Below are 45,028 nucleotides of genomic sequence, written 5' to 3' on the forward strand. Positions count from 1 at the left end.
GCGATGACAACCGAGACGAGAGGACCCGAGCCCGTGGTCGCCGACTACTACACCGCCTCCGCCGAGTTCTACGAGATGGTCGCGTCCCGCCATGTAGCCACCAGCGCAGGGCCGTTGACCACGGCCCTGTCCGGGGTGGACATCGGGCACGGACCCGTGGTGGAGATCGGCGCGGGGACCGGTCGTATCACCGCCGTGATCGCCGAAGCCCTGCCGGGAGCCTCCCTGATCGCGGTGGAACCCTCCACGCCCATGCGCGCGATGCTCACCAGCCGGGTCTTCGGCGACCCCGGCCTGCGCAGCAGGGTCACCATCCTCGCCGAGCCCGCCCAGCGCGTTGAACTCCCGGCCCGCGTCAGCGCTGTCGTGATCTTCGGCGTAGTGGGGCACCTCTCCAAGGAGGAACGGGTTGGCCTGTGGCGCATGTTGAGCGAGCGCCTTCCCCCGGGCGGCCCCATCGTCGTGGAGCTGATGGGGGCGGGCAGCACCCGGCCTATTCCCCCTTTCCGGATGCTGCGCGAGACGATCGGGGAACAGACCTATGAGTGGTGGACGGAGGCCGAGCCCGTCGCGGGCAACCTCATGCGGTGGTGCACCTCATGGAAGGTGTTCCGCGACGGGCGTCTCGTTCGCGATACCACCGACACGTACTCCTGGGAAAACCTCACGCTGGAAGCGCTGGCCGAGGAAGCAGGTCTGAGCAGCCGCATGATCAGTGCCGGCGGAGTGCCCGGCTCTCCGGAGATCGGCATCCTCCACCGATGAGGAAGCCGGGGTGCCATGGTTAGTCGAGGGTCCCTGTCACCAGCAGCATGGGGTGTAGCAGGTGGTACCCGGGCTCGTTGAGCGCGTAGCCGTCGCTGCCCGGGGTCATCAGTGTGACGGCCCGCGCCAACTCCTCCTCGCTCATCCCGGCTTCCCGACCCTGCTCGCGCGCGGCGTCAAGAAGTTCGGGCCAGACCACCCGCTCCAGGTAGGGACGCGCCGTCGGGTCGTCCTCCAGAGGGAAGACGGCCCGGGGCATCAGCCGCACCCGGGGGCCGCGCAGCCCCGCCGCCAGCACCCAGTGCACCAACCGCTCGTTGTGCGTTGGGCCGTCCCCGGGAATACCCCAGTTCATCTGTGAGGCGACACGCAACTTCTGCTGCACCCGGGAATGACCGGGCAGGAACGTGGCCTGGTAATAACCGCTGCTGAAAAGCGCCAGGACTCCCCCCGGGTTGAGCGCCCCGACCAGGGCGGCCACCGCGGCTTCGGGATCGGGGAAGTTACCGGGCCAGATCACGTCACTCGCCCAGATCGCGTCGAACCCCGCCCCCGACCGTGCCGCCTCCGCCAGCACATCCAGCAGATCCGCCTGCCTGGTCTCGACCCGATCGGCGACACCTTCCCTCTCGGCATAGGCGGCGGCCAGTTCGAGCGCGTCGGCGTTCTGGTCCACGCCGAGAACACGCGCGTCCGGGTCCGCCGCATGCGCCAGGGCGACAAGCCCGCCCCCCGCGCCCGTGCCCGCATCGAGCAATCGCCGTCGGCCACCAAGGTCAAGGGTGCGCATCGCCTCGCCGATGGTCGGGGCGACGAAGGCGCGGTTGGTCAACAGATATGTCGTGACGGTGTCCGTCGTCATTTCTCTCATGGTGGATCAGCCCCTTGCTGCATAGGTGAAGCCATACAGGTGATCGTCTACAGTCGGTGGACCCAGCGTCGGCCTTATCCGCGCCTGCCCCCTCCCCCGGCAACCGACGTGGCTCGGGAAGGGGCGAGGCGGCTGCATCCGGCGTCGGGCGCGGCGACGCATGACCGTGGTGACGGTCCGTGCCGCGCAACCGAGCGTGCTCCGGGAGGGAGGGCTGGCAATGACCGCGCCCCGGGATGGCCAGGCCACTGCCGGGGGGCGCTGGCCGCCTCCGGATGTTGCGCACCCCGGACCGTGGTCCCAGGACAGCACGCCGTTCCCGCCCGGCGCACCCAACTGAGCACACGTAATGGTAACCATTTTCAACTCACGGGCAAGTGGGGCTGTACACCACACACGTCACGCCGAAGCCTTCCGAACGCGCCGCCCGCTCTTCTCTACCGACAACTACTCCCCCGGAGTGGGCGAGGTGAGCCGCCACCCGGCCGAGCGGGTGCGCTCCTCCCAGAACGCCCGGTATCGGCCACCGTGTTGGAGGAGTCGTTCGTGGTTCCCCTCCTCTACTGTTCGGCCGCCGTCCAGCACCACGATCTGGTCGGCCGAGCGCACTGTAGGGAGCCGGTGCGCGACCACGATAAGGGTGCGGTTCGCGCGCAATGAGGTGAGCGCGGCGACCACGGCAGCGTCGTTGGCGGCGTCCAGCGCCGCCGTCGCCTCGTCGAGCAGCACGATCGGCGCGTCCTTCAGCAGCGCGCGGGCGATCGAGATCCGCTGACGTTCTCCGCCGGAGAGAGCCGCGCCGCCCTCGCCGACTCGAGTCCGCCAGCCATCGGGGAGCCGGTCCACCACTTCTGTGACGCGAGCGAACTCGGCCGCCGTCCGCAGCTCCTCGTCACTCGCCTCGGGCCGGCTCATCCGGATGTTCTCCTCGATGGTCCCGTCGAAGAGGTAGACATCCTGGAAGACCAGCGAGATGTGGCGCATCAACTCCTCGGTGCCCAGCTCCCGTACGTCCCTGCCCCCGATCGAGACCGTGCCCTCGTCCACGTCCCAGAACCGGGCGATCAGCCGCAGCACCGTGGTCTTGCCGGACCCCGAGGGCCCCACCAGCGCCGTCATCGTGCCCGGCCGCGCCACGAGACTCACGTCCCGCAGGACCGGCTCGCCGCCGTATCCGAAGGTGACACCACGCAGTTCGACGGAAGGCTCGGCGGGCCCCTCCCCGGCGGGAGTGACCTGTGGGACAGGCAACTCAGCCGTGGCCAGGATCTCCTGGTACCGCGCCATGGCGTTGCCGGCCATACGGAGGGCGGCCCCGTTCTCCACAGCCGTCATCAAGGGCTCGACCAGCCGGACACCGAGCACCATCAGTGCCACCAGCTCGGCAGTTCCCAGCTCACCGCCCAGGGCGAGCCTGGCACCCGCCGCGAGCAGAGCGACCAGCAGCAGTTGGATCACAAGGTTGGTGGACAGCAACGCGGGCGCGGCGATCACGGTGGTGGAACGCTGCGCCGCGCTCTGCTCGGCGAGGGCATCCTCCAGCAGCCGGTGCCCCGAAGCAGTCCGGCCAGTGGCACGGAGTGTGGCCTGGGCCTGGGCAAACTCCACCACCCGGCCGGCCGCCGCGGTGGTGGCTGTCTTCTGCACGCGGTCCAGCCGAGCCACCAGCCGACCGGCCCAACGGCCCACTACGGCCACCAGGGGAAGTCCGACCAGGGCCACCAAGGCGAGTCGCCATTCGAAGAGGAACATCGCCACGACCAGGGTCAGGGGCGTGACCACCGAGGCCACCACTGGACGCAGCAGGTGCGCGGGTACGCCCATCATGTCGACGATGCCCCGGCTGGAGAGCTGGCTCAGCTCGCCGACCCGGCGCGGGTCGGAGAACCAGCCCAGTGGGAGCGCGGCGACCTTGTCGCCAAGCCGGCGGAAGAGCTGCCTGGCCACGCCGATGGCGGCGTGATAGGCGGCCAGTTGGGCGCGGTAGCGCACTACGGAGTAGCAGGCGAAGAGCACGGCAACGGCAATGATCCAGGGCCAGGCATCCGGTGGCCGGTCGGAGAGAACACGCTCCAGCGCTGGGACCATGCAGGCGTAACCGATTCCGGCCAGCACCGACTCGATCACCAGGCTGATCAGGTTTTTGCGAATGGGTCGGGCTCCGGGCCGGTCCCCGAGGCTCAGCAGTGTTCGGATCACGATGTCCGCCCTTCGGCGAGCGCCTCCTGGGCGCCCCACAGCTCCGCGTAGAGACCCCCTCGGGCCAGCAGCGACTGGTGGTCACCGCGCTCCACGATCCGTCCTTCGTTCACCACACAGATCTGGTCGACTTCGGTCACCGTGCGCAACCGGTGGGCGATGACCAGCAGGGTGCGGCCGGCCGCCAGTCGGGAGAGCGCGTTCTGGATGGCCGTCTCGGAGTCGGGGTCGGCGTAGGCGGTGGCCTCGTCCAGCACGACCACGGGGGTGTCGGCGAGCAGGGCCCGAGCAATGGCGACGCGTTGGGCCTCACCTCCCGAGAGGTTGGCGTCCTCGCCGTGGACGCTGTCATAGCCTCGCGGCAGCGTCATGATGCGCTCGTGGATGTTGGCGGCGCGGGCCGCCGCGGTCACCTCCTCGTCGCCGGCGTCCGGGCGGGCCATGCGGATGTTCTCCCGGACCGAGTCCCGCACCAGCCGGATGTCCTGGAGCACCATCCCCACCTGCTGGTACAGAGTGTGGTGCGTCATCTCCCGCAGATCAGCACCGCCGATGGTGACGTGCCCTTCCGTGGGGTCCCAGAAGCGCGCCAGCAGCGCGGCCAGCGTGCTCTTCCCGGCCCCCGAGGGCCCGACCAGCGCGGTGACCGTGCCCGGCCGCAGGTCCAGGTCCACTCCACGGATCACCTCCGCGCCATCGGAGTAACCGAACCGCACACCGGCGAAGCGCACCCGGGAATCAACGGGGATGGCGGGCGCGTCCGGGGCCGGCGGGAGTGTCCCGGTGCCGAGCAGTCGCTGGAGGTTGCCGGCGGCGTGCCGGGCGGTGGCGAGATGGTGATAGGCATAGTTCAACTCCAGGAAGGGACCGGCCACGGCCACCCCCACCACCAGGAACGGCAGGACATCCGCCGGCTCGGCCCAGCCGGCCTGGACGAACACGGCGCCCGAGACCAACGCGGCCAGCAGGGTGGTGAACGGCGCCAGCGCCAGCTCGGCCACGGTGGAGCCCCGCAGCATGCCCCGGACCCAGTCCCAAAAGCCGGCCACGAACGACTCAGCCGCAGCCACAAACCGGGTATGAGCGCGCCCGGCCTGCCCGAACGCTTTGACCACGGCGATACCATCCACGAACTCGACAGCCGCCGCACTCACATCGGCGATCGAACGCTGATAGCGCTCCATCTGCTCCCCCTGGCCACGCATCATGACCGAGTACTGCACGACCCCCACCAAAACAGGAAACAAAGTCAACAACGCCAACCGCCAGTCGGATGCGAGGAGGTAGACCAGCGCGGCGGATGGCGCCACGATCGCGGTGGTGAGGTCGAGGTAGGCGTGGCCCACCAGATGGTGGAGGTCGGCGACATCGTCGGTCATCACCTTCTTGACCCGCCCCGAGGACCGGTCGGTGAACCAGCCCAGGGGCACATGGCCCAGCCGCCGAGCCGCGCGTCGCCTGACATCGAACTGGAAGGCGACATCTGCGAGGTGGGTGATGGTGAGCGCGGCACCACTGGTGAGGAGGCGCAGCAGAAGCGCCCCAGCGGCGACAGCGACGACCGTCCAGACCTGCTCCTCGCGGACCGGATCGCGCAGCAGCTCGCGTGCCAGCTCCACAAGCGCGATCAGCGGCACCACTTTGGCGAGGGCACCGATCGCCTCCAGCAGGCAGGCGAGCATGAGGCGGGAGCGCACGGGCGCCAACAGGTCGCCGAGCGCGGCTTTCCCCTGAGGAACGGCGTCGGGGTTCTCCTGGTGGCCCGCCGTGTCGGGGGGTGACATACGACCTCCTGGGAAGGCGGGCCAGTGGCGGTCCCGCCGCTGATCGGTGGGTGGGAGGGTCAGACGTTCTCGGTCTCGGACGTGCCAAGCCGAGGCACGAGGCACACCGCGAGCAGTGCCGCGGCCAGGGCGCACGCCCCGATGACGAGGAAGGCCCTCGCATAGCCCTCGGCCAGAGCGGCCGTGGGGTCGGCGGTGGACGCGTTGCCGGTGACCGTCACGGCGAGGGTGGAGAGCGCCGCGAGGCCGATGCTGCCGCCGCACTGCCTGCTGGCATTCAACAAGCCGCTGACCAGGCCGGCTTCGCCCTTGGTAACCCCGGAGGTACCCATGGCCGTGTTGGCCATCACGCTCAGTCCGATACCGACACTGGCCACCAGCGACGGACCGAGGAAGCCGCTCAGAAAGGTCGACTCCGGGCTCAGACTCCCGAACCACATCAACCCGACGCCGCCCATGGCCAGGCCGCCGCCGATCAGCAGCCGCCCATCGACGCGTCCCACGAACCGCGAGGCCGCGAAGCTGCCAAGAACGGCGCCGCCGCAGAAGGGCAGGAACGCCACGCCCGCTGCGAGGGGGCCATAGTCCAGCACATGCTGGAGGAAGAGTGAGGCGAAGTAGAAGCCCGCCACGGTGGCCGCCCCGACCAGCAGCGACAGAACGTTGGCCAACCAGACGGTACGGGGCGCGAGCACACTCAGCCGGACCAGGGGGGCAGCCGAGCGGCGCTCCCAGACCACGAAGACCGCTGCCAGAGTGACCGCGCCACTCAATGTGCCGAGGGTGCGCGGGGAGCCCCACGGATGCTTCTCGGTTTCCAGCAGGCCGAAGACGAGTACGGTCATGGCCGCCGTGCCCAGCAACGCGCCACCGAGGTCGAGCCGCCGGGAGCTGCCGCCCCCGGCGAGCACGGAGGCCAGAGCCAGCGGCACCGCGAGAGCCACCAGCGGGACATTGACGAACATCACCCAACGCCAGTTGAGCAGGTCCGTCAGCACCCCGCCGAGCAGCACCCCGACAGCGCCGCCGGATATGGCGACCATGGACCAACTCCCCAGCGCCCGGCGTCGCGGGGCGCCCTCCGCGAAGGTGACCATGATGAGGGTGAGGCTGATGGGTGCCAGCACCGCCGCCGCGAGCCCCTGCCCGGCCCGAGCGGCGACCAGCTGTCCCGGCGACTGGGCGAAGCCGCCCATCAGGGAGGCCACTCCGAAGAGGAGGAGCCCGGCGATTACGGCACGCCGATGCCCGAAGAGGTCGGCGACGCGGCCTCCGAGAAGCAGCAGGCCGCCGAAGACCAGGGTGTAGGCGTTCACCACCCAGGAGAGATCGCCGGGTGCGAAGCCCAGATCCCGGCCGATCTCGGGCAGGGCCACGTTGACCACGCTGATGTCCAGTACCACCACCAGCTGGCACAGGCAGACCGTGGCCAGTACCCAACCCGACCGCGCCGCCGACCGCTCGCGTTCCGTGCTGGAACCCGCCCCCATCTCCGTCATGTCATCCCTCCCCCGATGCGTACAGTGTTCGCGTAAGGTATGCCTAACTTCCACAACATGGCAAGCCGTGCCGGCTTCTGGGCGCATGAAACGATGCGATTCATGACACAGCAGCGACGCCCCCACCGGGCCCGACCACGGCATCCGGCGCCGTCGAGTTGAGTACGGCCGCGACCCCGCTCCGTCGGCATATCGACGCACACGAGGACCTGCTGGTGGCGATCCTCGAACTGGTGGCGAAAGGATTGCCGACCCGGCACGCGGCTCCTCGCCCGCGTCACGGACGCCGACGACCACGCGGTAGCCGCCGCTGAGGGCCGCACATCCTCACCAGGGGCGAGATCCCCGCCCACACCCCCTTCCCCCTCGCCAACGCGTGCGTCGAGGGCTTCCTGGGGACCGGCTCCCCTCCCAACGCGACCGCCTGACCGCGAAGATCGTTCCTGCCCAGTTCCCGGCACTGGCCCGCTGCCGCGCCGAAGCCGCAGACCCCGCCCCGTCACAGCACACTCTGCGCGCCGTCCTTGCCACGCTCCTTCCGGCAGAGGCTCGCCCCTGAGCCGGCCCTAGGAGGTCCGGCGGCCGAGAAGATGGACATCCGAGTCCCCAAGCGTCCGGGAGCTCAGTGCGCAAGCCGCCCACTCCGCGCGCAACTCCTCGTCGGTGACCACCCACCAGTCGTAATCCACGTCCACGCGGGCAACGACACGGCCCTGGTGAAGCGTTTCGTAGGCCATGTGCCAGACCACGCTCTGGTCACCGGCAGGCTCAGCCTCGGACCACCCGCGATAGTCGTACGCCCCCACTCGCACGACCGGGCTGGCGACGCGTGGGACCGCCGCAGGAACCGTCGGCGGTGGGTTGTTGACCACCACTATTCCGCCCGGGTCCAGGCGTGCGGCGATCCTCGCCCACAAAGAGCGTCGCTCGTCGGGCGTCAAATGTCCGATCATATTCACCGCGAGGACGGCGCGCACTCGCTCGGGGAACGGGAACTCCATCGCCCCCTCAGCCACCACGGTTGTGCGGGCGGCGAGCGGCGGATCATCCATCAGCCGCGCCAGCAGGGCCGTGCGCATGGCCGCCGACGGTTCGACGGCGAGAAGCCGGGCTTCGGGCAGCGCGGCCGCAGCGATCCGTGTCCCCCGCCCCGCACCCGCGCCGAGGTCGATCACGGGACCGCTGAGAGCCGACAGCCGCCTGAGTTCGGCAGCGAGCGAATGCCCGACCTGTTGCCAGAAACCAGCGATCAGCGGGTCGATGAACGGCGCGGACTTGGCGTACGAATCGGTCACAGCGCTTCCTAGAGGTCGATACTTCTCTGTTGACGTGGCGGAGTGAGAAGGAGTCCTTCAGCGCTGCCTCGCGACCCCCGACTGGAGGTCTGGTCGGGCACCACCACGGGGGGAGCCGTGAGACAGGAGAGAACGCGAACCCGGCCCCTCTTGCCCAATGCCGGCGTCGCATACGGACTCGGCCGCGGCAACCGACTCCCCCGGCGCGGATTCCACCCTGTTTGGGACTGTCCGGCAGGGGCCGCATACTCCGGTGTGCTGGACGACATGCTCGGGAAACGCGAATTCCGAGTCCGCGCCGACGCGCCGCACCCAGCCCTCCAGCGCGGCCGGGTCCAGGGCCCTACTGGTGCCGCAGAAACGGCACATAAGGCAGTGCTGGTGTCCGCCGGGGGCCGCGTCCGATAGTGGCGTGTACCGCTCGCGTCGAGGACAACATCCACTCGGCCACGGATCTCCATGTCATGGAGGGTCCGGTAAACGGCAGTATGGCCGACCCGCACTCCCCGAACCCGACGTCCGGCCGTTCGCGCACCGAGCGTGACGTGCGACTGCCGCTCACTCCGCCGGCGTCCCATGGCGGATCACCCCGCACGATCTGGCTACCAATCGACCCGTCCGACCGTAGACGAAAATGATTCTCATGTCTATCTAGCCGGAGCGGCGCCACATATACAGCCAGCCACGCAGGGCACTCACCCCTGCAGACCGCACCCCGGAAGGAGCGGAGGACGCACCCGGACCGGCCAACCCGTCGCCGCCCGACGTCCGACATCCACCCCGCCTACGCCCCCGTAGTCTTCCGCGACAAGGCTGCGGGCTTCGCGTTCCTCACCCGCTCCACACTGGTCTCCCGCACGGACACGCTCAGCCAGCCACCCCTTCTGCACCGGCCAGCTGCGCATCGTGGACTCCGCCGGCCGGGTCGAACGCTTCCGCCGCCGCTACGAACAGCGCGGGGCACGGTGACGCTCCCCATCGTGAACGTCGCCGGGCTGCACGCCGACGCCCTGCTGCGCACGGTGCCCCGCAGCGTCGCACTCCACCACGACCTCACCACCGCGCAGGAAGGCGCGGTTCGTCGCCTCCTGCGGGAGCAAAGCGGAACCGCGGGCACCGGGCAGGCCCCCTCGTCAACGACTGTGCCTGCTGTGCGCTCCGCGAGGAACTCCTGCCCGAGCTGGAACGGCTCGCCGAAAGGGGAGAGTTGTGCGCCCTGGCCGTCGTGGAACTGTGGGACTCCGTCGAACCACAGTCCATCGCCCAGCTCATCGGCGTCGTCATCGCTATTGACCCGGCTCTGGCCCTTCCCTACCTGTCGAACGGCGACGACCTCGCCAAGTTCGGCCGGGCCGCCGCGAGAACCGACAACCGCACCGTCGGCGACACCTTCGCCCGCCAACTGGAGTACCCACCGCACTAGCCAGGAGCTGTTCGGGCTTGTGATCATGTGGCCGAGGTGAGGAGCTTTAGCCACATGATCGATCCGCGGAGGCGGGGTCCGGCCTCGTAGCTTTCGGGTGTCCTGTCGTAGCGGGTGGCGGGGCCGCGCCAGGCCTTGATCTTCTGGAAGAAGCATTCCACGGTGTTGTGCTGTTTGTAACGCTCGGGGTCGTAGGCGACCGGCCGTCCTCCGGCCGAGCCCTTGTTCTTCCGGTTGGCCTGCTGGTCGGTCTTCTCCGATATATCTGCATTGATATGGAGCGTCTGCCGCCAGGCCCACCCCCCGGCCGACTGCGCCGCCAGCGGTTGGACCGACCGCGTCCCCCGGCTGCTCCTGCACCAATACTCTCGAGGAGCTCACGTGGTGAGGTGGGGGAACGCCCGACGAGTCGAGGTGAGGACCGTTCGATAGGTCGGGCCGGAGACAGCCATGGCGGTGACCAGCGTCTCGACGGCCGCCCGCAGGGCGTCCTCGCCGCGTGCCTGGCGTAACGCGGGGAGTGCGGCCTGCTGCTGGACGATGTCAGGTGAGTGTCCGTTCCATGCCGGGACCGAGGTGTGGCGTATCCGGGCGTCGTCGAGTATCCGCTCCCAGATCAGGTGCCTGTGGGGGAACGGCGGGGGGAACTCGTCTCCTCGGTCCAGCGCGGCGAGCGCGGGCGCGATCCAGTCGACCTCCGCCAGGCCCGCGGCCGTGAACGCCAGTCGGGCCGCCCATCGGGCGATCGCCTGCTGTGTCGCGGCGTCCGCCGCGGCCACCGCTTCGGCGAACTGCCGGTCCGCGCGTACCAGATCCACCGCGGCGCCCTCCATCCGCGCCAGCGGTTCGCCGGGGCGACCGCCGCCGCGCCACAGCAGATTGCTGCGCTCCGATCGCTTCCGCTCCACCTCCCATGCCTGGGCCTCGGAAAGTGGGCGGGTCGCGGGCCGCGGCAGTGGGCGCTGCTCGCCGGCCCACCGGTGGCTCCAGGTGGCCACGTCACTGGTCTGTCTCAGTACCGCGTCGGGAGCCGCCGGCGCCGGCCACCACTGCATCAACCAGCGCTCGATCAGCGGCTCTTCGGGCGACCGCTGGTCTGCGGCGTTCCCCGCGTCCATGCCCGTGACGCAGTGCCGTACCCGGTAGGGCACCGCGCCGAGGGCCAGCGGCCACGCCTCCTCACCGTCCCCGGCCAGCAGCACGGTGTCGTCGGACCGCGGCTCGAAGGAGACCTCGGCCACCTCCTCCCAGCCTGCACCGGGCGCCGCCGGCGCCGCCTCGTGCCGCTCCATCCGCAGACCGACCCCGCCGAACCTGAGCCCGGTACGCACGTAGAGGAAGCCGGGGAACGCGGCACCGCACAGACCGGAGCACTGCCCCACGAACGCGTCCGACAGGTCGACCACATCCCCGGAAGCTTGCTCCGGACGGCTGTCCAGGAAGAAATGGCCGTGGTCCGCCCGTACCTCACCATCGAAGATCACACGCATTGTCCACACCATGAGTCTCGACAACTGGCTGGCGCCATTCTGGTGGGGCACACCGACAGTCGCCTTCGGCGCCGCCCACGCCGGTGGTGGAGTGGCTCCCGAGCCGTCCCGTGGGCGGTTGCGACGCGACACGGGCGCGAGCGCGGACGACGGGCCGGGGGTCAGCCGCCGGATCGGGCGTCGCAGGTGTCATACGCCATGGAGGCCCGGGGTCGTACCCCCCACCGGCCAGGGTGCAGGGTGCGTTGCGCAGGTCAACGCGTCGAGCACTCGACGCCTCACCGCCAACCGCGCACGAGGTCGTCAGCAAAGGCCACCAGGCGCGGCTCCAGAACTCGAACTTCCGGAGCCGCCGCTGAGACGAACTCGATCGGGCGCAGCGCGGACCCGCGGGCAGCAGACAACGCCGCCGACTGAAACTCCGCCTCAGTCGTGAGTTCCGGTTCCGCCATTGTCGACCTGTCCGAGTTCGACTCCGAGCAGACGCCGCAGGTCTGCGGTGACCACGCGATAAGAGCGCCCCAGCCTCAGGGCCCGGCGGGGTACTCCCCGCGGCGTGCGAGGTCATATCCGGTGCTGCGGGTCAGCGCGAGCGCACGGTTCACGGTCTTCAGGTCGATGGCGGGCGGGAGAGCGCGCAACTCCTCCTCGGACATCGGCGCCCGCTCGCGGGCGGAACTCCTAGCCATGGCGCGCAAATCCTCTCTCCAGTCCAGCAGGGCCGGCATATGTAGCATGCGAACGGGGGCTCCGCCCCGGCGACTGCCCGGAGCGGGCCCGGTGCTTCTCACACGTCTCTCACGGACTCACGAGAACGCCCATGGCCCAGCCGGGCAAAAGACCGGACAGCACGGGCCCTGACCTGCGACACCGGACGCACCGCACACGCCCCTCCCTCGTCCGACCGCTGTGGCTCATGTCGGAACCACAAGGCGCAGCGGAACATGCCGATCGGTCGGCAGATCCATGGAAAATCGGGGATTCACTTCCACCAATCGCCCACCGTATGCATGGCTTTGAGGAAAGAGCGGGGCACAGCTGCGCTTTCCGGAAGGGACGGGGCTGCCGCAGTCGACAGCAACGCGAGGTCCCGGACGACAAGCGGCCGGGGTATGCGTGACAGTGTGCGTATGGCGCGGTCCACGAAGGACACGTCAACGGTGCCAGAGGCGATCCCCTCTCGCAGGGCTGGCAGGTGCTCTCGCAGCAAACCCTGCCGTCCCTCCGGCAGACGGATCCTGGTAATCGCGTCCAACGTCCTTGCCACCGCTTCCGGGCTATCAGCGGCACTGCGCACGACAGGAAACAGGGCCGCCGCGCGACGCTTGTCCTGCGTGATTGTCTCTGCTGTATCCAGGGCGGATTTAAGGAGTACGCCGCGCCGCAGGGCCTCGGTATGACGGGCGAGTGCGCACAGCAAGAGGATCCGCTTCTCGGGATCGTCGACCGCCGCGATTAGGGAACCGAGCTGCGACATCCGGGGAGGGGGGAGGGGTGGCAGGTCCTTCCGGAGCAGATCGAGCAGCCCGTCCGTCGCGTGGCCCGTTGCGGGATCCGCTCGCGCTGTTCGCAGCACCTCCTCCCACAACCGGTCCGGGCTGAAGTGTGGTGCGGCTGCGGTGATCAGGGCCCCGAGGGCGGTGAGGCGGTGCCGGGCGGATTTGATTTCCACAACGACCTGCTCGGCATCTCCGAGGAACTCCGGGGGAAGGTCCCCGATGAGGGGCGGCAGTTCCTCCGGCTCCAGCGCTTTCCGCTGGAGTAGGAATTGCACAATTCGGCTCCGGTCCCGGGTCGGCAGTCGGTGCAGGGCTTTGCGCCGCTCGGACTGACTTCGATGTGCGAGCGCCACCGCCGCCGCATGGAGCAGCCGGTCGCGGTCTTGGTCGTTTACTAGTCGTGCCAAGTCGATGACGGGGCCGGGCCCCACGCCTGGACCACCCGCGAGGGCAGTATCTGTCAACGGCTTCAGGAAGGACGCGAAACGCTGGGCGTCGATATGCCGACGCACGGTTTCAGCGGCGGCCACACAGGAGGGGAAGGGTAACTCCTGTACTCGACGCAGTACGTCTTCGACCTCGTCGGCGCCGACCAGGGGCATCACCGCCTGGAGTCTGGACGGGGTGGGATTGCGGCCAAGGGCGTCGTTCAGCAGTAAGGACCGCGTTTTCGGAGCCAAGATGGGGAAGACCCTGGTCACTTCGTCGGCAAGCAGGTGCCGGAATCGTCCCGGGTCGGAGTCGGGTTGGTTCTCGGACGCCCGCATCCAATCGACGGCGTCTGCGACGTATTGGGCAGGGAGCCGCGATACCAGGCGAACCAACAGCCACGGGCGAAGCCATGGTTGGGTCTGTTCTGCGGTTACCCACAGCAGTCTGACGAGATCCTCAGTCAGCCGGTGCGGGAATGCGTCGAACAGGGCCTCAACAGAGGGAATCGAGAATGGGCTCATCAACCAGCCGTGGTGCGGCGAATTCGCCATGGAGATTCTACGGAGCAGCGGGATGGCGCACTCACGGATCAGCTGCTCCTTGTCCATGGCTGTTGACAGCATGCCGGGTGCGGCGCCGATTCCGCCGAGGATCGCCAGCTGCTCCTCGGGGTCGATGGGCCCGAGCGTCCTGCGCTGTTCGTCCTCGACGTGCTGTCTCAACTCGGGCGGGAGCGGGAGCTGCGCCAATCGTTGCAGGTCTGTGGCACGGCGCATGGGCTGTGGCTCGTTGACGATCTCAGTCAGCGCATAGCGTCCGAGCAGGGCACAGTACTGCTGTGACGCCCGCTGAACGCAGGTCGTGAACGCTTGCCGCCGGGCGCCTTCATCGGCGAACTGCGACATCCGCGCGGTCGCGGCTTCGACCGTTCCGTCCGCGAGGGGCACGCCGCTGCGGCGGAGAAAGGACAGCACTTCCATGTCGCCGAGTCGGCCCGGGCGGAACACGAGATCGCCCTCAAGGTCGGCGAGGACGGGTTCGGAGGCGTCCACCATCGCGTCACTCAGCGCACTGGCCCTGGGACGGACATCGTCGATCACTTGGGCGCATTCCAGAGCCTCGCTGAGCAACACATTTAGTGCTTCGCCACAGTGGCAAGCAGCCAGAGCGGTGAGTACAGCGGCCCGGCCAGGGGGGGTGAGACGACGCGCGTGCCGCAGGAGGCGCTGAACGGAGTGCGAGGACTCTTCGCAACCGTCGGCGATGAGCATGTGGGCGCGGAAGAGCAATGCCGCGATCCGGTCGTCATCTTCCGCCTCTCCCAGGGTGCTGTGCAAGACCGCCCGGACCTTTTCTGGAAGAGCAACCGCGAGTTCCTCCGAGTCCATTGGTGGCATGGCCATCAGATCGCGGTACACGGCGCTCGGTAGATCCGCGCGGGACTTCTCCACCCATGGCCGGGCCTCGGCCAAGAGGCTGTACCGGACTTGCGGAGTGACGAGAGCCAACTCCATTAGCAGCGGCCCGCGTTCCTCCGGAGGCGCGAACTCCGCAAGCGCGAACCGCGCCCGCACCGCATGGCTGACGCTCGCGATATCACCCTGCCGAGCACGAGCTTCCGCGACTGCTGCATGAGCGTCCGCATCCGGAAGACGCCGGGCAAGCGCGCTCAGAGCGCGGATCGCGATCAAAGGATCCGGAGTCCGCCGGGCCAGCTGGACCGCGCGGGACAGCAGGTCATCCGGCAGATGGCCGGCCATCAGCACCAGCGCACGGCCGCGTCGCACACCGTCGTCGTCCCTGGCACAGGCATCCACGGCCTCCCGTGCGAGCGCGAGCCGTTCGTCCTGCGGTAAACGGGCACTCAGCGCCGCGAGGGCGATCGCCCGTGGGCAGGGAACCTCCAGAACCCGGGCCATGGCCACCGCGCGCCGGACTGACTGCCCCCGCAGGTGAGGACTCAGACCTGCCAGCGTCGCAGACCGGTTGGCCGTCGCCCGTACGGTGGCCGTAATGGCCACGCACTCGTCGAGCCATTCAGGGCCGACGGCTTCGGCCAGCCGTACCACGGCAGCAGAGCGCCGTTGGTCATAGGTCATACGGCGGCACAGCGCCAGGGCCTGCGCGGCGGAAGGACGCTCGCACGCACGGCCGCGCCCAGCAGCGCCACAGGCATGCCGTCGCTCCGGGCAGCGACGCTGGCGCGGGCGAGGGCGCTGAGGAAGCGCACCTCGAACGCCCGCTCGTCGCTCCGCGTCTCGGCCCGCCGCCAGGCGCGCTCGCTGTCGTTGAGGAAGGTGCTGTCGCCGCCGTCCAGGGCCTGGCAGGCGCGCAGCCAGCCACCGTCAAGGAGGGCATAGAGATCCTCGTCGGGCGCCATCGCCCGCTCCAAATGCGCACCGTGAAAACGGACGGCATAGGGCGGGAGCGCGATCGTTCCCTTCCGTGCCTGCGCCAGCGCGCGTCTGCCGTGTGCCAGGAACCGTTCGTCCCAGGTGTCGCGTTCGGCCTGCCCCATCGAGTCACGGAAGTACATGCCGAGTCGCGGGTGGGAGTAGACGAAACCGGTGTCCTTGCCGTTACCGATGACAAAACGTCCCACGTCCGTAGTCAAGGCCCGCAGTCTGAGCCAGGACAGCGGCCGGGGCATGATGTCCGCGAGGTCGTCGTGGCCGAGCGGGCCGAGCGCGCAGGCCAGGACGTTCAGGAAATCCTCGAGATCCTGCCGTTCGGCGGCGGAGTTGCGATGGCGCTCACGCCACTGCCGTTCTTGCTCGTCCCACCAGCGGCTGAAGTACCCGGCCAGCCCCTTGCTGATCGAGGGAAGCTCGTCCGCGCTGATCGCCGCGGCGCGCTCGCCATAGGGCAGCAAGGCCTCGACGTAGAGCCGGACGAGCAGGGGATCGCCCTCGCTGAGCCGGTAGAGTTCGCTGACGACATCCACATTGGTGGCCAGGCTGGCAAGGGGGTTGCCCATGGCATGCAGCACCTGGCGCACCCCGTCCCTGTCCATGGGAGGCAACGGCAGGCTGACGGCCAGTGAGTCCCAGTTCAGGCGGGTCAGCCAGCCCGTGCTGTCCGCGTCGCCGGCCAGATGGCGAGCAGAGGCCAGCACCCGTACACCCTGCCCGGGCGCCGCGGGGAAGAGGTCGGGGCCCGGCTGCCAATCGGTCGCCTCGTCCAATCCGTCCATCACGACCAGCAGGGAGCGCCCGTCGGGGGGGGCGGGCGTCGCAGATAGCCGAGGCACGTCTCCTTCCACTGCTCGGCCGACATGTCCGTGATGGCGGGCGGTTCCCCGTACACCTCACCCAGTTGGTTCGCCAGAGCCGAGAAAACGACCCCCGCCTGGGCGGTGTTGAAACGGATGCTCACCGGAACGACGACCACGTGCGCCCGTTCCTGCCGCATCACCACCTGGGCCCAGCGCACCAGCAGCGCCGACTTACCGCGCCCAGCTTCTGCCGCGACCAACGCGTAGGGCGCCGCCTGCGGATCCGCCAGCCACGCAGTGAGCTCGTTCATTTGCGGGTCTCGACCACCGAAGGGCACTGGTGCGCCTTCCCGGCCCAAATACTCCACAAGGAAATTCTCGATCCGCCCCGCGTAGCCAGCGCTCATCCCCATCAGGCCGGCCAGCAACGGGGATACCGCGTCAGCAGCCTCCCGCCAGCGGTGGTCCCGGCGGTGAAAGGCGTCATGCGCAACGACAATCTCGGGGTGAAGGTCACGCAACACTCCGACGGGCACCCCCCAGCCCCCGGTCGGCTGGGCAGCATCACGCGTCGTTTTCAGCACACCGCACACGCCCATGGTCCGCAGATTGAGCAGCGGCCCCCCGCTCATGCCCGGCACCGCCTGCCCGCCGCCTAACTTGAGCAGCCCGTCGCCGACCCCATGCACGCCCTCGTAAGTGAAGGTGACCGGCTCCACCTCCGCGGCGTCCCGCGACCAAGTGCGGGTATACCCGCAGCCCGCAGCCGTGTATGCGGTCCTCCAAGCGTGGCTCGATATGGTCAAGCCGCACACAGGGGTGGTCTCCGCTCCCGACTGTGAGGATGGCCAAGTCCGGGTAGGGATACGGGCCGAAGAGTGGCCCAGCGTCGGTCACCGGATGCACTGCGATGAGCCTGGCCTGCCCCGCGCCTCCCTGCCACTCTGCCCAAAGCGACGCCCCGGCATCCGCGCCACTTACGACATGGGCACAGGTCAAAATCGTGCCCGGAGCCACGAAGAAGCCCGTACCGCCAGCCGCCCCGGCCCCGCTGATCCGGACTAGACAGTCACCCAGCAGTCGTCTGATTCCCGACGTTCCCGGCACCGCTCTCCCACTCCAGCGTAACCTTCAGCGACGCCTTACTGCCGCTGTCCACGAAGACGCTCACGAGACTGCCCCCCTTCACCCCCAACTCGAGACCGAACTCGACCACGGCCTTCGAAGGCTTGATCCTCTCCAGGCTGGCGACGATCACAGCCCCGACGCCCTCCAGCGCCTCGCCAACGGCTTCGAGGGACAGCAACCGATCGAACCCGACATCCTGCGGGCCTCGCGGAGAGGCCCCGTCCAACTGCTGAACCCTCGCCATCATGAGCTTCCCGTTGGGGAGCTCAATGTCCACGGTCTTCTCTTCCGCCACGCCTAGTACCCCCTCGCCAGCGCGTGCCGCAATTCTGCCGCCTGCGCGTCCGGTTGACCAACCAAGGGTGACTGTAACTCCGGCACTTCTGAGGAGCGGTCCCGTCACCGCGACCGGCACGGTGACAGGGAACGCTTCGGTGACGGCACCTCGTGGGCGAGGGCGGCCGGTCGTGAGTGCAGTGCCCGGCTCGGTGGTGCCGGTGTGGAAGGAAGGGCTCGACGCCGACGTGCTGGCGCCGGACTATGGGCGGATCATGGCTGTTGTGGCCGACCGGGGCGGGGAGGCGGTGGATTGCCGACAGCTCGCCGCGGCGCTCGGTCTGGCTGTGGTCCCGGGAAACTCGGGGGGTGCGGTCGAAGGCCAAGCGCCTGGCGGCCCCGGGGCCGCGGCTCGAAGTGGGCGGAGGAGCGGGCCCAGCCGGTCTCCTCACCACGACGAATAGACGGAGAAAACCGCAACGGACAGATGGGATCTACGAGAAAGCTACAGGTCAGCGGGTGGAACGGCCCGGTCCGGCATGGTGCCTTCTAAGCACCTGCCCAATGGGCGCTGGCAGCCCTGGACCAGGTGTGGCAATATCGACCGGCTCCGTCGCCGCAGTGCCCTCGCGCGCGCAGCGCGAGCCAACGGGTCGGTGGGCTGGATTCCCGAGGCCCCCCGCGAGCGGTAGCGAGTCGCAGCCCCCACGCACGAGGGGTTACGCACGCGGCATTCGCCCTCCGCCCGGATGGGGAGAATCTGGGGAGTTTCACTAGCTCGCGGGGAGTGTCTGGGGAGTTCGAGCTGCATAAACGAGAAAGTCACCGAAAGACTCCGACAGAGGTGTTCCCGCAGGTCAGAGGCACCGAAGCACCCAAAACCCCAGCTCAACACCTTTCCCGGGTGCCCTACATGACATAGGTGCCCAGGTCATCGGCCTCCACGATCCCCCCACACAGGGGGTCACATAGCGAGTCGCGAACGTTTCGCGCAACATCGTCCCGAGCTATAAGCCACACGAACCCCAGAATTCAGGGCAGGTCTCCGACCCATCCCGCTCAGCGCCCCACCTTGATAACGCCTGGAGAGCTCCTGTGGAGTTTCGGCTGGCGAGGCTTGCCGCGGCCCTCTCCCCTATCGAGCAGCACGTCGATGGCATGACGGGGCCCTTTTCACCAGCCTCCCTCCTCATCCACGCCCTTCAACTCCGCGAGGCATCCGACCCGCCTCATTTCCTCTTTCGTCGTCACTGCTGCGCTCAGGGGGATTTACCAGCCTACGCAGACACGCGTGAAGGAGCAGCCCGGCACCGATGACCTACCGCTGTTGATTGTGCCCAGACCGCGGTCGTCGGCCTGGGAAAACTTCCCCGGATCACATGTATCACCCGGCAGGGGGTCACACCAAATACCGCTCTAATCTCGCCTCTCCATTCGCACAGCATTGGCAGGCGGGAGAGACAATTGCGCCATTTCCGACTCGCGTATACCGAGCCCTTCGAGACGTCGGGCTCGCGGCGCGGGCAAGGCGACGATGCGCCGGGGCTACTGCACGCCGGCTGGTACACCACGGAGGAAGTGGCGGCGCTCATCGGTATCGATCCCTCCAGCCTGCGCCGCTGGCGTACCGCCAAGCCGCCCCAGGGCCCCCCTTCGTCCGTATCTCGCCCCGGGTCACCCTCTACAGCGTCCCGGACGTGGAGCAGTGGCTGCGAGACCAGCGCACCGATCCCGCGGCCGCCGCCTGATGGCCCAGCACGAAGGCATACCGCTCGCCATCGACCTGTCCACGGACGTCGAGTACCGCCCCGACCGCCCCACCCCCTACCGGGCCAGGGTCCGGTGGGTCGACCCCGCGACCGGGCGCCGCACCTCCAAGTCGGAGGCCCACGCCACCGAACCGGAGGCCCAGGAATGGCTCGACGCGCTGCTCCGCGCAGCGAGGCGCGGTATCGCCCCGGACGCGGCGACCGCCGAACTCGCCGCCTACGGCCAGGCCAATATGGAACTGGCCCTGCGCGGGCTGGAGAAGAAGACCCACGCCCCCTACCTCGCCGGGTGGCGCCGCCGGGTCGTCCCCGCCATGGGGCACCTTCCGCTGCAGATGGTCACCTACGGAGCCGTCGACCGGGTGGTCCACGGGTGGATCGCCGACGGCATCAGCCGCTCGTCCGTCAAGAACAGCCTCGCCGTCCTGGTCCGCGTCATGGAACAGGCCCTTCGTGACGGCATCATCGACCGCAACCCGGCCCGCATCACCGGCTGGCAGAGCCAGTACCAGCGGCACGAGGACGAACTCGACAACCCCCGCGCCCTCGCCCTGCCCGATTTCCCCACCCTCACCCGCCTCGCCGACGCACTCGTCGAACGCTCCGCCGACAACTACCGCGGCTGGGGAGACGTCGTGACCTTCATGGCCTGCACCGCAGCACGCATCGGCGAAGCGTCCGGCGTCCGGGCCGGCGACATCGACACCCACCACTGGATATGGACCGTCCGCAGGCAGACCACCACCGCACCCGGCGGCCTCATCGACAAAGGCACCAAAGGCAAACGCGCCCGCCGCATCCCCCTCATCGAGGAAGTCCGCCCGCTCATCGCTGAACGCCTCCTCACCTCCGGAGGCGACCCCGACGCCCGCCTCTTCCGCGGCCCCCGGGGCGGACGCATCACCACCGCCGTCCTGCGCGACGCCGCCCACTGGGACGAAGTCGTCACCCGCCTCGGATACGAACACCTCCGCCGGCACGACCTGCGCCACACCGGCCTGACCTGGATGGCCGACGCCGGCATCCCCCTTCACGTCCTGCGCCTCATCGCCGGCCACGGTTCCCTCACCACCACCCAGCGCTACCTCCACCCCGACCTCCGCTCCCTCCACAAAGCCGGAACGTCGCTCACCAACCACCTCAACAACCAACGACCCACCCCCGTGCCCAGGCCGGTGCCGCTGCGCAACACCACCCGCGCCAGGTAGAGCGGCCAAGTAACGTCCTGGCCACAGGCAATCAGGCAAACGCCCAGAGCTTCGAAACAACCCACAAGCCGCATCCCCCTTTCGACTCCTGGGTGGATTGGTCACCTAAATCTCTCCGAGCTTGCGGGACCGTCGGCGCCTGTGGCGGATCTGCGTGTCCAAGGAGGAGCGGATTGTGTTCTTCCGGTATGCGGGAGTGTCGGTGAGGAGAGATAGAGTCGCGGAACTCAGGGCCTTAAAGGTTGGGCCTGCGTGGGGAGGGAGTGAGGCCGGGTGGGGCTACGGGGCGGGGCTGCGGACAAGGCGGGCAACCGGTACGAGGACTGGTGGACCGCGCTGAGAGTGGCGGACCTGCTGCGAGGACGGGCGTCGCGGATCCGCCTGGAGCCCCTGGGGGTTGCGGGCGCCGGGATCGAGTTCGAGATCGAGGAGGCCGATAGCACCTGGTGCGAGCAGGTGAAGGACGTTCCCTCGAAGAGGGCTTGGAGCCTGGACGCTGCAGGGAAGATCCTCAAGGCGGTCATGGGTCATCTTGCAGCGGGCAAGAAGGTCCGTCTCGTGCTGTCCACAGGAGCTCCCGAGCTGCATGAACTTGCCCAACGTGCCCGGGCGGCCGAAACGCTCGCCGAGTTCGAGGGGATCATCACCAGGGCACAGCTTCCCCAGTTCGTACAGGCACTCGGGAACTGGTCCGTGAACGGGGTACCGGTCGACCGGGAGACTGGCTGGCGGTACCTGCAGGCTGTGTACGTGGAGCACCATCCTCCGGAGACCCTACGCCGCTTGGTGACCTCGGCCTATGAGCTGCTGTTCGTCGGGGATCCAGAGGTCATCGTCAAGCAGTTGAGGGGCTATCTCGACGAGCACCTTCACCAGCGCCTCAGCGGCCCGCAAATCCGCCGCCGCCTTCTGACTGTGCCAGGCGTGCGCCCGCGTCTGCTGGCCGGTGATGCTGGAACGCTCGAGGCCCTGGCCGGGACCGTAGAGCGCTTCGTGCGGCGTGTACGGCGGGACACGCCTGAGTTCGGGATGGCCGCTCGCCCGCACGCGGAGCAGCTGTACCAGCGCTTGGTGGCGGAGGATGGCCCTCAGGTAGTTGTCTGCGAGGGCGGTGCCGGTCTAGGGAAGTCGACGGTCGTCGCCGATGTCCTGACCCGGATTTCCGCGCGAGGATGGCCGGTGGCCGCGGTCCGCATGGATGGCGCCGATCCGAGCATGCAAACGGCAATGGACCTTGGGGCCAAGATGTCCCTGCCCGACTCACCAGCGGTGCTACTGGCTGGGGTCGCGGACGGGGACCCAGCCCTGCTGCTGATCGACCAGCTGGATGCGGTCAGCACTTACAGCGGCAGGATGTCGGACGCCTACGAGGCGGTTGAGGACGTGCTGGCGCAGCTGTCCGCCGCCCCAACCGTCAAGGTGCTCTTGGTCGCCCGCAGCGTCGACATCCATAACGATCCGAGGCTGACGAAACTAGTGACCGACCACGCCCGGACAGAACGGTTCCCCCTCAGCATTCTCGACTTGGAGCACGTGCGCACGGTCCTAGCCGCCGGTGGCACGGATCCCGACAGCCTAGGGCCGGTGACGCTGGAGCTGTTGCGGACTCCCTTGCACCTGTCGGTCTTCAGTCGCCTGTCACCCTCTGCGCGCGCGGCTTCATACCGGACTTTGCCAGAGCTGTACGCGCGCTACACCGATGAGGTCCGCGAGAGAGTCGAGCAGCAGCTCGGAGCACTGGACTGGGCCGGGATCACCGGGGCGCTATGCGCTTACATGAGCGAGACCGAGAAACTCCAGGCCACGGTCGCCCTGCTCGACGACTTTCCCCGTCAGCAGGTCAGGGCTTTGGAGTCGCATGGCGTGTTGGTGCGCGACGCGGAAGAGATCGGGTTCTTCCACGAGACCTACTTCGATTTCCTCTTCGCCCGGGCCTTCGTCGCCAAGCGGGAGGACATCCACGATTTTCTGGCCACTTCCGGCCAGTACCTGTTCCGGCGGGCCCAGACCCGGCAGATCCTCGAGCACCTCGCTGGCACGGACGGTGAACGGTTCCGCACTACGGTGGCCCGGCTCCTGGGGTCTGATCGGATCCGCGCGCACCTGCACGATGTGATCCTCACGGTGCTCGGGCAGCTCGACGCCGAGCTGCCGGACTGGCAGGCCATCGAACCGGTCGCCTGGAGCCAAGCCCCCGTGGCGGGTAAGGTCCGCAGTCTGCTGGCCCGGCCGCAGTGGTTCGACGCGGCCGACAAGGGGCAAAGGTGGGAACGCTGGCTGAGCACACGAACAACCGCCGATGCGGCGTTCGGGGAGCTACTGTCCGTCGCGCGGCACCGACCCCAGCGTGCTGCGGAACTCTTGCGCCCGTACGTGGGTACCACCTCGCAGTGGCAGCGCAGGTTGGTGGCGCTGATCGAGTGGGCACTCACGCCTGAAATCGTCGCTCTTGCCGCCGATCTGATCGAGTACGGGCACGCGGACGAGATTCGGGGGCCGATCGCGGTCAACAGCGACTTCTGGTCGCTCCTCTATGGCCTTTCCGAGACCGATCCTGCTCCCGCCGCGCGCCTTGTCGGCGCCTACCTACGCCGTCACCTCGCTCGTGCGCGCGCCAACGGATCCGGCGACCCCTTCGCCTCCAACCACTTGTCCACGCATTCCCAGGTGGCCGATACAGTCCTTTCCCGCATTGCGCAGGCCGAGCCGGAAGCCTACGTCGACCAGGTTCTGCCCTTTGTCATCGACGTGGCCACCGCTGGCAATACGGACCGCACCGGCTCTCACGGGCTCGGTGGCCGCTGGGCCTACCGTCACGTGGGCGGCCATAGCGTCGATACGGCCTTGCTGGCTGCCCTTGACACGGCACTACGTTCCTTGCCCGAGATCGCCCCGGCTGCCGCTGACAGCGCTCTGCGACGACTGACCGTCTCGCTGGTCCAGGAACTGCGCTTCCTCACCTGCCGTCTGCACACTGCCATGGAACAGCCCGATGAGGCGATCGCCTGGCTCCTGACCGATCAGCGCAACCTGAGACTGGGGTGGCTGGACAGCCCGGGCTGGGCTTCACGTGAACTCATCGAGACCACCACGCCGCACTGCAAGAACGAGACGCTGGATCACCTGGTCACCGTGTTGCTCGGCTATTACCCGACATGGGAGCGCCAACGCCAGAAGTGGCAGGCCAGTGCATGGGGCTGGTCCCAGTACGAGCTCCTGTCGGCGATCTGCCCCTCTCGCCGCAGCGAAGAGGTACGCCGCCGGCTCGACGAATGGAAGCGCAAATTCCCCGGCCGGGTTCCGTCGCCACCAAAACCGATCCAGACCGAGTTCATCGGCTCGCCGATCAACGACCATGCGGCCCGGCACATGACCGACAACCAGTGGCGCCGCGCCCTGGACAAGTACGCTCAGCCCCAGCCCGAACAGTTCTGGCCTCGCCGAGGCGGAGTCCACGAACTCGCCCGAACACTAGGCAGCCGCGCGCAACAGGAACCCCACCGTTTCACCGACTTCGCCCTCACTCTCGGCCCGGGCTCACCAGCCGCTTACCTCAGCGCAATCGTGGGATCGGTCACGCCCCACCTGGACACCGAGCGCTGGGAACAACTGCTCCTTCACACACACCGGGCCCTCCGCTCCGAGGCTGCGTCCACGGTCTGCCGCACTCTGCAGTCGGCCCCACAGCACTTCACTTCTGCTCTGCTTCCAGCCCTCGACAGCTACACCACAGACCCTCACCCCGAGCACGACATCCGCGACCCCGATGCCGAAGGAACGCGGACGGATCTACTGACCGCCGGCATGAACGCCACCCGAGGTCAGGTGGCACTCACCGTTGCCGCCCTGCTCTTCCACGACAGCCGACACCTGCATATGCTGACGCCTCTGGTCACCCGTCTGGCCAACGATCCCGTGCTCGCCGTGCGAACCTGCGCCGCCGAAGCCGTACTCGCCCTGCTCAACCACGATCCTCAGACTGCGCTCGACATCGCTGAACAGCTTCTGACCCACCAGGACACCAATGTCCACAATGCCCCCACCACCCAACAACTGCTCATCCACGCCCTGGTCCGCGATCGCTCGCGCTTCGCCCCCCACCTCAACCGCGCGCTCCAAGGCACTCAAGGAGCGGCCGAACTCGCAGGACAGACCTGGGCCATTGTCGCCATCCAGGGATGCCTCACCGCAGGGCTTCCCATGGATGTGCAAGAACTCAGCGACACTGCCCGCCGCGGCGCGGCGGCGGTCTTCGCGCACCATATCGACCACTACCCACACCTCATCCCTCTGTTCAGCGATGACGACGCCAAGGTCCGCGAAAACGCCGCCCTGGGCATGAGACAGTCCTTCGACCTGCTTCCTGCACAGGCCGACCAACTCGTCAGAGCTTTCCTTAACAGCCAGGCGTTTCCCGAGCACTTTGAGCATCTCGTCTCTGCGCTCTACGAGCACACTGCGCCTCTGCCTGTCGTGGCCATCGATGCCTGCGAGCGCATCATCCAGAATTCAGGCAGGGAACTCGGAGACATCAGAACCCACCATGCCGCGGACGGCCATCATCTAGTCTCTACGGTACTCCGTCTCTACCGCCAAAATCCGCCCGCACTAAGAACTCGGTGCCTGGACATCATCGACCTGCTCTCGCTATCAGGCGCCTACGGGCTGAACACCGCTCTGGAAAACGAACGCTGACCCAACTGACGTCACGTAGCCCCCTACGTCCGCCGTGACACGCCTCCCGTGCAGCGGAAAGCACCCCGGACCGGGTCATCCTGAACTTCGGCTTCCCGCGACTGACGACGCCCGGCCCGTTCAGGCGAGTCGCTCGTGCACGTGAACCAACTGGCAGGTAAGTCAGCCTCGACAGCGCCAACTGAGCGCCTGACCGAGATCAGGCATTCATTCCCGCCACGGCATATCCGGGCGTCAAGTCCTGGGCCGCATGGCTAAAGGTCGGGGCCGCCTCGAATATTGCGACGTGGGGAGCGAGTTGTTTGGATCCGACGGACGTTTCTTGGGGACCATCTGGGGACCACACGACATGCGCAGACCTGCGCGTTACGCACCCGAGGAGGCTCTCCTCGCCTTCCTATCGTGTGCCTGACCTGGCCAAACCTCTGGTTCGACGTGCTGGGGGTCAAGGGGTCGTGGGTTCAAATCCCGCCGTCCCGACACGGTGAATTGGCTCTGCCGCAGGTTATCTAGCCTGTGGCAGAGCCTCTTTTCGTTGCGTTGCTCGGGGTTGGGCGGTGTTTCTCGGGGTCCCCCCGGCAAGATCATCTCCCAGTTCTCTCCCGGCAAGCAGCGCGGCCCCCCTCTCCGCGAGGGGGCCGCTCGACGCCGGAGCCAGAGGGGGGCCATCCCGAGCAGCCCCGGCGCGCTGGGGGGTGAATACTGGCCAGTCTGGCCGGTTTAGACCACTCTACGAGACGATGTGCGCTCATCACACCCGTTTCTCATGATCCAAAAATGCACCTGGTCGGGTACAGCCTTCATGATCTTGGTCGGCTGACGTGGCGGTGTGCCGCCTCAGCCTCTTCCGCCCGACCCGCTCCACCTCCGTCGGCTCGCCGTCGGCGCCCGCATCCGGGAGGCGCGACTGCGGGCGAACTGCACCCAGGAGCGCCTGGACGACCTGACCGGCATCGACCGCAAGACCATCTCTCGCGTGGAGAACGGGCACACCACGCTCACCATTGACCAGCTGCTCGACATCGCGGACGCGCTCGGCGTCTCCCCGCGGGAGCTGTTGCCGGAGCATCCCCCGTCCGCGTCACCCGGGTAGCGCCGCGCTGCCCCGGGCCGCAGCCTGGGCTCATGGCCCGTCCTCGCATCGTGGTGTACCCGCCGAGTGGGGGTGGCCGGCGGGTGCGTGTGGATGACGCGATCCTGGGCCGGGCGCGGGGGCTGGGGGAGCTGCTGCGGCTGCTGCGGCAGGCGGGGATCACGCTGGATGAGGTGCGGCTGGGGGATGACGCGTCGATCGAGTGGCGGGGTGGTGGCCCGACGGCGTGGGAGTAGTGGGCGGCGGCGGCGCTTTGCGGCCGGATGGCCCGGTGGTGTGGCTGACGCTGCCGGACGGGCAGGTGGTGTCCGCGGTGGTGCGGGCCCGCAGGCGGGAGCCGCGGGCGGACTACGATCCCGAGCCCGACGGCGACCCGCTCGTGTGGCACTACCGCGGGCCGGTCGTCGTCTAAGCCCGCACGCACCTGACGCCCCGCCCAGGATCGGCGGGGCGTCAGTCTGCGAGGTGGGCGAGCCAGCGGGCGGTCGTCGCGGCAGCGGCGAGGGAGCCGCCCGCGGCGTGCTCCACGATCAGCGGCAGCACTGCTGCGATCGTGCTGGCGTCCCACGGCTCCCCGGGGCCGTCCGGGTCTGTCAGCACTCGCACCGCTGCGGTGACCTGCTCCAGCCGCACCCCGCGCGGCAGCCCCGCAGCCATGACCGCCAACTCCGGGCTCATGGCCGCAGGATCGCACGCGCAGTGGCGGGACGGCTACCGGTTCTCACCGAGCTGGCGCTGGTGCTGGTGACGCTCCAGGTAGGCGATCGCCTGTCGGAGACGGACTATCGAGTCTTTCGCGTTCCCGAGTAGCAGGTTGCAGTGGTGGCAAAGCAGGGCACGGATCTGTCCGGTCGCGTGGTCATGGTCCACATGCATCCGCTTGGCAGTGTCGGGCTGCTCGCCGCATAGGCCGCAGCGTTGCCCCTGCTCCTCGACCATGCTCTGGTACTGCTCCAACGTGATGCCGTACAGGCGTCGAAGGCTCTTGTCGAAGACGGCATCCTTGCCGTTGGTGTCCCGGTATCGAGCCTTGTCTCGTTGCCGCATACACGTCTTGCAGTGAACCCTTCTGCCGCCTTGGTGCTGGTAGAAGTCATCTGCGGGCTTCACGCTGCCGCAGGTGCGACACGCGCGTGGTTCCTCGATCTGCGCGGCGGTGCTCACAGCCCGATGTCCTCGCTCGCCGCATCGATCCAGCGGTCGGCTTCGCGGATGTACCCCCAGAACGCCGGGGAGTTGGCGGCGTGGCCGGACTGGGCGCGGATCTTCTCTTCGCGCTTCCCGGCGACGCGGGAGGTGGTGATGAACCCGGCCCGCATGCTGTGGCCGGTGAGTCGGACGGCGAGGCCGGCGCGTTCGGCGTTGCGGGCGATGATGTCGCGGCAGGCTGCCGCGGACAGGGCGGTGTCGCCGAGGTTGCCCCACCGGTCGATCGGAACGAAGGCCGCCCCCCTCATGATGTCGGCGGCGGCTCGCCAGGTGAGCCAGGCGCGGACAGGGCAGGTGTCGGGGCTCTTGCCGTAGCCAACGACGACGTCACGGGCAGGGCGCCCCTTGACGCTGGGGACATGGACATCGAGCCCCTGACTCACCTGGACAATTCCGTCGGCACGCAGGGCGGCCACCTCGGCAGACCGCCCAGCGACGGCGAACGCGAGGAGCCACAGGGCGCGGTCGCGGAGGCCGGTGAGGCTGTCGGGGACGGCGGCTGCCATCTGCCGCAGCTGCTCTGGCGTCGCGGCGGCGGCCTTGCCACGCCCCCGCCCGAGGCGTTCGGGGTCGGCCTTCATCGGCTTGAGCGCCTTGCGGGCGGCGACCGTGGCTTCCTTCGGGACTTCGACGCCGAGGCTGCGTGCGGTGACGGTGACGCCGGTGATGCGGCGGTCGATGCTGTTGGGGGCGGCGAGCTTGATGGTGTCGAGCCAGACGACGAACCCGACGAGCGTGCCCCTGGTGACATTGGTCGACGCGATTCGGTGGCCGGTGCGTTCGCCGAGCCAGTCGTGGAACTCCTCCCACAGCGCCCAGTCGTTGGCGTAGCCACGCTTGGTGTTGTGGGGGCGGATCGCGTCGAGGTGCTTCTCAGCGGCCTCCTCCATGGCATGGAGAACGGCGAGGGTCGCGGGGTCGTAGGTCGCAGGAGCGGTGTCGGCCGCGTGTGTCAACTCTCAGCTGAGCATAGCCAATTGTACCGGTTTTTCGCCCTCGATATGGCATGCTATCCAGGGTGTGCTGGCGCTCAGGCATCCTGCCAGTTTCGGTCGCAGGCGCCGCAGGGCAGGGATGGTGGAGCAAGTCGGCGACCGTGGGGGGCCGGGTGAAGCGACCGTATGTGCGGCGGAACTGCGACGAGACTCGTAACTGGGTGTGGATGCCGTGGGAGGGGGCTCGCATTGCCTTTGGTTGAAGGAGGCTCTCGGGACCCGCATCCGCCCTGAACGGAACAAGGCTGAGCGATGCTGGGAGATCGCGCGCCAGCATCTCAAGCCGGTAATCGCTGCCCTCGTCGATCGGTTCGGCGAGGTCGACGTCTTTCTGGAGTTCTCGACGACGGAGAGGTGCGACACCCGCTGCGAGGAGGCGGCAGGCGATGACTGCACCTGCTCGTGCATGGGGGACAACCACGGCGGCGCCGTCTACTGGAAGCGCTGGCAGCTTGTGGGAGAGACGACGCTGGTCCGCTCCGCGTCCCGGAAGGAGCGTCGCTATCTGGTGGACGCCAAGAACCTGACCGCGGGGTGGCAGTGACCGCACAACGTACGCCCCGCCCCGCCATCACGGCGGGGCGGGGCGCAGTGGGAAGGTTAGGCCGCGTTTTGCTGGCTCCAGAGGTCGACGATCATGTCGATGCCTTCGGACGTGGCGTAGGCCACGGGGTACTTGGTGCCACGGCTCTTTTCGACTTTCACCGCGAAGTGCCCAGAGTTCTGGAACGTGGTCCGCGGCAGGTTCCGGTTACCTCCGTGGGTCGACATCTGCTTCCGGAAGATGCCCCGGTCGACGAGCCACCCGGTCAGCGTGCGGACGTTCGTACCGAGGATGTCGGCGATCTCCGTCATCCCGATGAGGCCGTCCGCGTTCATGAACGCGTCCCACTTGCCGGCCTTCGGCGCCAAGACCTTATTCGCCTGCTCCAGGGCTTCTCGGGCCTCCAGCGCCTCGACCAGGTCGCGGGCGAGCTCCAGCTTCGATGGCTCCCTGACCGGCCGGCGGGCGTTCACGTACTGGTAGAGCGCGTCGGCGAGCTCCACCTGGGCGAGTTCAATCTTGCTCCGCTTGGACTCGTCGGTGATGCGGCTGGCAGTGACGTTGGCTAGCCACATCATGACGATGCGCTCGTGCACAAGGAAGTGGGCTCGCACTCGATCGTCGCCGGGAATACGGACGTGCGTTACACACGTCCGTCCCGTTGACCAGGCGTTTCGCTCGATCATCTGCCGTTGGCCGTTGGTGTCGAGTGTGAGGTTCGCGCAGAGCTGCCCGAGCACAGCCCAGTTGCCACGGGTGTCGGTCAGGACAGTGACCGGGTCACCGTGGAACATGAATGTTCCGATATCGAAACCGCCCCCCGGCTTGTCGGGAGGCTGGAGCAGGCTACTGTTAGGTATAGACACGAGGCACCACCCTTGGTCTCTTGCCCTCGGCGGTTGCACCCGCCGGGGGCACATCTATGTGACGGCTCGCACATCTGACGGGCCGTAGAGAGAACCATACCCCCTCCAGGTGACTGCCTGTTGATGTCCAGGCGAGCCCAACGGGGTTGTATCGGACATGACTTCACGCTGAGTAGGGCTTCTTCTGTGGTTGGTACCGGACTGTCCGCCTAGAACCGTCTGGTACCGGATCCCCCACCGATAGACCACGGTGCGTGAACGTCTGCTCGGACCCAACGCGTTCGACGCCCCCCTCTCGCCGCGGCGAGAGGGGGGCGTCGAACGCGGGTCTGACAGCGGCACCTACTCGTGCGCGATCCAGGGTGACGTTGGGGATTCCGGCTGGCCGCCGCCAATGTCAGGGCCGTCACCGTGCTGCGCGAGCGTCGCCGCGTCTGCCAGCGGGGGGGGGCGGGCGGAGCCGTCGAGGCCGGCCGCACGTCCGGCGACATCTACACACCCCCGTCGACGATGCGCGCCGTGCGGGCGTCCACGCGGTTGACAGCGTCCCGGAGGCTGGCCCCTCCGTTGGGATGCAGTTCGTACTCGACCGCGGCCACCCGCTCCTCGATGCGCCCCAGTCGCTCCAGCACTCCGGGGCGGGCCGGGACACCTGGCCGCGCAGGCTGCCCGCGCCAGTCGTCCACCACCTCATCCATGCGCCCGGCGATCCGCACTACCGCGCGGATGGCCTGCCACACCGCGGCGCCGAGCGCGCACACGGCCGTTGCGGCCCCGGCCCACAGGGCTATCTGCTCGGCTGTCACGGGCGGCTCGCTCTCCATCCGGCGAGCGGGTCGTCGCGCGTGGGCGTGGGCGTTTCCGTCGCTCCGGGCCCGCCGGGGGTGGCTATCGCGGTGAGTACCGCGAGCAGGGCGGCGCCGCCTGCGGTCGCCAGTGCCGCCGGCCAGTCCACGGACAGCCAGTCGACGGCGTCGGCGCCGAGCAGCGCCACCAGGGTCTGCGCCGCCGTGCGCACCGCGCGCTCCAGCGTCGCCCGCCAGAAGGTCCACGTCGTCATGAGGTCAGTTCTCCGTTCGTCAGTCGGCGCCGAGGATGGTGAGGGTGTCGGGCCACGTGGTGAACCGCACGGCGCGGTCGTCCACGTAGGCGACCGCCGGCAACTTCCGGTTGGTGACGAGCAGCGTCCCGCGCTCGTTCCAGAACGTGCCGTCGTAGCCGGTGCGGCAGGTGAACCCGCGCCCGGTGAGCCACTCGGTCACCTGGCCGACATCGCGGCTGGTGAACACGAATACGGCACGGTGCTCCATGAGGCGCCGCAGGCCGTCGAGGGCGCCAGGTACCGGCGGGTCGTAGATCGTTCCGTCCGCCCAGCCCCGCGAGTAGGCGTGGATCACGCCGTCGACTTCGACGGCCACCGCCAGTGGGTCGGGGGCGGTCACGTCGGCCACGCCTGCCCGTGCATCTCCACGCGCTCGATAACCACTTGCTCGGCGTTCTCGTCGTGCCAGGCCAGCAGCAGCTTCGGCCGGGACTGCGCGGTGCCCTCGCGCCCGGCACCGCCATAGGTTCCCTTCGCGGTGCCGGGGATCTCCCGGATGGGCAGCTTGCGACCGTCCTCTTCAACGACGCGGAGCTGTATCGCGCCGGTCGGCGTGAGCCCGATGGCGTGGAGGTCGACCTCGACCCGGTACCGCTCACGGGCGCCCGCGAACGAGTAGGTGCCCTTGGCGATGGCCGTCTCCCCGTAGATGGTGTCCCCGGGGATGGAGACCCAGACGCCCTCGTCGCGGATGGTGAGCGGCCGAGTCATGGCCGCATCGATCAGTCGTCCCATGTCGTCGTCCTCCTCGGGGTGTTCGGGGGTGTCGCCGGGTGACCAGTCGGCGGGGTGCCGGAGTCGTTCGGCGACGCGCTTGCGCACCGCGTTCATGGTGATGCCGGGCCCGCGGGGGTCGACCTTGCCTGGCTGCCACTCGGAGTGCCCGATCACCGAGGTCGTGCCCTGCTTGCCCCAGCCGTGCGCCCGGCAGATCGCGGCGGAGGCGCGGACGATGGCCTCGACCTGTGCGGGCGGCCACGGGTCCTTGTTGTCGCCGAGGTTGATGGCCTCGAAGCCGTAGAAGTGGCGGTTGCCGTCGGTGTTCGCCTGGTTGTCCGACGGCAGCGCGCGCTCGGCGATGACGGCGTCCAGCACGTCCCGGTCGCCGCTTCCGGCGTGGTTGGCCCGGCCGTGCCCGACGAGGTGCACCGTTCCGTCGGCGATGACGCCGTGGCACAGCGGCCCAGGAAGCGTGGAGTGCCCGTCGTAGCACAGGTCCACGCTGGACTCGGTACCGGACGTCACGGTGTGGTGGATCATCACTCCGTGAACGGGGCCCCAGGACCCGACGTGATTCCGGTTGTGCGTGCGCCACGACCGGTACTCCCTGACCTTGACGCCCTCCGCCTTCAGCGCGCTCACCAGCTTGGCGGCCGATAGTGGTGTGGCCACGCGGCCACCTCCAGACATGGGTCAGCCCCGGCCAGGGCGGCTCCGGGGTGGCGTGAGTGGGGCTACGCGGGGCCCGCGTAGTAGATCGCGATGTGCGGCCGGGCGAAGCCCGTCGCGGTGGGGATGGTCGCGCCGGAGTTCTGGAACGGGGCGAACTGGATGGCATCGGCGGCGCCGTCGAACTGGACCGGGACGCTCCGCGCGGCCACGGTGACGGGCGTGCTGGCGGTGGTGTTGCCGATGGGCTTGCTGGTGCCCCCGATCGGGAGCGTGCCGTTGAACAGCCAGCTGGCGCCGCGCCACGTCCCCGACGACGAGCCCTCGAAACTGGTCTCGCCGGTGAGCTGGTACCAGCCCGGGACCGGCGGGGTGTAGTGCAGCCCAGGCGCGGGGGGAACGGTCGTGGGCGACTGCTTGGGTAGCGGAGCGGCGTCGCGGGTGTGCAGCCCAGGCGCGCGAGGATCGGTCGTTCCAGTCGTCGTTTGGCGCGGGTGTCGAACCGGTACTTCAAGGTGCACGGCCGGCGCCCGGAGAAGATCCCGGGACCGGCGGGGTCACGGATCGACAAGGTGGCCGTGTACACGGAGGATGACCGGCCGCTGCTGGAGCAGGTGTACGCCGAGCTCGTCGACGTGATCTCCTCGTTCGAGGATGGCGGCCAGACCGCGATCAGCGCCTGAACGACCTCCGCCCCGACCCAACTGCCATGGGTCGGGGCGGAGGTGTGTCTGGTTTCAGTCCGTTGCGGTGTCGGAGTCGGCGTCGAGGGTGACGGTGTCGGCGGTGACGCGCGGAAGCCGGTTGTGGGGCTGTCAAACGAGTGGTGTAACTGGTTTGACAGCCCGAGGAAGCCGGGGCGGGTCAGGGGAGTTACTGGGCTGCCGCCTCCTCGGTCGTCAGGAAACGCAGATTGCGGACGTGGTCGTTGACGAACATGGGCACGCCGTCGGAGGTCAGGTACCAGGCGGGCTTGCCGCCGCTGTCGCGGATGACCCTGCCGTTGATTCGGAGGTTCTCGAAGGTGACGTCCTTGATGACGTGGTCGGCGTCGAGGCCGATGAGCATGGAGACTTCGGCGTGGGTGCCGTTGTAGGTGAGGTCCTTGATGTAGACGTTCTCGATGCCGCGGCCGGCAACCTGATTCCACGCTGGGTTGAAGGAGACCTGCATGTGGACGAGCTGGCCCCAACGGAAGTCCTCGACGCGGATGTTGTCGAACCTGACGTCGCGGACGAGGTTGCCGTCGCCGGCGTTGATGGCCAGGCAGCCCTGGGCGATCACCTGCGGCTCACGGTGGTCGCAGATGTCGATGTTCTCGAAGTTCAGGTCCTCCAGCACCTCGGAGGCGGCGGGGTCGTCGTTGCCGTGCACGCCCATGTTGATCGGGTGGGCCACGTCGGCCCAGAGCGTGGAGTTCTTGACCGTGATGTTGCGGGTGTCGCCGTAAAACTCCCAGCGGTGGGTGTACAGGGCGATGCTGTCGTCGGAGGTTCGCAGGAAGCAGCCGTCGATGGTGACGTTCTCGGAGCAGTAGAGCTGGATGCCGTCGCCCCAGCCCTGGTGGCTGAAGGCGCGCAGGTTCTTGATGGTGAGGTTCCGGGACTCGCCGACCCTGACGTTCTCGTACCGCGGGTTGAGGATCGTGATGCCGTCGATCGTGACGTTCTCCGCGTTGCGGATGGAGATCGCGCCGGCGGCGGAGTTGTAGAGCACGCCGCGGCCGATCAGCCGGCAGTTCTCCACCCCCTCGAACATGACGCGCGAAGTGAGAACGGCGCCGGGGGCCAGGTAGACGGTGGTGCCGCTGGGCACCCGCAGCACTCTGTCGGCGTGGGTGTGCAGGCCGGGCCCGAAGTACATGACCTTCCTGTCGCCCTCGGCGGGAGGGTCCTGCTCGATCGGGCTGGCGAGCAGGTGCAGGCAGTCGAAGATCTTGTCGTCCACCTGCACGATGATGGTGCGGGGTCGGTCCAGGGTGAAGTGGGCGGTGCTGCCCAGTACCTCGGGCGTGATGGCGTAGGAGTCGGGGCGGATGCGGACCTTCTCGAAGCCGCCCATGGCGTAGGTGACCTCGACCTCGACGGCGCCGGAGAAGTCGAAGGCGGCCAGGGAGGAATTCTCGAACGGGTTGCTGCCGGTGACGGCGTTGATGTGGGCGAGCCTGACCCGGTAGACGTCCAGCGTCTGCCAGGTGCCGCCGGCCGGGCGGACCTTGACGGTGAAGGAGTTGTTGAGGGGCACGCTCGGCAGGGTCGGGTGGGTGACGACTCTGTTGCCGTCGGTGCCGGACACGTCTGCCGCCGAGGTGGCGCCGCGCGCGGCGCCCACGAGGCCGGTGCCGGAGGCGGCGACGGCGGCGGCACCGGCGGCCGTGAGCGTGGTGCGGCGGGTGACTGGCATACTCATGAGGCGTTCCTCCAGAAAACGTATTCCAGAAACCGTTTTCTACAGAGTCGTGTCCGTGTGATGGTAGGTCAAGGGCTTACGCAGGAGTTACTTGATGCCAGAGGTGTAGCGGCCGGCGATGAGGCCGCGCTGGGCGATGAGGAAGAACAGCAGCGGCGGCAGGACGTACATCACGGTACCCACGACCATGAGTTGTTGATCGGAAACCCTGGTCGTCGGCGAACAAGGTGGACAGCGCGACAGCGGGAGGCTTCCTCCGGTGAGCGAGCTGATTCTCCCCGGCAAAGCAGGACGGTGGATGGTCCTGTGCCGGCGAGATGACCGGCGGCCGCAGCAGCTTGAGAGCATGACCGGCCGGTCCGGCTGCCAAAGCCTGGCATGAAGGCGATCCTGGGCCACTGGGAGGAAGTACCCACCGGCAGCATCGAGGACCTGGACGCCTTCAACACGGGAGGCGAACAGCCCGGACACCTTCGTCCGTCACGTGCGCGCCCCCACCGAGTCACGGTCGACTGACCCGATGGCCTGGCGACCACCGGTCCGCGGGGTGGGGGCCGGCCCCCCGCCACGGCCCCACCGGGCACCGTTGGCATGTCAGACGCCTCAGCCGCCCGCCTCCCTGGCGGGTTGCCCGACTACCACGCGACTTCCGCCCCTCTGCTGTTGCGCCATCGCGACGAAAGCCTCGCAAAGCTTTCGAAATCCCGACCTCATAGAGAACCTTTTCCATAATCGCCGCCATCATGGGAGTGGCACACAGGACGTGCCTCCAACCCCGCAATCCCCCACAACCGAAGGAGGACTCTCATGCAGGGCATGCATCGCCCGGACAAGGAGACTCCGAGCCGCCGCCGCATCCTGAAGGCCGCCGTCCTCGGTGGCGGGGCCCTGGCCATCCCCGGCGCCGCCTACGCCAGCCAGGCCGTCAGCGCCACCGGCACCGCCGCGCCGCGGCAGGCCACCCGGCCGCTCCAGACGTTCACCCACCCCGGCATTCTCCACACCCAGGAGGCGTTCGACCGGATGGCGGAGCACGTGACCGCGGGCACCGAGCCATGGCTCGCGGGCTGGAACCGGCTCACCGCCAACGATCACTCCGCGGCGAGCTGGGCGCCCAACCCGCAGGAGACGATCATCCGCGGCACCGGCGGCTCAGGGCCGCAGAACTACCCGATCCTCTACAACGACATCCACGCGGCGTACCAGAACGCGCTGCGCTGGAAGATCACCGGCGACACCGTTCACGGCGACACCGCGCGAGACATCTGCAACGCGTGGTCGGAGACGCTGCAGGTCATTGACACCATCCCCTCCGACTCCCGTCTCGCGTCAGGCATCTACGGGTACCAGTTCGCCAACGTCGGCGAGATCATCCGCGACTACGAGGGCTTCGACCTGGCCCGGTTCCAAGACCTGATGCAGAACGTCTTCTACCCGCTGAACACCGACTTCCTGGTCAGGCACAACGACACCTGCGAGACCCACTACTGGGCCAACTGGGACCTGTGCAACATGGCCTCGATCATGGCCATTGGGATCCTGCGCGACGATCAGGCCCAGTTCGACGAGGCGGTGGACTACTTCTACAACGGCGTGGGCACCGGCTCGATCGCGAACGCGATCCCCTTCGTCTACGACGACGTCGGCCTCGCCCAGTGGCAGGAGAGCGGGCGCGACCAGGCCCACAGCATCATGGGCATCGGGCTGATGGGCACCCTCTGCGAGATGGCCTGGAACCAGGGCGTCGACCTCTACGCCGCCGAGGACTACAAGTTCCGCAAGGCCTGCGAGTACGTGGCCCGGTACAACCTCGGCTACGACGACGTGCCGTTCACCACCTACGCGAACTGCGAGGGCCAAGAGCACACCGTCATCTCCGAAAGCGGCCGCAGCGAGGTGCGCCCAGTCTGGGAACGGGTCTTCCACCACTACTGGGGCCGGCTGGAGCAGGACTGCCCGAACATGCAGGAGATTTCCGGGGCCAACTCCCCGGAGGGCGGCGGCGGCGACTACTCGCCCAACAGCGGCGGCTTCGACGAACTGGGCTTCGGCACGCTCGCGTACGTCGATCGTTTGGTGGGTGAATGACAGGAGCCTCCACCGCCGTCACGCACCGCCAACTGCCGGCCCCGGCTGGTCGGGCTGATCGGACCGCGCGCCGTACCCCGCTACGGACACGTGAGCACCTTGGCGACGACCGAGGTGGCCGAGGCTCGCGTCTCCACCGCACCCCGCAGTGATCGCATTCAGCATCGGCGGCCGCAACCGCGCCTGACCGCCAGGCCCCGCCGCGCTCCCGGGCGCGGCGGGGCGAGTGCGGCCACCGGCCTGCTGCGTCGTCCGGACGTCGCGTTCAAGGCGATGAGCGACGACACCGCCCGCTTCCAGGTCAACCATGCCCAGGCCGAGCGGAGCCGGCAAGCCCGCGAGCACTTCGAGGACACCAGCCCCGTCGCCCCGGCGGTCCGCCGGATCGACCGGTCGGTGGAGTTCCTGGACCTGGTGACCGCCTGCCACTCCTTCGTGGCCGCCGCCGGTCGCGTCGTTCCCGGCCTGCGTGACCGGCAGCTCGGTCAGGACGAGCGGACCATCGTGCACGAGAACGTCGCGCGGGTGCGGGCCACGCTCGACTGGATCGAGCAGGCGATCGACACCGGCAAGGTCGACATGGACGACGAACTGGCCCGCCTGCTGCGGGGCGAATAGCCATGCCCCGCGCCTCACGGCGCCGGGGAGAAGCCGCGTTACGGCACGCGGACACCATCCGGTTCCTGCTCTTCGAGGCCCGCCCGGCCGGGCTGTTGTTCCCCCAGTTGGTCCGGGCCAGCGAGTTGTCCCCGAGCCAGGTGCGGGCAGGGCTGGCCGCGCTGCGCGACACGATCGCCGAGCGGGGATGGCCACCGCTGATCTGGCCAACGGCTACCAACTCGGCGCCGATCAGGCCGCGCTGGAGGTATACGAGCGGGCCGTGCTGGCGGAGAAGCTCACCGCCTTCCGCCGGTTCATCACCGGCACCATCGCCCCGCACGCCGCGGCCCACCTGGGCGACAAGTGGATCAGGCACATCGTCGCCCAACTCAACTCCATCGAATCCACCCTCGACCTCATCACCAGCTCCTGACCGCCCGGGGCCCCGACCTGGGGCCGGCGCCGGGCAGCCCTATCGTCCGGAAGGCCCTCCGCTTCGATGCGTCGCCGCCGCTACCCCTCGGACACCACGAACGCCGAGTGGACCCTGATCGAACCCCTCCTCCCACCGCCGGCCTGCGAGCGCCCGACCGGCGGCCGGCCGGAGAAGCATCCCCGGCGCGAGATCGTCGACGCCATCCGCTACGTCGTGGACACCGGCTGCAAGTGGCGAGCCTTACCGGTGGACTTCCCGCCCTGGCGGACTGTCTGGGGCTTCATGGCCCGCTGGGCCGCCACCGGCATCGTGGGACAGATCCGCGACCAGCTCCGCCGCCGCGTCCGCCTCGGCATGAGCCGTGCGCCGCGGGCGGTGGCCACTGTCATCGACTCCCAGAGCATCCGGGCGGCCGAGACCGTCAGCCGGGCCACCCGCGGCTACGACGCGGCGAAGAAGGTCAACGGCCGCAAGAGACACCTGGTCGTGGACACCAAAGGGCTGCCGCTGCTGGTCATGGTCACCGCGGCCGACATGACCGACCGCGACGCGGCCAAGGAGGTCCTCTTCCGGCTGCGGCTGATGCACCCGGAGATCACCACCGTGTGGGCCGACACCGCGTATGCCGGAACGCTCGTCACCTGGGCCAAGACCTTCCTCGGCCTGACCATCAAGACGGTCTCCCGCCCCCGGGATGCGAGCGGCTTCGTCGTCCTTCCCCGCCGCTGGGTCGTGGAGCGCTCGTTGGCATGGCTCATGCACGCCCGCCGCCACGCACGCGATTACGAGCGTCTGGTACAGCACTCCGAAACGCTGATCACCTGGGCGGCGATCACGCTCATGGCCCGCCGCCTCACCCGTCGACGCTCCACGAGGCCGACAGTGATACCGAGCCAGCTCACCCAGGCGGCCTGACGCTTCCACCGCCCTGCATGCCGGACAGTGAGGGCTTCGGGGCCGCAGCCGGTGAACGAGAGGTTAGCCAATCGCCAGCCACCTGGACACAACGCTCTCGTGGTGGTTCGGCGGATTTGCGCCGTTGCGGGTTACGACACGGAACTTCAGTTCTCCACCCTCCCGCATGTCGTAATTACACCAGAGCTCGGCGCCTGCTCCGCCAGTGTGATGACACTCTCCTTCGCGGCCGTAGTCGGTGTACCACTCGACGACAACGCGCAGGCCATCACTCTCGTTGTCCCACACCTCAAACTTGTCGCCGTTACGGTGGAAGCATGCCTCACCACGCGAAATGATCGCGTAGTCGACGGCCTCTTCGCAGTTGGGGGGATACGCCTGGGTTGCTGGCGAATCGGCAGGGCGGGCGTTGTCGTAGTCGACAGAGTTCGCCTGCGCCGGACTGCTGAGCGTCATCGCGATGATCAGGGCGGCACCCCCCACGATGGCGTTTCGTAATTTTGCCATGACTTCCTCTCATGTTGGTTGAGCTGGGCGCGTTGGTCGATGACTTCATGACCGCATAGACGGTACTGCATGGCAATAAATGAGTGATAAATGCCTGTTGGCGGTGTTGTGCTCCCGTGCGCCAGGAACTCCTGGTGCCGGTGGCGACGGTGATGCTCGGTTATCACCGCACCACTGGACAGCTCCAGCGCGGCGAACAAACTGGTGGTGCCGTGCCGCACATAGTCGGCAGGGAGGCGTCGGAGGCCCGTTGCCGGTCAGGGACCGCGCGGGCTGGAGGATGGGACGGCGCCGAGCTCGCAGACGTTCGATCTCGGCTCGCAGGTCCGGCTGCTGGCTGTAGAGCCAGGACCAGGAGACGCCGACTTCGCGGGCGACGGTCTCAAAGCGGGTACGTATCCCGCGCGACTCGCGATGATCCGAGTTTCCAAACACCTTCTGAGACCGCTTCGCACAGGTTGTGTCAGACGTGCCACCTGTCGGCGACCTGCACCGCGTCGGGCAGGGCGCGGCGGATGGCCTCGGCATAGGTCGCCGAGCCGTCGCGGCAGACGACCTCGATGCCGGGATGCTTGCGTAGCCACGCTTCCAGGGTGTCGGCGGTGCGGTCGGGCAGGACGTCGATCCGCTCGTGGGTCTCGGCGTCGATCACCACGGTGGCATAGCGGTGCCGGCGGCGCAGAGCGAAGTCGTCGACGCCGATCACGCGGGGTCTCCGCCCGGTGGGCAACGGGATGCTCAGCAGGGTGCGCAGGGCCGTGTGACGCGAGACGCCCACCGCGAGTACCGCCGGCAAGCGGGCCCCGGCCCGGCCCGCTAACTCCTTGGCCACGGCCTTGACATGCCTGGTCAGACGGGCGGTGCGGCGCTGGTATCGCTCCAGCACTCCGGACAGCTGCTCGCGGAAGGTCTGTCGGCAGTCACGCGTAGGACACACCAAGCGCCGCACCCGCACGTGGACTACCACCCGGCGGTCGTCGACCGGCACGTCGGCCACCGGCCGCAGGGGATATCCGTGTACCCGCCCAGACGACGCCCCGCACACCGGACAGACCGCAGTCGTCTGCGGGGTCCTCGCCCGCACCACGATCCGCTCCCCCTCATCGGCCACATTATCGATGACCAGCGGCGACAGACCCGAAAACACCGTCCGCACAAGCTCGTTGACATCCTTCACAGGAATGTCAACGACCGTCACGACTCTCCGTCACCACCGAATGTGAGACAGGGCCGCTCGTTTTACAGTCCCGGAGTGGGTAACGGGTTCGGACGAACCCGTCGAAGAGAACGCGGAATGTCCTGATCGTCGTGAGCGTGTACGTGGTCACCGTGCTCATCGGGCGCTTCTCCGGTGACGGCGTCAGCTGGTGGTTGGCGCTGCTGGTGGGGCTTGTCGCCACCCCGTTGGTGCTGTGGATGTGGTGGCTGCGTCGCCGCATCACCGGCCAGGCGGCGGTGCGCGGCCGTCGCCATGGGGCCCACCCGTGGCCCGAGGACCGTCAGCGCGCGAGGTGAGAGCGCAGTACGCCCAGGTCAAGAAGGTTCGGGCCTGGGTGTACTGCTGCCCGGCGGTGCAGGCGGTGCGGTGTGGCACCGTTGAGCGTCTCAGAACGGTCACTCATGGACACCCCCGACCGACTCGTCATCCCCTCCTGGCCGACGGATCGATGGCCGCTGCGCCTCGGCCTGGCCTCGACGCTTGGCTGGATTCCCTATGTCGTCCTCCAGGGCTACGGCGGCGTCTTCCTGATCTTCGTCCTGCCGCGCTGGTAGCGGCAGTTGCCGTACTCACCGGCGCCGCCGTGCTGTGGCGGTTGCGCGGCACAGCCAACTCACGCTTGTCGCCGCTGACCGGCTTGGCCCTCGGCGCCCTCGTCCTGCTGATTTCGTGCCCCGCACTGCTCTGGTTCCGTTAGGCCCGGCCGTTTTGAACCCGCCCGATGAGGGCGGCGGCAGGTGCATTCGCGCCGTCAGTCCGCGCCGCAGTGGCGGTACGCGTTGATGGCTCATCGGTCGGGACTCGTCGGTCGAGCCGGGGCGTCCGGGCCTACGGAAACGTGTAGCGCGTATGGCTGAATACCTGGCCGTCGTGGCCGAAGCCGTACGCCGTGCCGGGGGTGACCGCGAAGAGCAGGTCTTTGCCGTCGCGGATGCTGTCGCCGAAGCCGTGGAAGACCCCCTCCGGCGAGGTGAGGTGGTCCCCGTACTGCGCCTCGAACGCGGCGATGACCTCGTCCTGCCGGGCCGGATCCGTCACCCGCTGCGCCGTGCCCTCGACCACGAGGTCGAGGCCGCCGGCGAGTGTGTTCTGCCCGGTGGTGAGGGCGCAGTGGGCGTTCGCGGCCAGGTTCTTCGCCTTCTGCTCGCCGGGCCCGGTGCTGAAGTGCAGCGCCCCGTCGTGCCAGGCGGCGATCAGCGGCGTGACGTGCAGCCGGCCGTCCGGGCGGACCGTGGTGATCCAGAAGACCTCGGCGTCGCGGAGCCGGCGCTGGGCCTCGTCCCAGTCGGTGGCGGTGACGTTTTCCGCGCCCGGGCGCGGGTTGAGCGCGGCGCTGTAGCGGGCGTCGAGCTCGGTGATGGGTGGCTTCGGCGTCATGGGGGGATTCCTCCCGTTCCTCTCTCCGTTTTCGTTCTCGGCTCTCCGTAAGGAACCATGCCGCCCCGCCCGGCCGCTGTCTCTCCGAGGTTTCGCCGACAGGTCCTGGTAGGGCTTGGTCATGTTGGTGCGGGGTCTGGCATGTCGCGGTGACAGGTGGGGCAGACGCCGGTCCAGATCGCGAGGAGTCGTTGTAGTTCGCGGACGACTCGGTAGAGGCTCAGGCCGGCGCCGTCTCTTTTGGGGATCGGCTCAGTCGCTGCAGGGTGCAGAAGGCGTGGGCGACCGAGACGAGGGTAACGTGGTGGTGCCAGCCGGGCCAGGTGCGGCCTTCGAAGTGGGCCAGGCCGAGGGCCTGTTTCATTTCGCGGTAGTCGTTTTCGATGCGCCAGCGGAGCTTCGCGGTGCGCACGAGGACGGGCAGCGGGGTGGTCTCGGGCAGGTTGGAGAGCCAGAACTGCACGGGCTCGTCCTGGTCGGCGGGCGATTCGGCCAGCAGCCAGCGCGCCGGAAGTTCGGTGCCGGCGGTGGCTTTGCGGATCTCGCGTCCGCCGGGCCGGATCCGCAGGGCCACGAAGCGGGAGTACATGCGCTTGTGTCCGCTGCGGCCGCTGCCCGGCCGTGATCCCTCCCGCCACTGCACCGGTCGCGCGGAAGACTTGCCGACCGCGATGACCAGGCTTTTCACCCTCTGCGCCGGCTCGGGGTAGGCCGCAACCAGTGGCCGGCCCCGGCCGGTGTAGTTGGGGGTGCACGGATGTGCCTGTTCGGGCTGGGCGGCGGTCGTGGTGGAGATGCCCACCACGTAGGTGAGGCCGCGCTCTTCCAGGCCGAGCCGGAAGGCGGCGGTGTCCCCGTAGCCTCCGTCAGCGATGACCAGCGGGACGTCGATGCCCCAGGACCGCGTCTCGTCGATCATGTCGAGGGCCAGCTGCCACTTCTCGACGTGGTCCACCTCGGCGGGGATCGCGCACCGCTCCCGGCGGGCCACTTTGACCGGGTCGGCCTTCGCCGAGGCCGTGTCCCAGCTCTCGGGCAGGAACAGACGCCAATTGACCGCCGCCGAAGCGTTGTTCGAGGCCAGGTGCAGCGAGACCCCGACCTGGCAGTTGGTGACTTTACCCGCGGTGCCGGTGTACTGCCTGCTCACGCACGCAGACGCACCCCCGCCCTTGAGGAAGCCCGTGTCACCGATGATCAGCGCGGTTGGGTTGATCGCCGCGGCCATCTTCCAGGCGAGTCGGGCGCGCACGTGCGCCGGATCCCACGGACTGGTGGTGATGAAGTGGGCCAGGGCCTGGCGGTTGCCGTCCTCACCCAGCCGGGCCGCCATCGGCTCCACCGATTTCCGCTGCCCGTCCAGCAGCAGTCCCCGCAGATACACCTCGCCCCACCGACGCTGATCCGCCCGCGCGAACGGCTCGAACACATCCGCCGCGAAGTCCTCCAGACGGCACCGGACCTCATCCAGTTCTTCAGGTGTCACATACCGGTCAACGACACAGCCCCTCAACCGGACACGCCACCAGCGAGCACACCTGACCAAGCACTACTAGTGTCCTGCGCCGGAAATCCTGGCAATATATTTCGATAGCGAATTGAGGATTTCGTCGGCGCTCTTGACCACGTGAACGGTTTGGGGTCCTCGTTCCAGGTCTGGATCCAGGTGCGGATGTCGGCCTCAAGTGCCAGGACCGATCGGTGGGTCCCGCGGCGGATGAGCTTGTCGGTGAGGTGCCCGAACCACCGTTCGCCCTGGTTGATCCAGCTGGAACCAGTCGGTGTGAAGTGGACGTGGAATCGGGGGTGCCGTCCGAGCCAGGCTTTGATCGCGGGCGTCTTGTGGGTGGCGTTGTTGTCGCAGATCAAGTGGACGTCGAGTTCAGCCGGCACCGCCTTGTCTGTCTTGACCAGGAATTTCTTGGACTCCGTGGCCCGATGGCGGCGATGAAGGGAGCTGATGACGCTTCCGTCTTCGATGTCGAACGCGGCGAACAGGCTGGTCACACCGTGCCGTTGGTAGTCGTGGGTGCGCCTTTCCGGCATGCCGGGCATCATCGGCAGGACCGGCTGCGTGCGGTCCAGGGCCTGCACCTGGGATTTCTCGTCCACACACAGCACCACCGCCTTCTCCGGCGGGTGGTGGTAGAGGCCGACGACATCGACGACCTTCTCCACGGACTGCGGATCCGTGGACAGCTTGAACGTGTCCTGGACGTGCGGCTTCAGGTCGAACTGCCGCCAGATCCGTCCGATCGTCGACTTCGACAGGCCGGTCCGCTCGGCCATCGACGCCCGCGACCAGTGCGTGGCATCACGCGGCGACGTCTCCAGCGTGGCGACGACAACTTCCTCGACCCGGTCGAGGAGGACCGACGGTGGCCGGCCCGGCCGCAGTTCGTCGGCCAGACCTTCCAGCCGCAGCTCAACGAACCGGCGCCGCCACCGGGCCACCGTGGACACCGAGGTCCCCAGCCGGCCGGCGACCCGCTTGTTCGACGTGTCTTCGGCGCACGCCAGCACGATCCTCGACCGTAACGCCAATGCCTGCGAGGACTTCGCCCGTCGGGCCCAACGTGTCAGCTGTTCCCGTTCAAGATCACTCAGAGACAGACCGGCCTTCGGCCGCCCCGGCCGGTCGGTGTCCGTCAGCCCCTCCAGCCGTGACTCCGCGAACCGCTTGCGCCACTTGCCGACTGTCATGGCCGACACACCCAAGTCATCGGCAACCG

General features: G+C 68.3%; 34 protein-coding genes and 8 pseudogenes. 15 read left to right on the forward strand and 27 right to left on the reverse strand.

Annotated elements, in window-relative coordinates; translation table 11 throughout:
- The first annotated feature begins 3 nt into the window (after positions 1-3).
- Positions 4-765 carry a class I SAM-dependent methyltransferase gene (locus tag STBA_RS01160; RefSeq protein WP_079251628.1) on the forward strand — a complete coding sequence of 254 codons (762 nt, stop codon included), beginning with the start codon at positions 4-6 and terminating at the stop codon, positions 763-765.
- Between the two features lie 19 nt (positions 766-784).
- Here the strand turns inward: STBA_RS01160 and STBA_RS01165 are convergent, their stop codons facing one another.
- From STBA_RS01165 to STBA_RS01185, 5 genes are all read right to left on the reverse strand, one after another.
- Entirely contained in the window at positions 785-1,627 is an 843-nt protein-coding gene (locus STBA_RS01165) for a class I SAM-dependent methyltransferase (RefSeq protein ID WP_077057453.1), read from the reverse strand.
- 456 nt (positions 1,628-2,083) lie between these two features.
- Positions 2,084-3,835, reverse strand: a complete 1,752-nt coding sequence (locus tag STBA_RS01170) for an ABC transporter ATP-binding protein (protein WP_077057454.1) — start codon at positions 3,833-3,835, stop codon at positions 2,084-2,086.
- A complete protein-coding gene (locus STBA_RS01175; protein WP_077057455.1) occupies positions 3,832-5,619 on the reverse strand; it encodes an ABC transporter ATP-binding protein in 1,788 nt (595 codons plus the stop codon). Before STBA_RS01175 ends, STBA_RS01170 begins: the two co-directional genes overlap by 4 nt.
- Positions 5,620-5,678: 59 nt before the next feature.
- Positions 5,679-7,118: an MFS transporter gene (locus tag STBA_RS01180; protein WP_079251629.1), complete on the reverse strand. Its 1,440-nt coding sequence runs from the start codon at positions 7,116-7,118 to the stop codon at positions 5,679-5,681.
- 566 nt (positions 7,119-7,684) lie between these two features.
- Entirely contained in the window at positions 7,685-8,413 is a 729-nt protein-coding gene (locus STBA_RS01185) for a class I SAM-dependent methyltransferase (protein WP_077057456.1), read from the reverse strand.
- A 773-nt stretch (positions 8,414-9,186) separates the two neighbouring features.
- On the opposite strand from STBA_RS01185, the pseudogene rpmE reads away from it, so the two are divergent.
- Positions 9,187-9,382 (forward strand): annotated as a pseudogene (gene rpmE / locus STBA_RS01190) (50S ribosomal protein L31).
- Positions 9,379-9,830: pseudogene (locus STBA_RS35405) on the forward strand (cobalamin biosynthesis protein CobW); the annotation flags it as partial. The pseudogenes rpmE and STBA_RS35405, both read left to right, overlap by 4 nt.
- Positions 9,831-10,213: 383 nt before the next feature.
- Here the strand turns inward: STBA_RS35405 and STBA_RS01205 are convergent.
- From STBA_RS01205 to STBA_RS01240, 7 genes and pseudogenes are all read right to left on the reverse strand, one after another.
- Entirely contained in the window at positions 10,214-11,326 is a 1,113-nt protein-coding gene (locus tag STBA_RS01205; protein ID WP_077057458.1) for a hypothetical protein, read from the reverse strand.
- 426 nt (positions 11,327-11,752) lie between these two features.
- Positions 11,753-12,015, reverse strand: a pseudogene (locus STBA_RS01210) (integrase).
- A gap of 293 nt (positions 12,016-12,308) precedes the next feature.
- Positions 12,309-15,356 (reverse strand): hypothetical protein, encoded by a 3,048-nt coding sequence (locus STBA_RS01215; RefSeq protein WP_143659395.1) that lies wholly within the window; start codon positions 15,354-15,356, stop codon positions 12,309-12,311.
- Entirely contained in the window at positions 15,353-16,450 is a 1,098-nt protein-coding gene (locus STBA_RS01225) for a hypothetical protein (protein WP_143659396.1), read from the reverse strand. The genes STBA_RS01215 and STBA_RS01225 overlap by 4 nt, the downstream gene beginning before the upstream one ends.
- Positions 16,450-17,190 (reverse strand): hypothetical protein, encoded by a 741-nt coding sequence (locus tag STBA_RS01230; protein ID WP_253194480.1) that lies wholly within the window; start codon positions 17,188-17,190, stop codon positions 16,450-16,452. Before STBA_RS01230 ends, STBA_RS01225 begins: the two co-directional genes overlap by 1 nt.
- Positions 17,191-17,281: 91 nt before the next feature.
- A pseudogene (locus STBA_RS39395) lies at positions 17,282-17,578 on the reverse strand (trypsin-like peptidase domain-containing protein); the annotation flags it as partial.
- On the reverse strand, positions 17,541-17,894 hold the full coding sequence (locus STBA_RS01240; RefSeq protein WP_079251632.1) for a CU044_2847 family protein: 354 nt from the start codon (positions 17,892-17,894) through the stop codon (positions 17,541-17,543). The gene STBA_RS01240 and the pseudogene STBA_RS39395, both read right to left, overlap by 38 nt.
- A gap of 1,728 nt (positions 17,895-19,622) precedes the next feature.
- On the opposite strand from STBA_RS01240, the gene STBA_RS01250 reads away from it, so the two are divergent.
- From STBA_RS01250 to STBA_RS36985, 5 genes are all read left to right on the forward strand, one after another.
- Positions 19,623-20,852 carry a site-specific integrase gene (locus STBA_RS01250; protein ID WP_077057464.1) on the forward strand — a complete coding sequence of 410 codons (1,230 nt, stop codon included), beginning with the start codon at positions 19,623-19,625 and terminating at the stop codon, positions 20,850-20,852.
- A 342-nt stretch (positions 20,853-21,194) separates the two neighbouring features.
- Entirely contained in the window at positions 21,195-25,547 is a 4,353-nt protein-coding gene (locus STBA_RS38535; RefSeq protein WP_253194481.1) for a hypothetical protein, read from the forward strand.
- A gap of 829 nt (positions 25,548-26,376) precedes the next feature.
- On the forward strand, positions 26,377-26,640 hold the full coding sequence (locus STBA_RS01260) for a helix-turn-helix transcriptional regulator (RefSeq protein ID WP_077057465.1): 264 nt from the start codon (positions 26,377-26,379) through the stop codon (positions 26,638-26,640).
- Between the two features lie 83 nt (positions 26,641-26,723).
- A complete protein-coding gene (locus STBA_RS01265; RefSeq protein ID WP_366510713.1) occupies positions 26,724-26,876 on the forward strand; it encodes a hypothetical protein in 153 nt (50 codons plus the stop codon).
- Positions 26,867-27,052 carry a hypothetical protein gene (locus STBA_RS36985; protein WP_143659398.1) on the forward strand — a complete coding sequence of 62 codons (186 nt, stop codon included), beginning with the start codon at positions 26,867-26,869 and terminating at the stop codon, positions 27,050-27,052. Before STBA_RS01265 ends, STBA_RS36985 begins: the two co-directional genes overlap by 10 nt.
- 41 nt (positions 27,053-27,093) lie before the next feature.
- Here STBA_RS36985 and STBA_RS01270 read toward each other — a convergent pair whose 3' ends face one another.
- From STBA_RS01270 to STBA_RS01280, 3 genes are read right to left on the reverse strand one after another with little or no spacing between them, the layout of a single operon-like run.
- Entirely contained in the window at positions 27,094-27,318 is a 225-nt protein-coding gene (locus tag STBA_RS01270; protein WP_143659399.1) for a hypothetical protein, read from the reverse strand.
- 33 nt (positions 27,319-27,351) lie between these two features.
- The gene (locus STBA_RS01275; RefSeq protein ID WP_079251633.1) at positions 27,352-27,804 is read right to left on the reverse strand and encodes an endonuclease domain-containing protein; all 453 of its coding nucleotides are present in this window, start codon (positions 27,802-27,804) and stop codon (positions 27,352-27,354) included.
- A complete protein-coding gene (locus STBA_RS01280) occupies positions 27,801-28,805 on the reverse strand; it encodes a tyrosine-type recombinase/integrase (protein WP_077057467.1) in 1,005 nt (334 codons plus the stop codon). Before STBA_RS01280 ends, STBA_RS01275 begins: the two co-directional genes overlap by 4 nt.
- Positions 28,806-29,043: 238 nt before the next feature.
- On the opposite strand from STBA_RS01280, the gene STBA_RS01285 reads away from it, so the two are divergent.
- A complete protein-coding gene (locus tag STBA_RS01285; protein ID WP_216355896.1) occupies positions 29,044-29,388 on the forward strand; it encodes a hypothetical protein in 345 nt (114 codons plus the stop codon).
- Positions 29,389-29,444: 56 nt separating this feature from the next.
- Here the strand turns inward: STBA_RS01285 and STBA_RS01290 are convergent, their stop codons facing one another.
- The 7 genes from STBA_RS01290 to STBA_RS01320 form a co-directional block, all read right to left on the reverse strand.
- Positions 29,445-30,254 (reverse strand): phage antirepressor KilAC domain-containing protein, encoded by an 810-nt coding sequence (locus STBA_RS01290; RefSeq protein WP_216355897.1) that lies wholly within the window; start codon positions 30,252-30,254, stop codon positions 29,445-29,447.
- A gap of 491 nt (positions 30,255-30,745) precedes the next feature.
- Positions 30,746-31,060, reverse strand: coding sequence for a hypothetical protein (locus STBA_RS01295; RefSeq protein ID WP_216355898.1), 315 nt, complete (start codon positions 31,058-31,060; stop codon positions 30,746-30,748).
- Positions 31,057-31,314, reverse strand: a complete 258-nt coding sequence (locus STBA_RS01300) for a holin (RefSeq protein ID WP_077057470.1) — start codon at positions 31,312-31,314, stop codon at positions 31,057-31,059. Before STBA_RS01300 ends, STBA_RS01295 begins: the two co-directional genes overlap by 4 nt.
- Before the next feature lie 19 nt (positions 31,315-31,333).
- Positions 31,334-31,705, reverse strand: a complete 372-nt coding sequence (locus tag STBA_RS01305) for a hypothetical protein (protein ID WP_077057471.1) — start codon at positions 31,703-31,705, stop codon at positions 31,334-31,336.
- Positions 31,693-32,748 carry an N-acetylmuramoyl-L-alanine amidase gene (locus STBA_RS35410; RefSeq protein ID WP_079251635.1) on the reverse strand — a complete coding sequence of 352 codons (1,056 nt, stop codon included), beginning with the start codon at positions 32,746-32,748 and terminating at the stop codon, positions 31,693-31,695. The genes STBA_RS01305 and STBA_RS35410 overlap by 13 nt, the downstream gene beginning before the upstream one ends.
- 62 nt (positions 32,749-32,810) lie before the next feature.
- Positions 32,811-33,266, reverse strand: a complete 456-nt coding sequence (locus STBA_RS36990) for a hypothetical protein (RefSeq protein ID WP_143659400.1) — start codon at positions 33,264-33,266, stop codon at positions 32,811-32,813.
- 352 nt (positions 33,267-33,618) lie between these two features.
- On the reverse strand, positions 33,619-35,154 hold the full coding sequence (locus STBA_RS01320; protein ID WP_077057473.1) for a glycosyl hydrolase family 28 protein: 1,536 nt from the start codon (positions 35,152-35,154) through the stop codon (positions 33,619-33,621).
- A gap of 807 nt (positions 35,155-35,961) precedes the next feature.
- Between STBA_RS01320 and STBA_RS01325 the strand changes: the two genes are divergently transcribed.
- From STBA_RS01325 to STBA_RS01340, 4 genes and pseudogenes are all read left to right on the forward strand, one after another.
- The gene (locus STBA_RS01325) at positions 35,962-37,242 is read left to right on the forward strand and encodes an alginate lyase family protein (protein WP_253194482.1); all 1,281 of its coding nucleotides are present in this window, start codon (positions 35,962-35,964) and stop codon (positions 37,240-37,242) included.
- Between the two features lie 225 nt (positions 37,243-37,467).
- Positions 37,468-37,860 (forward strand): annotated as a pseudogene (locus STBA_RS01330) (DUF6192 family protein); the annotation flags it as partial.
- A gap of 2 nt (positions 37,861-37,862) precedes the next feature.
- Positions 37,863-38,275, forward strand: a pseudogene (locus STBA_RS01335) (RacP protein).
- 66 nt (positions 38,276-38,341) lie between these two features.
- The gene (locus STBA_RS01340) at positions 38,342-39,193 is read left to right on the forward strand and encodes an IS5 family transposase (RefSeq protein ID WP_077057475.1); all 852 of its coding nucleotides are present in this window, start codon (positions 38,342-38,344) and stop codon (positions 39,191-39,193) included.
- 63 nt (positions 39,194-39,256) lie between these two features.
- Here STBA_RS01340 and STBA_RS01345 read toward each other — a convergent pair whose 3' ends face one another.
- Both STBA_RS01345 and STBA_RS01355 read right to left on the reverse strand, forming a co-directional pair.
- Entirely contained in the window at positions 39,257-39,700 is a 444-nt protein-coding gene (locus tag STBA_RS01345) for a hypothetical protein (RefSeq protein WP_143659401.1), read from the reverse strand.
- Between the two features lie 466 nt (positions 39,701-40,166).
- Positions 40,167-40,883: pseudogene (locus STBA_RS01355) on the reverse strand (ISL3 family transposase); the annotation flags it as partial.
- A gap of 125 nt (positions 40,884-41,008) precedes the next feature.
- Here STBA_RS01355 and STBA_RS01360 point away from each other — a divergent pair.
- Both STBA_RS01360 and STBA_RS37530 read left to right on the forward strand, forming a co-directional pair.
- Entirely contained in the window at positions 41,009-41,215 is a 207-nt protein-coding gene (locus STBA_RS01360; protein ID WP_077057477.1) for a hypothetical protein, read from the forward strand.
- 105 nt (positions 41,216-41,320) lie between these two features.
- Positions 41,321-41,473, forward strand: coding sequence for a hypothetical protein (locus tag STBA_RS37530; RefSeq protein ID WP_171987614.1), 153 nt, complete (start codon positions 41,321-41,323; stop codon positions 41,471-41,473).
- A gap of 274 nt (positions 41,474-41,747) precedes the next feature.
- Here STBA_RS37530 and STBA_RS01365 read toward each other — a convergent pair whose 3' ends face one another.
- The 3 genes and pseudogenes from STBA_RS01365 to STBA_RS01375 form a co-directional block, all read right to left on the reverse strand.
- Complete coding sequence (locus STBA_RS01365) at positions 41,748-42,296, reverse strand: pyridoxamine 5'-phosphate oxidase family protein (RefSeq protein ID WP_077057478.1); 549 nt, start codon at positions 42,294-42,296, stop codon at positions 41,748-41,750.
- A gap of 220 nt (positions 42,297-42,516) precedes the next feature.
- Positions 42,517-43,782 carry an IS701 family transposase gene (locus tag STBA_RS01370; RefSeq protein ID WP_077057479.1) on the reverse strand — a complete coding sequence of 422 codons (1,266 nt, stop codon included), beginning with the start codon at positions 43,780-43,782 and terminating at the stop codon, positions 42,517-42,519.
- 66 nt (positions 43,783-43,848) lie between these two features.
- Positions 43,849-44,999 (reverse strand): annotated as a pseudogene (locus tag STBA_RS01375) (IS630 family transposase).
- Positions 45,000-45,028: the final 29 nt, after the last annotated feature.

The organism is Streptomyces sp. MP131-18 (assembly GCF_001984575.1).
GTDB lineage: Bacteria > Actinomycetota > Actinomycetes > Streptomycetales > Streptomycetaceae > Streptomyces > Streptomyces johnsoniae.

Coding starts and splice junctions, on each gene's coding strand:
- STBA_RS01160 (WP_079251628.1), top strand. CDS start 4: ATGACAACCGAGACGAGAGGACCCGAGCCCGTGGTCGCCGACTACTAC.
- STBA_RS01165 (WP_077057453.1), bottom strand. CDS start 1,627: ATGACGACGGACACCGTCACGACATATCTGTTGACCAACCGCGCCTTC.
- STBA_RS01175 (WP_077057455.1), bottom strand. CDS start 5,619: ATGTCACCCCCCGACACGGCGGGCCACCAGGAGAACCCCGACGCCGTT.
- STBA_RS01180 (WP_079251629.1), bottom strand. CDS start 7,118: ATGACGGAGATGGGGGCGGGTTCCAGCACGGAACGCGAGCGGTCGGCG.
- STBA_RS01205 (WP_077057458.1), bottom strand. CDS start 11,326: ATGCGTGTGATCTTCGATGGTGAGGTACGGGCGGACCACGGCCATTTC.
- STBA_RS01215 (WP_143659395.1), bottom strand. CDS start 15,356: ATGACCTATGACCAACGGCGCTCTGCTGCCGTGGTACGGCTGGCCGAA.
- STBA_RS01225 (WP_143659396.1), bottom strand. CDS start 16,450: ATGGACGGATTGGACGAGGCGACCGATTGGCAGCCGGGCCCCGACCTC.
- STBA_RS01250 (WP_077057464.1), top strand. CDS start 19,623: ATGGCCCAGCACGAAGGCATACCGCTCGCCATCGACCTGTCCACGGAC.
- STBA_RS01270 (WP_143659399.1), bottom strand. CDS start 27,318: ATGAGCCCGGAGTTGGCGGTCATGGCTGCGGGGCTGCCGCGCGGGGTG.
- STBA_RS01300 (WP_077057470.1), bottom strand. CDS start 31,314: ATGACGACGTGGACCTTCTGGCGGGCGACGCTGGAGCGCGCGGTGCGC.
- STBA_RS01320 (WP_077057473.1), bottom strand. CDS start 35,154: ATGAGTATGCCAGTCACCCGCCGCACCACGCTCACGGCCGCCGGTGCC.
- STBA_RS01325 (WP_253194482.1), top strand. CDS start 35,962: ATGCAGGGCATGCATCGCCCGGACAAGGAGACTCCGAGCCGCCGCCGC.
- STBA_RS01340 (WP_077057475.1), top strand. CDS start 38,342: ATGCGTCGCCGCCGCTACCCCTCGGACACCACGAACGCCGAGTGGACC.
- STBA_RS01345 (WP_143659401.1), bottom strand. CDS start 39,700: ATGGCAAAATTACGAAACGCCATCGTGGGGGGTGCCGCCCTGATCATC.
- STBA_RS37530 (WP_171987614.1), top strand. CDS start 41,321: ATGGACACCCCCGACCGACTCGTCATCCCCTCCTGGCCGACGGATCGA.
- STBA_RS01365 (WP_077057478.1), bottom strand. CDS start 42,296: ATGACGCCGAAGCCACCCATCACCGAGCTCGACGCCCGCTACAGCGCC.